Here is a 49,953-nt window from a genome sequence, read left to right as displayed (position 1 = left end):
CCGGGTAGGTCGACTCATCGCGAGGACTGGTGCCGTCGCGTTTGCGATAGGGCAGGAATTCGAAGACGGCGGGAACGGGATCCTGATCGGCGCCCTCGGGCATCCAGATGCGCGCGGCAAGCCGCGTTCCATCCTTCAGCGTGATCCATTCATTCTCGATGGTGGTAAAGCCGCGCGACGTCATGCTCATATATCGCGGAGTTAGGAACTAAACCATACGCGGCTGCCGATGTATCCGTTCGACATATCGTTTCCGATGTCGTCCACATATCCCTTCAGCGTTTTCGAAGAAGCCATGATGTAGTCGTTGAAGACGGGCAGGATCAGACCACCATCGTCTCGCACCATCAGCGCCAATTGCCGATAAAGTACCCTTCGCTTGGTCTCATCGAGCTCGGACCTTGCCTGCAGCACCACCTTGTCGAAGTCAGGGCGCTTGAAACGCGTGTCGTTCCATTCCGCGGTCGAAAGGTAGGAGGTGGAATAGCGCGAATCCTGTGTCGGGCGGCCGCCCCAGAAGGAGGCGCAGAAGGGCTGCTTGTTCCAGACGTTGGTCCAATAGCCGTCTTCCGGCTCGCGCTTGACGTCGATCGTGATGCCTGCCTTGCGCGCGCTTTGCTGGAATAGGATCGCCGCATCCACGGCGCCTGGAAAGGCTGCATCGGAGGTGAGCAACTGAACGGGACGGTCGAGCCCCGATTTCTTGAAGTGGAAGGCGGCCTTGTCCGGATCATACGGCCGCTGCTCGATGTCGGTCGGGGCAAGGGCGTAATTAGAATTGACTGGATAGTCGTTGCCGATCGTTCCGTAGCCGCCCAGCACCTTGTCCAGGATCGACTGGCGGTCGATGGCATATTTCAGCGCAAGGCGAAGATCGTTGTTGTCGTAGGGTGCCGCGTCGCAATGCATCAGGAAGCAGTAAAAACCCTTGCCGGCGTTCCGCACGATATCGACAGTCGGTGCCCGCTGCAGCATCGGGACGGTTTTGGGGTCGACATTGTTGACGAAATGGACCTGGCCGGAGGCGAGCGCCGCAATGCGAGCGGTGTTGTCGTTGATGACGAGGATTTCAACGCTGTCGACAAAGCCTCGGTCGGAGCGCCAATCCCCAGGGTTCTTCTCAAAGGAAGCACGAACGCCGGGTTCAAAGTTCTTTAGGATGTAGGGACCGGTGCCGATGGCGGCTGCAGGCTTGCCGACGCCACCCTTGGGTTGGATGATCAGATGATAGTCGGTGAGAAGGAGAGGCAGATCCGCATTGCCTTCCGAAAGCGTCAGGACAAGCTCGCCCGCCCTTTCTTCGATACCGGTGATCGAGGCCATCAGGCCGAGTGCACCGGACTGCGACTTCTTGTCCGCATGGCGCTGCAGTGTCGCGACGATGTCGGCGACGGTCATCTTGCTGCCGTCGTGAAACTGCACGTCGTTCCTGATCTTGAAAGTCCAGACGGATGCGTCCGCGGATGGCGTCCAGGAAGTCGCCAGTGACGGCAGGGGCGCACCCGTCTTGGGGTCGGATTCGACCAGCGTATCGCCCCAAAGGCGGCCAATGACGAACAAGACAGAAGCGCTGTATGTGGCGGGGTCGAGCGCATCGCTGGTGGCGCCGCCCTTGAGGCCGAGTTTCAGATGACCACCGCGCTTCGCTTCCTGCGCGCGGGCATCGCGCGGCATCAGAAGACCGGAAGTGAGGGCCGGCAAAGCGCCCAGCGCGACTGCGCCGCCGAGGAAGTGGCGGCGGTCGATTTTCAGCTGCAAAGAATGATCCTTTTGATGCGTCATGTCAGTTCCCTCTTTTCAGTTTTGTAAGAAGGAACCTAGAGGTCGGGCAGGCTCACGCAATTTCGCGGCTTGACGCATTTTTAAGCGAGTTTACGCTATCCGGTATCAAGACGGAGCTGCCGATGCCTCACCTGGCCGACAACCTCAAGGCTGCCTGTGCCACGCAGCGTTCTATTTCGCATCTGTGCCGTGCGATCGATATTAACCGGCAACAATTCAATCGATACATCAACGGCCAGACGAGACCCTCTGCTCATAATCTGGCGCGCATCGCCAAGTATTTCGATCTCGACGCAGCCGACTTTAGTCTCGCTCCCAGGCTCTTTCGCGAGCGCCTTCGCAAACCAACCCTAGGCCTTAATCAAAATTCCGAACTCTTAAAGGCGTTCCCCGGAGATCTGACCGCGCTCCGGCGCCATATCGGCTATTTCCAAACCTATCATCGCTCGCCGTCCTGGCCTGGAATGGTTGTCTGTTCGTGCAGCCGCCTTATGGAGCAGGGCGGGCTGGTGCATGTCAAATCAATGGAGCGTCTGCGGGACCCGGGAAACGGCATCCAGCAGTTTTCGAAGTATGTGGGTTTGGCGGCGTTCTATCGAAACCGCATATTCATTACGGAGCGCGTCGTCGGCCCTAATTCCATGTTGTCACAAACGATCCTCCTGCCATTCGACGAGTACCAGCGTGTCTATTTGCGCGGAACGACAATGGGGATTTCCTGGCGAAGGGAAAACCTGCCCTATGCCTCACGGATGATCTGGCGACATGTCGGCGCCGAGCCGGACCTGCGTGAACTTCTCTTGCGATGTGGACCTCTGCCGCTTTCATCGCGCCACCTGCCGCCGACGGTGCGCTCATTCCTTGCGGATCCGTCTGCAGAAGTATATGCGGTGCCGGCAGAGTATTGAGGATCTGATTGCACGGTTAAGCTGCCTTGGCATGGCAGAAGTGCCGATCCTACCATTAACCTGATCCCCGTGATGCTTTGGTCCGCACGTCTGAGCGACAACGCGCGGCATCGCTTATGAAATCTGCGCGGATGTTGGGGTCGAGCATGACAAGCCGACTATCCGCCGCTTGTCGCGCAAGCCAGCTGTAGGTTTCCCGCAGGTCAGCAGCGAATCATTTCGAGTACCTTTCAAACACCTCCGCCAACGCAGAGGATGAGATTTCCAGTCGATCGGGGTCTATATTCACGTAGCCGCGGCGGGTTCCGCAAACCGCTCCCCCGTCGGCGAAAATCTCGATAATTCCGCAGTCATGGAACAGACGCAGGTCCTCCCCGCCCGCAAGCTCCGCCACGTATCGTATCGAGCCATCGTCCTGGGCGAGCCGGATCGAAACGATGCCATCGACGACGCCCACCTCGAAAGCAAGTTCGCCGCCCTCGGTCGCGACAAGCTTGCTGCCCTGCAGCGATCCGGAAAGCCGAATCTCGATCGGACCGCCGGGCAGTGAGTAACCGCCGCTTTGGTCCGCGGCGAGGGGGATAGCGACTTGGTGCTCGTCGACCTCGATCGCCGGCAGCATGCATATCTTCCTCTTGTCTTCACTAAGACTTAGAACGCGGGGCAAGGACATTTCGCCGGAATAGGCTGAACCCTCTGGCTTGCGGTATTCCCAGTTGAAAAGCCATGCAAAGGCAATTTGCCGCCCTTCGGCTTCGAAACTCTGCATCGCGTAATAGTCAGTCCCGAAATCCAGCAGTTGCAGCTCGGGCGTATCAGGCACAAAGCGATCGTCGACAAACTCGCCGATCAGGGCGTAGAGGAGATTGTGGCGCCGTGTCGTTGGTTCGATATGGCCCACAAAGCCCATCACCAAAACCCACTTGTCCTCCAGCCGAAAGAAGTCGGGGCATTCCACGGCGCGGGCGCCTTCTTCCCGGAAATTGACGGGCGCGCGGTAAAGCAGCCCCAGATATTGCCATTCGAGTCCATCGTCGGAGCCATAAAGCAGCACCGCCGGATCGCCATAAATTGATGCGCCAAGGATCATCCGATAGGCATTGGCTGCGTCGTTCCACCAGACTTTGGGATCTCGGAAATCATGCTTCACGCCTTCCGGACGGATCTCCAGCACGGTCGCGATCCGCTCGGCGTTGATGAGGTTGCGGCCTGGTTCGGCGATCTTCTGGACTTCGCGATAATCCGCGAAGAGATCGTAGGCGGGCAAGCGCTCCGTATAATAGAACTTTATCTTTCCTTCCCGATCCTTGAAGGCGCTCCCCGAAAACGCGCCACCGGTCGCACCGAGGCGGGCGAGGTTCTGTTCCGGCCGCAAGAAGACCGGCATATGAAGCCAAGCACATAGATCGTGGCTGGTTGCATGTCCCCAATGCATCGGGCCCCAATCGGTGCCGCCCGGATGGAATTGGTAGAACAGATGCCAGACATCGCCAACCTTGCACAACCCGTTGGGATCATTCATCCAGTTTTTGACTGGCGAGAAGTGCAGGCGCGGCCGTTGCAGGTCGGCTGCACACCAGCTGTCGATTTCGGGTCCGGTGCGCTCCACCAAGTGTTCCCCGAATTCCAAAACAGTGATTCCGGTCTTTGAGACTGTCCGCGGATTGTAAGCATAGGCCCAGGTGAAGTCTGTTCTGCTTTCATCCCATTCGAACTCCACCTCGCCCGCTTCACGATGATGGTAGCTGTAAAATTCCGAAAACTCCGAGAAGCGTTTCACCCCCCACAAGAGCTGGTCACCCTGCAGAATGCGAAATTGGAATTCGGCCGGGCTCTGTCCTTTCGACACCGCCCAGAATTCAATGCGCGTCCCAAGCGCCAATCGTATTTTCTGCCTTCGCATACCGTTCCTCCTGAAAGTGAATGGTCTTGGCCTGGCCCCGCCCGGGCGCACGGTCGCTATCCCGGCCGAGGCCGCGGCCAGTGAAGAGGTGGCATTTCAGTTTTTTCGCTTAACGGTCGCGCTCAAGGTACGAGGCCGGCGATCTGCGCGCGGGAGCCGCTATGGCCATCCTATAACTGGCGTGGCCCGGAACGCATTCATTGTTCTATCCAACTGAACCTGTTCGTCACTGCCTGAATCGAGCACTGTGTTCCGTACGGAACCCTCTTGGACCTTCACTGCCGTGACTTCGAGCGTCTCTAAATTGCTCGTTGAAAGCAATGCGCCCACTTGTGTTGAAAAGCAGGCACTTTCTGGTGCATCGCTGCTTTGCGATTTTTCGGTCGTGGCCACAATGTGATTATTGGCGATGTAATTTCCGCTACCGGAAACCAGGTTGATAATCACAGGCTTTGCGGCGATCGGCTTGATATACTGAATATCGATCGTTTCCGAGATGTGGTTTGCGATGACCGAGTTGTTGCTCCCGTCAATGCGCAAAAGTCCGAACAGATCATCCAGCCCGTTGTCGTACTTCTGCATCGGCGCCCATGGTTCGCGATCTCGCAGAAGGTGATTTGAGGAGACCAAATTCTCGCAGCTGTTATCGGCGAGAACCAACATTCCGGGATAAAAGGAGTGGAATCTATTTCCTGTAACTGCGGAACGGACGACGCCGGAAAAATAGATGCTGCTGGCTCCTCGAGGGAACACGTTGTTTGAGGATATCAGAACACCCCCATAGTTTTCCGCGAAAATGGAATGGCCCCTGTAGCCTGCTCCCACGAAATTATTCGCTATTCTTGACGCCTGCCCCATGCCTTTCAATTCGATGCAGTTGCCGCACTCGGCAATGAAATTGTTATCTATCGCGAGCGCATCTGCATCATGAACGGTAACTCCATGCTCCAGATAGATAAGACCCATCCCGGTTATTCGGAATGAGTCGTTGGCGCTGCCTACATAGATTCCGGTTTTGCCGTTCTTATATGTATTTTCTGCGTCATGCTGCCCCGAACCGTCGTCAATGAAGTGCAGGCCGTCGATGCAGAAGTCGGCAAACTCCACGGAGCTTATGCGAGGATTTCCGGTGCGCTTAACATAAAACGCGGCGCCTGCGGCCTCACCGTCGGCGGCCTCTGGAGATGTATCGACGAGCACGCGACTTCCGCCCGGCCACACCTCATGCCAGTGTCTCAGCTCGTTTGCGGGTACGTTGAAGCGGATGCTCGAAGACGTAAAACCATGCCCGGAGCCCACGATCTTCAAATAGCTGACGTCGATAACGACTTGAGTGACAAGTCGGTAATCGCCTGGCGGTATATAGATAACCGCTCCAGGTTTTCCGCCGTCATTCAGATCGGATACGGGTTGCCCTCTCTTGATATCCGCAATGATGCTGTTGATGACCGCTCCAATATCCTCATAGGGATTCCCTGCGGGATATTTCGTGACATCGAAGCAGTTTTCGCTAGCCATTGTTAATGTCTCCTCGGACATTTCTTACTCCACAGCGAGAGTAGACTGATGGTTGCTCGCAAGGCGCCTGGGGAAATGCGTTCAAGCAGCGCTCTGTTTTTTGATCACCAGATGCTGGTGCGGGTGTCAGGCCTAAAAAAGTGAAGTTCTTCCGCATCGACAGCGATGCGCGCAACGTCACCGGCGCGGACTGTGCTCTTCGGAGAAAAACGGGCGACAGCAGCTTTATCGTTGCCGATGTCGGCGATGGCGTCCGGGTCGCCGGCATCGACCCAAGGCGCGTCGATATTCAGATGCACCATGGATTCGGAACCCAGCGCCTCAACAAGAGTGACCGGGGCCGCGATCTCGGCCGAAGAAGGTCGGATTGCGGCGTCGTTCATATGCTCGGGCCGGATACCGACAATGACCTGACGGTTAGACGCACCGTTGAGCGAGGGGCGATATTCGAAAACCCGGTCAGGGATTTCGAAACTGTTGTTGCCCAGGGTCAGCGTCCTGCCATTCAGAACGGCCTCGTACAAGTTCATCGAGGGCGATCCGATAAAGGCGGCGACAAAGACGTTGTCAGGGCGATTGTACAGGTTTTGCGGCGTGTCGACTTGCTGCAGCACGCCGCCTTTCATGACAGCGACGCGATCACCCATCGTCATCGCCTCGACCTGGTCGTGGGTCACATAGATCGTGGTGACATTCAGTTTTCTTTGCAGGCTGGCAATCTCGGCCCGCATCTGCACGCGCAGCTTGGCATCGAGGTTCGACAATGGCTCATCCATCAGGAAGGCTGCCGGCTTGCGGACGATCGCCCGCCCCATGGCGACGCGCTGGCGCTGTCCGCCGGAGAGAAGCGCCGGCTTACGGTCGAGCAATGTCGTCAATTCGAGAATGCGCGCTGCCTCGTTCACGCGGCTGTCGATCTCAGCCTTGGGCAGTCCGGCCATCAGCAACGGAAAGGCGATGTTTTCGCGCACCGTCTTATGCGGATAGAGCGCGTAGGATTGAAAGACCATGGCAATGTCGCGGTCTTTGGGATCTACATCGTTGACGACCCGGCCACCGATCTTGAGTTCACCGCCGGAAATGCTCTCCAGGCCTGCGATCATTCTGAGCGCTGTCGACTTCCCACATCCCGACGGACCGACAAACACCATGAACTCGCCGTCCTTGATGTCGAAGTTGAGGTCATGCAGAGCGTGAAAGCTGTTTCCGTAGATCTTGTTGATATTGCGCAGTTCTACACCGGCCATGCTGGTCTCCTCATCCCTTCACAGCGCCGAACGTCAGCCCGCCGACGATCTGTTTTTGAAGTGCGAGCGTTACGATGATGACGGGCAGCGAATAGAGCACCGCGGCGGCGGTCATCGCGCCCCACGCAAGCCCGTAGACCGAATTGTATTCGGCAATGACAATCGGTGCCGTCTTGGTCGCTTCCGACGTCAGCAGCAGTGCATAGAGGAACTCGTTCCAGCTGGTGATGAAGGTGAAGAGCGCGGTGACGGCAATTGCGCCGGTCATCACAGGAAGAATGATTTTCCGAAAGGCTTGGAACCGTGTGCAGCCATCCATGCGGGCAGCTTCTTCGAGTTCCTTGGGCACACCTTCGAAAAATGCCGACATCAGCAACAGCGCCAGTGGCACAGCGGCCGAAGTGTGCGCGAGAACCAGCCCTGGAATGGTGTCGAGCAGACCCATGGACTTCAAGAGCTGAAACAGCGGCACGCCCAGCGACACCGACGGCACCATGCGCGTGACCAGGGCAAAGAGCAGGAAAAGTGTCGTGATCCGGCGGCGATACTGGGTGGCAACGTAGGCGGCCGGCACCGCCACCAGCAGCGAAAGCGCGGTCGTTAGTACCGCCACAGTGAGCGAGTTGACGAAAGCTTTCGGCAGCGTCGACGATTGCAAGACTTCCCGAAAATTCTCGAACGATATGACGGCGGGAAAGAAGCTCGGCGGGATCTGCTGGACGTCTGCCGCCGGCTTGATCGAGGTCATCAGCAAATAGATGTAAGGCAGCGCGTAGGACAGCACGATCACTAAGGCCGCGGCGTTGATCAGGACTCCGCTGGTATTTAGGCGAGGCGCTCTATGCATGGACCGGCCTCCATATCTTCCAATAGGCAATGCCGGCCAGAACCATCATGACGAGGAGAAACAGCGTGCCGGATGCGGAGGCCTCGCCGAGATCGCCAAACCGAACCATGCGCTGATAGATGTTCATCGAGAACACTTCCGAGGCATGGCGGGGACCGCCCTGGGTCTGGATCCAGATCAGATCGAACGTCTTGGCGGCATCCACGCCCCGCACGATGACCACGACGGCGATGACCGGCCGCATCAGCGGCAGGGTGACATGCCAGAACCGCTTGAGCGCGTTCGCCCCATCGATCCGGGCCGCCTCGAGAAGGTCCTTGGGGATGTTCGTCAACCCTGCATAGGAGACGAGTGCGACAAAGGAGGTCGTCAGCCATATGTCGGCGAAGGATACGGAATAGATGACGATATCTTCGCTGGAGAGCCAAGCAATCTCGTTGGGGTCGCTGATCAACCCCAGGCGAACCAGCCCGTAGTTCAAGATGCCGATATTGCCGACCAGCAGGAACCGCCACAGCAGACCGGCGACGATCGGTGGCACCATCAGCGGCAGAGCGAAGATCGTGCGGTGCCAACGCGATTGGCCCACCATGGCCGAGAACAGCAATGCGGCGCAGAAGCCGAAGGTGAACTCGAAGAAGAGTGCGAAGACCGAATACTGAAGCGTCCGCAGAGCACTTTCGGCGATGCGCTTCGACGTCAAGGCATCGACATAGTTCTGCAGCCCAACCCATTCGCGGATGTGAGGCGTGATCGTTTCGACCTTGAAGAAGGAATCGAAGATCAGCAGCCCCACGGGGTAGGCGACCAACAAGCCGAGGATCGCAACCGCGGGCGCGAGCATGCAGAGCACAAATCGGTCTTCATCCGACATGTTCACCTCCGAAAGCTGATGGCGCGGGAGTGACAATGAACCTCCCGCGAGACCGAGGAAAAGTCGGACTAATGCATGTCGCGCGGAAGTGTGCAGCGGTTCCGGGAGAACGACATGCATAAGACAAAGGCCTAAAGCGCGTTGCATGAATCATATTTGACGCGACGCGCTTTAATCGAGGATATCCTCGATCGCTTCCTTGGCTTCCGTAAGCACTTCTCCCACGTCCGCCTTGCACGTCAGCGCCTGCTGCACAGCAGGCAGGACAGCTTCGTCGACGATTTCCTGATACTTTTCGTTCATCGGCCGGCCTTGCGTTGCCGGCGCGCCCAACGTTTCAAGCAGCGGCTTGAAATGCTCATAGCCGGACTTGCTGGCGTAGCTGTTATAGGCGGAGTTTGTCGCGGCAAGCCCAAGCGGGGCTTCGATGCCCAATCCATTGTTGGCGATTGCGAAAACGATGAACTTTTTCGCCGCATCCTTGTGTTGGGATGTCGAAGGAATGACATTGTACCAGGGACCCGGAATAGCGGCGATGCCTGCATTATCGGCCAACATCGGAGCGACGCCGACCTTGCCGCTGACCTTGGAATCCTCAGGCGTCATCTTGTAGGCGTGCGCCCAGAATTTCATCATCGCCGTCTTGCCCTGATAGAACAGATTTTGGGCCTCGCCCCAGCCGATTTCGTTGACGTTTTCAGGAACCGAGTGATCGGTGCAGTGCGGCGCGATATAGAACTCGAGGGCCTTCTTGTGCGCCTCGTTGTCGATGATGACATTGCCATCCTTGTCAAGGATCACACCGGGCGAGCCCGCCTGCAGCACATGCGCCATCCATTCTTCCGAAAAGGTGCCGATGGTGTCGGTGCCCCAGAAGTCGACCTTGCCGTCGCCGTCAGTGTCGCGCGTGAAGAATTTCGCCATGTCACGCCATTGCTGCCAGGTCTTGGGCGGCGCAAGGGGATACCCATGCTTTGCCTGGAAAGCTTCCTTTTCCTCGGGCTTATCGAAGAGGTCCTTACGGTAGAAGACAATCTCGGCATTCGCCCATGCGGGCATTCCGATCATCTTGTCGCCAACCTTTGCGTCGGCAAGCAAAGCCGGCGGCAGATCCTTGCGCACTGTATCGGTAAAGAGGGGCGACATGTCCTCGACGTGGCTCGCGAACTTCGCGTTCCAGACCACGTCGATCGACACGACATCGAATGCCGACGAGCCGGAGGCGATCTCGGCAGAGAACTTGTCGAACACGCCCTGATAGGGAACGACAGTGAATTTGACCTCAATGCCGGTTTCCTTGGTGAACTTTTCGGCCACCGCCTTCTGCAGCATTTCGCCGCCGCCTTCGACAAGGATGTTGATGGTTTCGGCCTTCGCCGCGGCCGCCATGAAGATGAGCGCAAGCGCGCTGGCACCAAGCAGTTTCCTCATTGATTCCTCCCTTGCTCGCCGGGGCACTCGCATTTGCACCCTTGCTTTCCTGGACCATAGTCACTCTATGACGACGTTGTCAATACCCGTTGTCGACGTTGTCATAGAAATATGTCGACGTTGTCAGCAAACTGGTTTAGAACGATTCCCAACAAGGAGATCGGCGGGACATGGTCAGCATTATCAGCGTCGCGAAAGCGGCCGGGGTTTCGAATAAGACAGTCTCTCGAGTGATTAACGGCGAGCCCTACGTGACGGAGGAAACACGGGAGCGTGTGGAGAAGGCTATTCGGGATCTTGGCTACATCCCCAACATGGCTGCGCGCCTCATACGGTCGAGCCGCTCCAACACCTTCGGCATCATCACAGATTATGTGTCTACGACGCCCTATTCGGTCGACATCGTGCGAGGAATACAGGATTGGGCCAATGCGAACGGGAAGACCATCCTCATGGCTAATACTGGTGGCTCGTCCAAGAGAGAAGCTGACATCTGGAAAATGTTCCAGTCCCATCGAATCGACGGGGTTCTTTATGTGACAATGTATCGTCGCACCGTGGATCCTGAGGCCGGCGACGTCCGGATTCCGACGGTGATGATCAACTGCAGGCCCCAGACGGACGAACTATTGCCGTCGATCGAGCCGGATGACTACCAGGGCGCGCAAGATCTTACCCGCTATCTGCTTGACCGGGGTCATCGAAAGATCGGCTACATCCGGCTCAATCCCATCTTGTTGGGTGCGCAGCTACGCCTCGATGCCTTCCGTAAAACCGCTGCAGATTTTGGCCTTGCCGAGGGCGACCTGAGCATCCGTCTGGGCATGGAAGGGCCGGTCGGAGCGGAGAAGAACTACGTTTTTGCCGTTGCGACAGAGATGCTGCAACAAAAGGATCGGCCGACTGCGATCATGAGCGGCAATGACGAAATGACGATTCAAGTCTACATAGCAGCAATGGCATTGGGTCTGCGCATCCCTGAGGATGTCAGTATCGTCGGCTTTGACGATTTCCGGACGGTTTCCCTGGCGCTGAAGCCGGAACTGACCACTGCGGCCTTGCCTTATTACGATTTGGGTCTGGAAGGAGCGGAATTGTTGAATAGCGTGGTGGCGGGAAACAAGGCTCCGAGCAGTCGCGTTATGCCCTGTAAACTGGTCGAGCGAACGTCGGTGCGATCCGTATAGTCTGACCTCAAGAGGCAGGAGCGCTAAGACCCGCGATCAATTCGGCAAAGCGGTGGTTATGCGGAATTGGCGGGCGCTTGGCACGTCTTCAGGCTGATGGAAACTGACCCGTCAGGCTGCCCGGCGAGTCAAGTTCCATAAATCGATGCTACGCTACCTGCACCGCAGGTGCCACCTTCCGACATTATCGTCGATGGCAGAAATGATTTCTCCCCAGTCGCCGTGATGAAGTTCGTGGCCACCGCCTTCTATCTTCAGCAAACTTGCATCCCTGACAGCGCGCGCGAGTGCCTCGCCGTGCGCCAGCGGGAAGACCGGATCGGCTCTGCCATGAATGACGAGTAGAGGCACTTCCATCTCGTTCAGTCGGCCCTGCCAAGTCTCGCCGATTTCAAAGAGGATGCTGTGGTTGGTGGCGCTGAGATAGCCTCCGGACCGGTCGAAATCCCGTTCAAGGAAAGCTCGGGTTCGGGCTTCGTCGAATGGATGCGCCGTTCCCGCAGTCAAGCGCGCGTCATCGACCAGGTAGGCCACCGCGTCTGCCCGATCCGCCCAGTTTGCCTCGACAGACATATGTTCCATCCAGGCCTCGTCGCTGGACGGAAGGCCGGACGTGTCCATCCCGAGTGGCGAGGTGCTTATCGCCGTCAGCGAAAGCACTCGTTCCGGATGCTTCAGCGCAGCGCCCTGACCGACCATACCGCCAAGGGAAAAGCCCACGACATGGGCGTTCAAAATCCCGTACCCGTCGAGCACGCGGAACACGTCATCGACGGCGTCGTCGAAGGTGTAGCCCGGCTGACCGGGAGGATATTTCGTCGAAAGACCTGTGTCGCGCTGATCATAACGGATCACGAAAAGGCCCCGATCGGCGAGCCGCTGGCAGAATTCCTGCGGCCACCATAGCATTGAAGCCATGCCACCCATGATTAGGAGCAGCGGCGGCTGGGTCGGATTGCCGAAGCTCTGCGTTGTGAGTTCGACCCCGTCGGTGCGGATAGCAAGCTCGCTCATGCCAGGCCCTCGCGGCGCAACGCTGTTTGTACCGCGGGCCTCTTTTCGATCCGAGCGAGGTAGTCGTCAAACGGCTCGGGGAGGGGGAAGCCGAGGTGAGTCGCCCCCCACGCCAATTGAAAGAGATAGGCATCCGCGACCGTAAAGGTTTCTCCGAAAAGGTAGCCGCGATCCAATCGGCCCGCGAGGAAGCTGAACCAATGCAACAGCTGCTGGCGTGTGGGCTCCCTGACGTTCTCCGGAAGCGCGAGATAGGTGGGGAACCGCTTGTGAATCTCGGTCGCGATAAAGCTCAGCATCTCGATCAGGCGGTAGCGGCCAAGATGGCCCTGGGGCGCAAGTTCGGCCGCGCGGTCGGCGATCCACGTCAGGATCGCGACATTTTCCGTCATCACTTCACCGTCGTCGAACATGAGAGCGGGAACATAGCCGGTGGGATTGATGTCCGGGTAGCGACCCCCGTCTTCGACTAGTTTCGTCTCGAGATCGACCTTGATCAAGTCGAATTGAATTCCAGCCTCCAGCATCGCGATATGATCTGCCAAGCTGGTGAACCCGGGTGCAGAGTAGAGTTTCATTCAGCCAATCCTTCCTTCGGTTCATGGTCTCAGAAGACGTAGGTTGTTGGGCGGCTGCCCGGTAGACGTCTTCTTCGTGTCCGCATACTGTGGCTAAGGTGGGGAGTGCCGCATCAGGCATATTGAGTAGGACCGTGCGAAATGCGCGTCGAGGAGCAGATTAATCATCGGACGATTGAGCACATCTAATCTGGGAGCCCTGCATGATATCGGTGCCAGCCTGCCAACTAGCCGCCAGACCCCACACCCAGCTCCCAATTGTGCGCGCCGGCACGGTTAAAACCCCAACTCGTTAATCTCGGAACTCCAGCTCTCGGAGCATTTTTTGTCGACTTTCCGCAAAAGGACGCGGTTCTCGGGCCGAATCGCAGAACTCAATTCGATGGATTCTGCTTTCCGAGACGTCTCGGGCGGTCGGCAGCGTTGCATTCTTCTCGCGGCCGAAGCTGGTGGCGGAAAGAGCCGGTTGGTGGAAGAATTCACAAACCGGCTCTCAGGCCGCGCATTGATCCTTAAGGGTGGGTGCATTGAGCAACAGGAATCGGCGTTACCTTATGCGCCCGCTACAGGTCTGTTGCATGAACTGGCTCGCCTACGCGGCCAGTCCTTGATCAAATCGCTTGTCGGCTGCGAAGGCGCGCGAGAGCTGGCATGGCTCCTTCCTGAACTCGGCGAGCTATCTGAACGATTTGACGCGGGCATCGCGAGGTCGCGGCTTTTCGAGACGATGCGGAAGCTGTTTGAGGAACTGGCACGCGAGATGCCGCTCGTCGTGGTCATCGAGGACATTCACTGGGCCGATCAGGGAACCTTCGATCTGCTTCGCTTTTTGACGCGGCGACTGATGGACATCCGGCTCATGCTCATCGTTACGTATCGAGCCGAGGAGGCAAGCCGCAACGCACTGCGGACAACCATTGGGGATATCTCTCTTTGCGAGGGCTCCGAGGTGCTTCAACTCCGTCGCCTCACCTATGCAGAGATCGCCGTTCAGCTCGAGGGCTTGCTAGGGCGGCCGCCGAAGCCTGCTGTGATCAACAGTGTCTATGCGCGGGGTTGCGGAATTCCGCTGTTCACCGAGGCCCTCATCGACGCGAGCGGAAGCCTGCGCGCAAATGTCACCGGCTCTCTCAATGACTATCTGCTGAGAGCCGTGAGAGAGGTGCCGCCATCCACCGGCGGATTGTTGAAAGTCATGGCGCTCGGAGGACCGCAAATCACCCATTCGCTTCTTCGCAGCGTGACGAACAAACCGGACCTCGATCTGGTCGAACTGCTGCGCCCTGCGATTTCGGCTGGGGTCCTGGTCCCCGATCGAGATGGATATGCGTTCCGCCACGCGCTCATCCACGACGCTGTGCGCGGCGACCTGATCGCTGGCGAAAAGGTGGCCATCCATCGCCTCTACGCCGACGTGCTCGAACGTGGCTCGATTCCAAGCTACCGGATTTGGCATTCTGTAGCGCTTGCGCGGCACTGGCATGGAGCCGGCCAAGCAGAACGCTGTCTCAAATGGGCTTGGCAAGCTGCGGGGGAGGCCGCTGCCGCTTTCGCCTATATGGACCAGATGGAGATGTTGAAGCTCGTGCTGGCGGCGTGGCCGGAGGTCGAAAATGCAAGGCGATTGATCGGAGCGGACCATTGTAAGGTTTTGGAACTCGCCGCTGACGCCGCTTGTTGGGCGGCGGAGGCGGAGCAGGGGCTCGCCTTTGTCGACCGCGCACTCGCTGAACTTGACGCCGATCGGTATGGTGAGCAGTTGGCGGCACTACTCCTGCAGCGTGCGGTGATGCGTCAGCATTCGCTCGTCTCAGGCGAGATCGCAGATCTCGAGCGTGCGCTTGACCATGCAGTCAGCCCAACAAGGCTTCGTGCTGACGCATTGGGGCAGTTTTCCCGCGCATTGATTTTGCGGGGGGAGTTCGACCGCGCCAAGCGATTGGGAGAGGAATTGAGGGACCTGGCAGAGAGGCTCGACGATGAGGAATACCGCATCGAAGGCATGATCATTGGGGCGATGCTGAACATGCCCCCGAACGCCTCTTGTATCGATGCTCATCGGATCGTCGTAGGGCGAGCGGAGCAGGCGTCCACCGGCCGAGTCGAGGTTCTTGCGGGCGCAGCGCTGCTGCAGGCCTTACTCGACGCAGGAGAGTATAGTCAGATTATTGACATTGGACCGGCAATCTTTGCGCGGACGGTCGAGCTCGGGCAGGCAAGGTATATCGGAGCTCTGGTTGGCGCGCCCCTTTGCCGCGCCTATTTAGGCTTGGGCCGTGTCTCCGAGGCCACTGAAACATGCGAACGGATGGCGGCGTTAGATCCGCTGCCACTGGGACTTGTTCACGTCTTCGAATGCCAAGCTGAAATCGCCATCGTGTTAGGAGACGTGGACCGGCTGGCGGCCGCGGTGAGTTCGCTGCGCGATCTTCCGCCCGGCCCCCAAGTTGCCAATCGAATGGCGGCCAATCTTCGTAGATATGAGATCGAAAGCCGAGCTCTCGCGGGCGATCGGGATGGGTCTGCAAGTTCAGCTAAATCCGCCCTGATGTTTCTAAAGGCCCAAGGAGGCGTGTCATGGCCGCTCATGGTCTCCGCCATGCGTGTTGCGGTCGATACGCGCCAGAAGGACGTTGTTCTCGAACTCGCAGAGCTCGCTGGCCGCGCTCCGCGACGCAACAAGGTGGAGGACGCCGAAAGTCTGGAAATCTCGGCTGAGATGTCGCGGGCTCCGGCCTCTAACATAAATATATGGGAGGCAGTTGCCCGAAGCTGGGCCGATCTGAACCAGCCTTTCCGGCAGGCATACGCCCTTATGCAGGCAGGTGCCGCCGCATTGAACGCCGCCAAGCGAGTGCATGCGGCACGCAATTTCCGACAGGCATTTCATCTTGCCCATTCAATTGGCGCGCAACTTCTGTCCGACCAGATTGGGGCCTTCGCTGCGAAGGCCCGGATTGATTTACGGGATGGGGAGGACGATTGTGTTGGAAAAGCGCCATTTGGCCTAACTGATCGGGAACTTGAGGTACTTCGGCTCATCGCGGACGGACAGAGCAACCGCGACATCGCCAGGAATTTGTTTATTTCCTCGAAAACGGCGAGCGTGCACGTCTCCAACATTTTAGGCAAACTATCGGTGCCGAGTCGCGGCGCCGCTGCCGCGGTAGCGCACCGGCTGCGGATCGTTGAGCTGACATAGCCGCCAAGTGATGACCAGCCGTCGCAGCTTTGCGCGCAACCGCCTTCCGCCTCGGAGTGTCGCGGTGCTAAAAGCTTCGTCCGGGACATACGATTTCGATCGCTCCAAATCTCTCCAAGATTCATCAGCTGGTCAGCCCCGGTCCTGCATTACGCCGAGAAGCTTGATTTATCAAGCACTTAGCTGATCAGCTTGGGAGTCGTCGGTTCCAATCCCTTCAAGGCGATCGAATTGAAAACCTGCGTGAAACCTTTGATCGTACGCCTCGTGCTGGGATCGGTCTCGCGGCCAGGGCCATGCCAACAATCGCGGTCGGCCATCGCGATAGACCGGCGCAGCGAGGCGATGTCGAAGGCTGGCATCGTCGATCTTACGCTACTTCTTCTTCCAGTATTTTCACCGGCCGATCCCATTGGATGAGCACGACACAGCCGGTATCGCTCCAGACCGAATGTTCGGTGCCGGGCGCGTTGACGATATAGCTGCCGCTGATGTAATCGCCGGCCTCGTCTGATTGTACGCCGTCGAGAACGAGAATGGTTTCCAGTCCTTCATGCCGGTGGCGCGGAACGCTGGCGCCGGCCTCGTATTTCAGGAGCGCCACGCCCGGATGGTCGTCCTCGAAGGGGCGGATCCAATGGATGGTCACCTGATTGCGGAAGGGGCCGAACTCCAGTTCCTTCCAGCCGCCTGAGGTCAGAAGTTCGCGGGTCGTTTCAGGCATGGGCGATGCTCTCCAGGATATCGTCGACATGGGCGGTCCAGCCGACGATCGCGCCCTGGGCGCGGATCATGGCGATGGCAGCGGCCTTGAACTCGGGAAAATAGCTTTCCGTCGCCTCCTCGGCGAGCAGGCACTCATAACCCCGGTCGTTCGCCTCGCGCATTGTCGTCTGGACGCAGACCTCGGTGGTCACGCCGGCAAAGACCAGTTGCTTGATGCCCTTATGCTGCAGCACCTCTCCGAGTCCGGTGGCATAGAAGGCGCCCTTGCCGGGCTTTTCGATGACCACTTCGCCGTCGACCGGAGCAAGCTCCGGGAGGATCGCCGTTCCCGGCTCGCCCGCTACGAGGATGCGGCCCATGGGGCCTTCGTCTCCGATCCTGAGCACGGGATTGCCCCGGTTGCGTTTCGCCGGGGGCAGATCCGAAAGGTCGGGCCGGTGGCATTCCATCGTATGGATGACCGGCAGACCGGCATAGCGGAAGCCCTGAATGAGGCGTTTGACATCGGGCACGATCCTGCTGATGCGGCTGACATCGTTGCCGAGGCTTGCGCCGAAGCCGCCGGGCTCGGCGAAATCGCGCTGCATATCGATGACGATAAGGGCGAGCTGATCGTGCTTCACCGGGAAAGCGAAGGGTTCTGCCTTGATCTCGCCCATCAATGATGCCCCGCCATGTGAGCGCCGATCACGGCGATATCGGCCGCACGCGCCGGTGTCTCGTAAACCAGCCTGCCGTCGGAAATGACCATGATGCGGTCGGACATCTCGAGCAGTTCGTCGAGGTCTTCGGACAGCAGCAGCACGGCCGTGCCGGCATTACGGGCCTGCATGATGCGGGCCCGGATTTCGGCGACAGCCGAGAAGTCGAGGCCGAAACAGGGATTCGAGACGATCAGCAGGTCCACCTCGCCGGTCAGTTCGCGGGCAAGCACGGCGCGCTGCACGTTGCCGCCTGAAAGGGCTGCGATCGGCGAGGACGAGGAAGCGGCCTTCACCTTGAAGTCCGAAATCAGTGCCGCCGCCCGCTTTTTCATCTTGCTCTTGTTCAGCCAGATCGCATCCTTGCCGTCCGCCTTCAGGTCGAAGGTCCGGAAGGCGAGATTTTCACTGACCGTCATGCTCGGGGCGCAGGCGTTCTGCAGCGGCTCCTCGGGGATGAAGCGGACATTGTTCCTGCGGGTCTCGTGGCGCGTCGCGCCATAGGTCTTGCCATTGACGCTCACGCGGCCGCTGTCGGCCGGCCGCTGGCCGGCGAGAATTTCCGTCAGCTCTTTCTGGCCGTTGCCCGAAATGCCGGCAATGCCGACGATCTCGCCGGAGCGGACCATGAGATTGTCGATCGTAATGGTCTTGAGGCCAGAGCGGTCCGGCGCCTGGACCTGCTCCACTGCAAGGACGGGCCTGGCGTTTTTGGAGACAGGAACGCGGCTGTCGAGTGCGGCAAGCTTCACGTCGCCGATCATCATCGCGGCCATCTCCGATGTCGAGAGGTCGCCGACCTTGCCGGTGCCGACCAGCCGGCCGCGCCGCAGGACCGAGACTGCATCGGCGAACTTCGTCACCTCGTGGAACTTGTGCGAAATCATCAGCACGGTCAGTTCGGCGCGCCCGGTCATTCCCCTGATGAGACCGAGCATCTCATCGGCTTCGGCAGGCGTCAGAACCGAGGTCGGTTCGTCGAGAACGAGAAAGGAGCGGCCGAGATAGAGCTGCTTGACGATCTCCAGCTTCTGCTTCTCGCCGGCGGCTAGCTCGCTCACCGGCCGTTCCAGCGGGATCCTGAACGGCATGCGCTCCATGAAGGCGGCAAGGTCCTTCCGCTCCTTGACCCAGTTGATGATGGCGGGCACTTCTGCACGGCTGATGACGAGGTTTTCCGCGCCAGTCAGGGACGGGACGAGCGTGAAGTGCTGATAGACCATGCCGAGGCCATAGAGGGCGGCGTCCTTGGGTGAGGCGATGGCCACTTCGTGGCCGTCGACGGAAAGCGCGCCCGACGTGGCGTGGTAGAAGCCCATGATGCATTTGACGAGGGTCGATTTGCCGGCGCCGTTTTCGCCGAGCAGAGCATGGAAGCTGCCGGCGGGCACCTTGATCGAGACATGGTCGAGTGCCGTGAAGCTGCCAAAGCGCATCGTCATGTCAAGCGTATCGATGCCGACGGCCCTGCCGGCCTGTGGGAGAGGCGTGTCGCGGACCGTGCTCATGGCAGCTGGCTCACAAGCGTTTGCGAATTGGAGACGGAGCCGAAGACGCCGCCCTGCATCTTCACCATCTTGATGGCGGCGAGATGGTTGCCGTAGTCGGTCGCGCCGCAGCAATCTTCCAGCAGCAGGCATTCGAAGCCGCGGTCATTGGCCTCGCGCATCGTGGTGGATACGCAGACATCGGTGGTGATGCCGGTCAGGATGATATTTGCAATGCGCTTCTGGTTGAGGATCAGCTCAAGGTCGGTGGCGCAGAAGGAGCCCTTGCCCGGCTTGTCGATGATTGTCTCGCCTTCGATCGGATAGAGTTCGGGGATGATGTCCCATCCGGGTTCGCCGCGGGTCAGGATACGCCCGCAAGGCCCCGGATCACCGATCCCTGCGCCGATCCGCTGCGAGCGCCATCGTTTGTTGGCCGGCAGGTCGGCAAGATCGGGCCGATGGCCCTCGCGGGTGTGGATGATGTGATAGCCCTTGGCGCGCATGGCGGCCAGCACGCGTTTGATCGGCTCGATCGGCGCCTGGACGAGCGACAGGTCATAGCCCATGTGATCGACATAGCCGCCCTTGCCGCAGAAATCCGTCTGCATGTCGATGATGATGAGGGCGGTGTTGTCAGGCCTCAGATCGCCGTTATAAGGCCAGGCATAGGGGTCGGCGTCGATATAATGTCCTTTGGTTTCGACCATGGCGTCCATCGTCTTCTTCTCCTATTCACCCGCGAGCTTGAATGTTTCACCGTAGCGCCGCGTCGGCTTCTCAAAGCCACAGGACGTACCGTCCGTGACCTTCACCCGATCCTCCCAGGGAAGGTGGTATTTGCCAGCGACGAGGTCGTGCATGTAGGTATAGGGTGCGTCACCCGCGCCGCCGGAGACAGCGACATAGCCGCGATGACCGAATTGGTAGATATTGTTTTCGACGCCCCAGCCGAGGCGTGCTTCGCGCACCAGATCGGGACGGACTTCGGCGGTGATGATCTCGTTGACGCGCCCAGAGGCGCCGTGAGCGATGATCGTGCCGTCGAAATTGCAGACCATGCCTTCGCCCATGGAATCGAAGGTGCCGTCCGAGCCGCACATGCAGACGCTCGCCGTAACCATGAGATTGCAGAAGGCATTCGACTGATTGGTGAATTTCCAGCTTTCGCGAATCGGCGCGGTGTAACCGGCCGTGCGGATCATGATTTCCGCACCTTTGTAGGCGCATTCGCGTGCCATCTCCGGGAACATACCGTCATGGCAGATGATGAGCGCGAGCTTTGCGCCCTTCGGCCCGTCGATGACCGGAATACCGACATTGCCAGGCTCCCATGGTTCGACCGGCACCCATGGGTGCATTTTGCGATAATAAAGCTTCAGCTCGCCCTTATCGTCGATGACGATCCCGGAATTGTAGGGCATGCCCTCAGGGTTCAGCTCCATGATCGAGAAGCAGCCCCATATCGCGTTCCCCTTGCAAGCCTTCTTGAAGGCTGCGACCTCCGGCCCGTCGAGCGTGCACATGATCGCGGGATTGATATCCATCGACAGGCCGTGAAGGGCGTATTCAGGGAAAACAACCAGATCCATGCCGGGCTGGTTGCGTCGCGCTTTACCGACGAGGTCGACGATCACCTGTGTCTGGCGGGCGAGATCTTCTCTCGTGACGGTAACGGGGAGCTGCAATTGGACGAGGCCGATGCCGACGCCATGTTCCGATTTGTTCAATCCGCCGAGACCGTTCATGGCTTGGCTCCTTTCATGCTACTTTGTCAGCGAAAGCGCTCCGGGCGCACTGGTGAGCGAACGTGTCGGCGAAGAGGTCGCGATCATGATGACCAGCGTCAGCACGTAAGGGGCGGCATAGAAGAGATAATAACCTTCGCTCACCCCAACCGATTGCAGCGCCGGTCCGAGCGCCCCGGCGCCGCCGAAGAGCAGGGCGGCAAGGAAGCAGCCGATGGGATTCCATCGGGCGAAGATGACGAGGGCCACGGCCATCAGACCCTGACCGGAGGAGATCCCCTCGTTCCAGGAGCCGGGATAATAGAGCGAGAGATAGGCGCCGCCGATTGCCGCCAGCGAGCCGCCGACGGCGGTGGCGAGCAGTCGCACGCGATCCGGATTAATGCCCATGGCCCGCGCTGCGTCCGTGCTGTCGCCGACGACGCGCAGGACGAGACCGACGCGAGTATTCTTGAACGCCCACCAGAGAAGGAAGGCGAGGGCGGCTCCGAGGAGGAACAGCACGTTGATGTTTAACGCCGCCTGGATCTGCGGCAGACTGGACCAGAAGCCGAGCGGAATTGCCGGCAGGTGCGGCGCCGCCGGCTGGATGAAGGGCTTGCCGAGGAAGAAGGCGAGCCCTAGGCCGAACTGCATCATGGCGATGCCGATCGCGATATCGTTGACCTTCGGCCATTTGCAGATCCAGCCGTGGACGAGGCCGAAGACCGCGCCTGTCGCCATGGCCGCGAGCACGCCGAGCCAGGGGGAATTGCTCATGACGGCGACGGCATAGGCCGTCATTGCGCCGAAGACGAGCGTGCCTTCGAGACCGAGATTGATACGGCCGGAGCGCTCGGTGATCGTCTCGCCCAGGCTGACGAAGATGAAGGGGGTGGACACACGGATGGCGCCTGCGAGAATGGCGAGGGGCACCCCCCAGAAGCCGATGCCTGTCTCTTCCATCAGGGTCTCCTCTTCCAGAGGTCGGGATTGAAGATCTTGAAGCGGCCGTAGAAGGTCTCGCAGAACAGGATGACGAGGAAGAGCATGCCTTGCAGCACCAGCACCGTGGCATCAGGCAGCCCCATGCGGCGCTGGATCAGGCCGCCGGAGGCCTCGATGCCGCCGAGCAGGATGGCGACGGGGACGATCGCCAGCGGATTGTGTCTGGCCAGGAAGGCGACGAGGATGCCGGTATAGCCGTAGCCGGCGGCAAGGGAGGCGTTGGCGCTGCCTTGGACGGCGGCGACCTCGATCATGCCGGCAAGTCCGGCGAAGCTGCCAGCGATCGCCGTGAAGCCGGCAATCAGCCTGCCCACGGGCAAGCCTTGAATCTGGGCCGCGCGCACATTGCCGCCGGCAATACGGGCGGCAAAGCCGTAGCTCGTCACTTCGATCAGGATCCAGGAGAGAATGCAGGCGACAGTGCCGATGACAAGGCCCCAATGCACGTCCATGCCGGGGAGGTTGCCGAGCATGTACTCTGCCGGCAGCGGTTTGGTCGACGGCTTGTTGAGGCTTGCAGGATCGCGCAGCGGCCCTTCGACGAACTGATTCATCAAGGCGATGGCGATATAGGAGAGCAGCAACGACGAGATGGTCTCGTTGACGCCGCGGTAGTGGCGCAGAAAACCGGCAAGGCCGATCCAGATGCCGCCGACCACCATGGCGGCAATTCCCATGAGAACGAGCGTCAGCAAGACCGGCGCCGAACTCGCGAGGGGCATGGCCATGGCCGCGGCGGCAACGCCGCCCAGCACGACCGCGCCTTCCCCGCCGATGATGACGAGACCGAGGCGGGCGGGCAGGGCGACGCAGAGTGCCGTCAGGAGAAGGGGTGCGGCACGGCTTAAGCTGTTCTGCACCGAAAACCAGCTGCCGAAGCCGCCGGTATACATGAGCTGGAAAAGCACTGCCGGCGATTTACCAATCGCCAGGATGAACAGGGAGAAGAGCGCAAGACCGATCAGGATGGCGGCAAAGCCGATGACAAGAGGTTCGGCTTTTCGCGCGATCCATTCGAGGATGGGGCGCAGCGAAGCCGGGTTTTCGGCGATGGATATTGCGGGATCATTGGCCTTGACGGTCATGGCGCTTCCCCCTCGCGGTTTACGCCGTGGATCCGACGACACCCTCGAGCAGATAGTTCATGCTTTCGAGCTCGATCGCATCTTCGGCGTAGCTCTTGTCGGCGGTCACGACCGTGCCGCCCTTGTTGTCTTTGAGCGGTCCCTTGAAGACCGAGAAGCCGCCTTTCATCATCTCGGCATGGGTAGAATCGAAGGCCTTGCGCCCGGCTTCGGAAACGCCGGGGCCGAGTGCACTCATCTTGACGAAGCCGTCCTTCAGGCCGCCGCGAACGAAGTTGCCGAGCTTTTCGCCGGCCTGCGCCTTTTTGACGAAGTCGCTGTAGACGTTGCCCCAGGCCCATTCGGCGCCGGTCAGGTACTTCTCGGGCGCGAGCGGGCTCTGGTTGGCATGATAGCCGCAGACGAAGGCGCCACGGCCGGCCGCCGTCTCGACAACGACCTTCGGGCTGTCGACATGGCAGGTGATGACATCGGCACCTTGGTCGACCAATGCGTTGGTGGCTTCGGCTTCCTTGACGGCGAGCGACCATTCGCCGGTGAAGATCACCTGGCAGGTAATGGTCGGATCGACGGTGCGTGCGCCGAGCAGGAAGGCATTGATGTTCTGCAGCACCTGCGGGATCGGCTTGGCGGCGACGAAGCCGATCTTCTTGCTTTTCGTCGCATGGCCGGCCGCGATGCCGTTTAGATACTGGCCCTGGAAGATGTAACCGAAGTAAGAGCCGGTATTGGCCGGGTGCTTGCCCTTCTGCCAGAGGCCGCCGCAATGGCGGAACTGGGTATCGGAATATTTGGCGGCCATCGCCAGCATATGCGGATCGAAATAGCCGAAGGAGGTCGGGAAAAGCAGAGCCGCACCATCGAGGTTGATCATCGATTCCATCGTCTTCTGGACGTCGACCGTCTCCGGCACGTTCTCTTCCTCGACGAGGGTGACGCCGGGCAGCGCCTTGATGGCGGCCGCACCCTCGGCATGGGCCTGGTTGTAGCCATAGTCGTCCTTCGGGCCGACATAGATGAAGCCCACGGTAAGGGCGCTCTGGGCAAGGACGCGCGAGGAAAGCAGGCCGGGCGCGGCGCCGGCAAGGGCAGCGGCAGCAGAGGCCTGAAGAAAATTGCGGCGGTTCATGGAAAGGAGTTTGGTCATTGGAATGCTCCCCTTATGGCGTTCTGCCGGTTCATTGGATACGGGAAAGTGTATGCAATGGACGTGCCAGATATTAAGGGGTTGATTTTACGATGGTAATTTCGAAGCCGTTTGACGGATGTCGCAAGTGTATGCAATTTGACGGACTCACAGTATAAAATTTATGCAAAGCCTATAAAGCTGGCGAAAATTCCACACTATATAGAAAGTTAACTTGTTTTCGGTTGCGGATTAACATCATTTTGCAAATGAAAACAGTGCATTGTTTCCATATTTGACTTTGTGTCGTGGGCAATGCATGTGTATGCAGCATGACCAACGACCAGAGTGACCCATCGAAGCAGATCCGGCGCCGGGAGATCATCCGGGCAGGAACGACCGTCGAGCAGATGGTGCGGGCAATCGCCGACATGATCGTGACCGGGCAGATGCTGCCGGGTGACAAGCTCGACGAAATTTCGCTGGCAGCCCGGTTCGATGTGTCGCGCACCCCTGTGCGCGAGGCGCTCCGGGAACTCGGAGCGATGGGGCTTGTCGAGCGCGAGCCGAACCGCAGCGCCGTCGTCACCAATGTGACGGAAACCTATCTGCATTCGATGTTCGAGGCGATGGCGGAGCTCGAGGGCATTTGCGCTCGGCTTTCTGCCGAGCGGATGACGATCGAGGAGCGGCGCCTGTTGGAAATCGAGCACCGCGCCTCCGCCCGGCTCGTGCGTCAGGGCGCCGACGAAGAGTATGCTGCCTATAATACCGAATTTCATAGCCGGCTCTATCGCGGCGCGCACAATGAGCACATCTATGAGCTGGTAACGCAGAGCAGGGCCCGGCTTGCGCCTTTTCGCCGCGCGCAGTTCCGGCTGTCTGGCCGGCTGGCGAAATCCTATGACGAGCACGACGTGATCGTGACGGCGATCATGCGCGCGGACGGCGCGGCCGCCGCGCGCGCGGCCTATGCCCATGTGGAGATCGTCAGCGACGCCAGCGCCGTCTTTGCGGCCGCTGCCGAGCGGAAAGAGCGAGGCGCTTGACGTCGGAGAGGGTTTGGCCGAGGAGTTGAAGGAAATCGCGCTATGGAAATGCCGGTGAAGAAGATTTTCAATCCGCCGTCCGTCCGCCGTCCATTTGGAAATTACAATCACGGGCTGCTGGTGCCGCCGGGCGCGTCGCTTCTCGTCGTTTCAGGCCAGCTCGGCATCGGTCTCGACGAGAAGGTGCCGGAAGATATCGGCAAGCAGGCCGAGCTCTGTTTCGAGGCGATCAAGGCCATTCTTGCCGATGCGGAGATGAGTTTTGCGGATGTCATCCGCATTTCGGCATTCGTGACGAAACGCGAGGATTTTCCGGCCTATATGGCGGTGCGCGATCGCTACACGCTCGATCCGAAGCCGGTCTCTACATTGATCATCGTCGGCGGGTTCACCCGGCCGGAATTCCTCGTAGAAGTCGAGGTCACCGCCGCCAAAGTATTGTGACGTCTGCTGGGGGCGACCCGTTTCAGAACCGTTCCATCGATGTCTGCACCTTTTCCAGAAACCGCGCCCGCGTTTCAGGTGTGCAATTGTTCATGTCGTAATGAGCAAGGAAGGTAACCGGCCGCAGCGGATTGATCTGCGCCCTCAGCACGCGCTTGACGATCCTCTTCGGCGGGTTGCCGGCCACGAAGGCGCGGAATGGGGTTGCTCCGTAGGTCAGCACGGCGGCGAGCTTGGTGATATGGCGCAACCGCGATTCCACCTTGCCGTCGACAAGTTCGAAAGAGACGCCCGGAAGCCAGACGCGATCGAAATAGCCTTTGAGGATTGCCGGGAAACCGAAGTTCCAGACAGGCGTCACCAGTACCAGTCCTTCAGCCTGCTTCAGCCGATCGACATAGGGCTTCACCAGTGCGGAATTGCCGGGATAGTCGTGATAGGCGAGCCGGTCGTTGCGTGACAGCACGGGATCGAATTTCTCGGCATAGAGATCGCAGCCATCCACCTCGTGACCGGCTTTGCGAAGGCTTTCCAGCGTCTGTTTGTAAAGCGCCTTGCCGTAGCTTTCCTCGACCGGATGCGAGTGAAGGACGAGAACTCTCATGAGGCCTCCATGACGCTCGCAAGCCCTGGGAAGAGATAGTTCTTGCCGGCATCGAAATCGAAATCGGGGTTCTCCCAGGCAATCATCTTGCCGGGATTGAGGAGCCCCCTCGGGTCGGTCTCGTGCTTGAAGGCGAGTTGCACCTTGTCGGTGCGTTTCATGCCGCCTTCCTCGAGCGTGTAGCGGTGCGGGTTGAAGATCGGGCAGCCGTGATCCTGATGGATCCTGATGATCTCCTCGAGGCGTTCCTCCGAGGTATAACGCACCAGCGGCAGGCCGGAGCACTGGATCTGCCCGTCGAACCTGATGAATTCGAGATGGCCCGGCACTTCGTCCCCGAAGATCTCGACCATCTTGGCGACCTTGGCCACGTGATCCGGCCCCGGATATTGAACCTGCAGATAGGTGAAGTTGGGGTCGACCTTCAGGGCGCGCAGCGTCGTGTGGTTCCAGGCAAGCTCATAGGCATGCGGAATGCCCTTCATGCTTTCGACCGTGTCGGAGCGGAAGACGACCTCGCCCTTATGCGCGGCGGAGAAGGCCAGGAAAGCATCCATTGAATGCGGCGCGATCATCAGCACCACGACCGACTGTCCCTTGCGGATATAGGGTTTGTGGCGCGTGAAATAATCGTGCGGTATCGGTGCGGCGATCGGCGCGATCTCCTTGACGAGGATGCCGTTGCATTTGGCGAGCGCATCCGAGAAGCGCACGGCGGCCATGAAGTCGTCGTAACCGACGAGCACGTCGACCCAGTCATAGGCAGGCGCCAGCGGCATTTCGATTTCGGTGATGATGCCGTTGGTGCCATAGGCATGGCTGACCTTCTGCAGGTCCCAGCCGGTGAGGTCGAGCACACGCGGTTCGGCTTCCATGGTGACGACGCGCAGGCGCAGAATATTGCCGAGATCGCGCAGGCCTCCCCAGGTGATCGAGCCGACGCCGCCGGAGCCACCGGCGATGAAGCCGCCAACGGTCGCCATCTGCGCGGTCGAAGGGTGGAAGCGCAGCTCCTGGCCGGAATGGGTCTTGGTCTGCTTGTCGAGCTGAGCGATGATGATGCCCGGCTCGCAGATCACCCGGCCGGGATGGATTTCCTTGATCCTGTTCATGGCCGCAAGGTTCAGCACAATGCCGCCGGAGAGCGGCATCGCCTGGCCGTAATTGCCGGTGCCGCCGCCGCGGGGCGTGACCGGCACGCCATGGGCGAAAGCAACCTTCAGCGTGCGGATGACCTCTTCCTCATTCTTCGGCGTGACCACCAAATCGGCCGTCACATTGTCGAGCTGCGCCTTCAGGATTGGCGAATACCAATAGAAATCCCGGCTCTTCTGGCGCACCAGCGCCGGATTGTCTTCGACGGCGATGCCTTCGAGTTCCTTTTTGATCGTCTGATAATCGGTCATGTCAGGCTCCAACGACGCTGTCGAGTTCACGATAGTCCGGCAGGCTGCGGTCGATCACCTTGCCGCGGCGAAGCACGACGCGGTCTGACTGCGGACGGGAAAGAAATTCGCTCCAGCGCCGGGCGCTGAAGAGCACGAGATCGGCCGGGGCTCCGACGGCGATGCGGCCCATATCCGGCCGGCCGAGAATATCGGCGGGCGAAGTGGTGACGATGCGCGCGGCCGTATCCAATGGATGATCGAGATGGAGGATGCGCACGGCCTCGCGGAACACCTCGACCGGATCCAGGTCGCCGTAGGCGTAGAAGGGGTCGCGGGTATTGTCGGAGGCGACCGCGGTTGCCACGCCGGCCGCGGCCAGTTCCTTGAAAAGGGTAATGCCGCGCCAGCGCGGTGTGCGGCCGGGGTAGCGGTCCTGCAGATACATGTTGCACATGGGCAGCGAGACGATGGAAATGCCAGCCTTTGCGACGATCTCGACCGTGCGCTTCGCCGTCTCCTCGTCTTGCCGGGCGAGAGAGCAACAGTGGCCGGCCGTTACCTGGCCTTCGAACCGGTTGCGCAGCACGGCCTCGGCAATCGCCTTCAAGGTCTCGGCAGCGGGATCGTCGGTCTCGTCGACGTGGAGGTCGACATCGAAGCCGTTGTCGGCGGCAGTCCTGAAAAGCATGTCGAGCTGGCAGTCGAGATCGGCGGTCATCCGGGTGACGCCGCCGATCAGTCCGCCCTTTTCGCGCACGACAGCAACCAGGTCGGCGAAAAAACCCGCATCCGCCATATTTTCCATCGGGAAGAGGGCCACCGCCTGCAGCGCGATCCGGTCCTTCCATGCCTCGCGCATCTCGGCAAAAACCTCGAAGGAAATGCGGTGCTGCGGCGCCAGCGAATCGAGATGCGTGCGGATCAGGCTGGTGCCGTGCGCATAGGCCGAGCGCAGCGAAAATTCCATGCGTTTCCAGACATCTGCCGCTGACCAGTTCGCTTCGCGGTCGGTGCGCACGGCCTCCAGCGCACCCATGAAAGTGCCGTCCGCATTGGCGTTGCGCGGCCAGATATGCCCCTTGTCGAGGTGCGTGTGCATGTCGGCGAAACACGGCCAGACCATGCCCTCCTTCAGGTCGGATCTCGCGAATTCCGCCTGCGTTTCGCCCGCCGGCAGCAGTGCGGAGATGACACCATTGGTGATGACGATATCGGCCTTGACCAGACCTTCGATGGCAGGCGCGTCAAATCCTACGGTGGTGGCGGCAGGAAGCGTCGCATTGCACAGTGCGAAGCGGCCGGCATTGGGCGGGGAGATGAAGGGATAGGTCATCAGCTTTCCCGTTTCAGGCTGCTCTCGTGCCAGCGATGCAGGGCAAGCCAGGAAATGAACGAGGTGACGGCAAAGATCGCGACGCCGAGAAGCGAAAGCATCAGCAGCGCGGCGAAGAGGCGGGGGATGTTGAGCCGGTACTGGGCTTCGAGGAGCCGGAAGGCGAGCCCGGAACCCGCACCCGCCGATCCCGCCGCAAATTCCGCGACGACGGCGGCAATCAGCGCAAGGCCGCCGCCGATCCGCAGGCCTGTCATGAAATAGGGCTGGGCGGCGGGCAGCTTGAGATAGAGCAGTGTCTGCCAGCGGGAGGCGCCGTAGAGTTCGAAGAGGTTTATGAGATTGTGGTCGACACTTTTCAGCCCCTGGACCATGTTCGACAGGATCGGAAAGAAGGCGACGAGGAAGGCGCAGATCAGCAGCGCCACCTGCGTCGAGGGCGCATAGATCAGGATCAGCGGCGAGATCGCGACGATCGGCGTCACCTGCAGGATGACGGCGAGCGGATAGAAGGCGAGTTCGATCCAACGCGACTGCACGAGGAAGATCGCAAAGCCGACGCCGCCGACAAGTGCCAGCATCAGCGACAGGAAGGTGATTTTGGTGGTGACCCAGAAGGCAGGGACAAGCGTGGCCCAGTCGGTCACGAAGGCGTTCCCCACAGCCGCCGGACCCGGCAGGATATAAGGCGGCACGCCTGACAGCTTCACATAGGCGTACCAGATCAGAATGAGGAGGGCGATGACGAGCAGTGGAACGGCGATGCGCAATGCGAGATCGCGGCGCCTGGCGCTGGAGGCATCCGCATGGGGCGATGCGTCGGTCTCGTCACTCATCGATGATCTCCAGCCGAATTGATTGCGCCGATGAGCGAATGGGAGACCGTCTCGCAGGCCTTCCTGTATTCTTCGGAGCTGCGGTAATAGGCGTCGCGCTCCAGGCTGGTCGTTAGCGGCAGGTCGGCGTGGACCCGGCCGGGCCTTGCCTTCATCACCACGATGCGGTTCGAGAGATAGGCCGACTCGAAAACGGAATGGGTGACGAAGATGACGGTGATGCCGGTCGTCTTCCAGAGCCGCAGCACGTCGTCGTTCAGCTTCTGGCGGGTGATTTCGTCGAGTGCTGCGAAGGGCTCGTCCATCAGCAGAAGCTTCGGTTTCGTCACCAGCGCGCGGGCGATCGAAACCCGCATCCTCATGCCGCCGGAGAGTTCGCGCGGATAGGCCTTGGCGAAATCCTGCAGACCGACCGTGGTCAGTACATCCATGATTCGGTCGGAGGCGGCGGCTTTCGAAACACCCCTCAGCCTCAGCGGTAGGTGGACATTGTCGAATACGTTCTTCCAGGGCATGAGCGTCGGTTCCTGGAAGACGAAGCCGATATCACCTTCCGGCAGGCCTTTCGAATTGATGCGCGAACTCGGCCAGTCGATCGCCCCCGATGTCACGTCGCCAAGGCCCGCGATGATGCGCAGCGCCGTCGACTTGCCGCAGCCGGAAGGGCCGAGGAGGCTGACGAATTCGCCGCTTTCGACGGTGAGCGACATGTCCGAAAGTGCGACGGTTCCGCTGGAAAAAACCTTTGAAACCGAGCGCATGACGACCAATGGCCGCTTGCGCGTCTCTTGTGGGGATACGGCCTGGGCTTCTGCTAGCGGCATTGCCTGTCTCGTTCATGCGGGGAGATGCAATCCGCCGCAGCCGCGGCGGATCATCGGGGGTTGCGGCCAGCCTACTTCTTCATCGCCATGCCGGTGCTCTTGCAGACGAATTTCGTCGTGAACGCCTTGGTGTAATCCGTCTCCGGCTTGAAGACCTTGATCGCGACCATCTCGTCGAAGAACGCCTTGTAATGTGCATCGGTGATGCAGCCGATGCCTTTGTCCAGGCTGTCGCCGGACTCGATGATGCCGTATTCCTTCATCTTGGCGATCGAATAGGCGATCTGGCCATCCGTCATTTCAGGATTGTCCTTCTTGATCAGCTCGTTCGCCTTGCTGTTGTCGCCGTAGAGATAGTTGTACCAGCCTTCGATGGAGGCATCGACGAAGCGCTGAACCACATCAGGCTTGCTGTCGATCATCGTCTGCGTCGTGGTGATCATCGTCGAATAGGGAGAGTAGCCGTTGTCGGCGAGCAGGAAGACCTTCGGTTCGAAGCCGGCCTGCTTCTCAATCTCATAGGGCTCCGAGGTGAGGTAGCCTTGTTGCGCGGAGTCCTTGTCCGCGAGGAACGGAGCCGGGCTGAAATTGTAAGGCTTGTATTGCTCGTCATTGAAGCCTTTGAAATTCGCCTTCATCCATTCGAAATAGGTGAGGTAGCCGTCCTTGCTGAGAAACAGCGTCTTCAGCTTGGCGAGGTCTTCGAATTTCTCGATGCCGGCGTCCGGGTGCGCGATCAGCACCTGCGGATCCTTCTGGAAGATCGCCGCGACATCGACGAGCGGAATGCCTTGTTCGACGGCCGAAATCTCGCCCTGCGGGCCGCCCATGTAGAAGTCGATCTTGCCGGAGATCAAAAGCGCGCTGTTTGCCGCGTTCGGGCCGCCCTGCACGATGGTGACGTCGAGGCCGTGTTTGGCATAGGTGCCGTCGGCGACCGCCTGGTAAAATCCACCGTGTTCGGCCTGGGCCAGCCAGTTCGTGCCGTAACTCACCTTGTCGGCCGCATGGGCGGAGGCCATGGCGGCAAGCGCGCCGCCAAGACCGGCAAGTGCGGAAAGGCCCCAGTTCTTCAGTGCATCAGCCATGATCAGCGTTCCCCTTCTGAGCGCGGAACGCCCATCGCGACGTTCCATTTTCCTCATAGGAGCGGTTGCGTTGCTCTTTGAAAAGCATCAAATTTCGTGCGCAATGATGCCTTTTCGGCATCTCACGGAAAGCCTGTGCCTAATTTGTGCGTCTGCTTTATTCTTATGCAACGAGGTTGCGATGCTGCATTCCAGAAAGCTTATCTACATCAATGAGATCGCCCGCACGGGCTCGATCCGCAAGGCGGCGGCGCGGCTGAACGTGGCGTCGTCGGCGATCAACCGGCAAATTCTTGCGCTGGAGGAGGAGATGCGCGCGCCGCTCTTTGAGCGTTTGCCGCGCGGTTTGCGGCTGACGGCCGCCGGCGAACTCTGCATCGAACATATTCGCGAGGTGCTGAAGAATTACGAGCGGCTGGAGGGGCGCATCCGTAGCCTGAAGATGCAGCAGGCCGGCAAGGTCCGCATCGTAACCACGGTTGGCCTGGCTGCCGGTCCACTGCCTGACATCATTGCCCGGTTCCAGTCGGAGCATCCGCGTGTCTTCATGCAATTGCGCAACGACGCCGGAACGATGACGGTCAACCCGGTGATCTCAGGCGAGGTGGATATCGGCCTTGGCTTCAATATTCCGGCAACGCCCGGCATCCGCACGCTCGGCAATTTCGACATCCCGATCGGCGTGGTTTTGCCGCCAGGCCATCATCTGATCGGGTCAGGTCCGATCAACCTGGCGGATATCGTCCAGGAGCGCCTGGTGCTGGCGCAGCAAGGCACCAGCCTGCGAGATGTGATCAATCTGGCGCTCGCCCGCCTCGACGTGCATGTCGAGCCGGTGCTCGAAACCAATGCCTCGGAGATGCTGAAGAAGCTGGTCAAGTCGGGGGCGGGGCTGACAATTCTCAATCCGCTCGACGTCATCACCGAATGCCGCCAGGGCGAGCTGGTCTTCCGGCCGATCGCGGAGCCGCATGCCCGCCACCAGCCGATGAAGCTTTTTGCCCGCGCCCGCGCCCCGCTCGATTCCGCGACCAGCCTGTTCGTCGAATACCTCCTGGCCGAACTGGCCGGCCTGGTGGAGGAATTGCAGGCCAAAGGCCACATCGCGGCGGAAAAACCCGCAGCAATCTGAGCCGCGCGCGATAGAAACCCTATCTCGAATAGAGATTGGAAAGCGGGTAGCGCTTCAGGTCATGGAGCAGTTCGATGAACCCTTGGACCTGGTGGCGGCAGATTGCTTCGCCCTTTTCGGCTGTGCCGAGCGACGCGTCGCCGACAACGCCATTGAGATTGAGATCGTGGGCGATCCAGGCGAGCGAATGTGGCGGCAGCGGCTGAATATATTTCGATTGCCCGCGCATCCACTCCGCCTTCGAGGTGAAGTTCTCTGCCTTGTCCATTCGCACCAGGTCAGGCCGGAAATGGAGCATGAGCGACGTTTCCACCTCGCCGCCGTGGATGCCGTATTTCAGCTCGTGTTCGCTGATCACCCCCTCCGGGTGTCCAAAGCGGCCCCATTGCGTGGAGACGACGGCCATCTGGTGACGCACGCGTAGTTCGCGCGCGACGATGTTCATGATATCGGCGTTGCCGCCATGCGAATTGACGATCACTAGCTTGCGGATGCCGGCTTCGGCCACCTTGGCGCCGATCGCCGTCCAGACCGGAATCAGCAGATCCGCACCGAGTGACAGCGTTCCCGGTCCATAGACATGCTCATTCGCCTTGCCGATCTCCTGCGTCGGCAGAACAAGGAAGTCGAGCTCGGCAGGCTTCTGCTTTCGAAGCTCCGCCAGCATGCCGTTGGCAATCGCAACATCGGTCGCGATCGGCAGGTGCGGACCGTGCTGTTCCGTAGAGGCGATCGGAAGGATGGCAATGGTCGTGTCGGGCGAAAGGCCGGCGAAATCGTCGGTATTGAGTTCGTTCCAGTAGAATGGCATCGCCATCGCCGCCCCTCTCGTTGCTTTCAAGCAGTGAGTAGGGAAAATTATTGCGCGCGAAAAGCATCAATTTGCGCCCGGACCGATGCCTTTTTGAGACTTACCCGCTGAGATAGCGCAGGTCCTGGCAACGAAACCTCTTAGAAGGAGCTGCGCTGCCTTGGACAGAAATCTTCGCATCCTCTCTCCCTTTATGCCACCGGACTGGTTGAGCGAACATAGTTGCGCCAGCCGCCGAATTCGGTGATCTCCCGGGCACCCGTGACCGCATGTGCCTCGCACAAGAATCCCGTGATGCAACTCGCGTCATCGAGCGTGATCTTGCCGACGCCAAGCGGCGCCGGAATGTTCTGGACAAAAAGGGCGAATGCGGCCGGTGGCAGCGCCCAGACCTCGATCTCCACGCCATCGCCGGCAAAGCCCGGATCGCGTACCAGGCCGGGCTTGGGTGGGATCGTGCCGTTGAGGGCGAAGAGGCGGTAGCTGCCGTCCGTTCGTCCTGTTCTCAACCTGTATCCGCCCGTTCGCGTCAGTTCGTGGTTCAGCGGCATATCCGTCAGATGGGCACCGACGACGACGATCGGGACGAAGTCGTCAGCGGGGGGTAAGACGCGACTTGCCTCCGGCAGCGCGATGTTGCGGTCCTTGCCCATTCCGGCCTCCGCGGCGCGATGCAGGGCGTCGGCAAAGGGCGCCAGCGCGTCGTCGGTGAAGGCGGGTCCTACCAGCATCACGCCTGCGGGCAGATGACCGTTTGCGTCAAAGCCGGCGGGAATGGCGATCGCCGCGCAATCGAGCAGATTGGCGAAATTGGTATAGCGGCCGAAATGGCTGTTCTTGACAATCGGGTCCGCCCGCATTTCGTCGACGCTATAGGTGGTGGGGGATGTCGGCAGCATCAGGAAATCCACCTTGGCCCATTCGGCTCTTGTTTTCTGCCGCAATGCTTCCAGCTTGTAGCGGCCCTCGAAGGCGTCGACGGCATCATAGGCCTTTGCCCCTTCGATGATGGCCCGCACCGTCGGGTCGAAGTCGCCGCCATTCGTTGCCAGGAATTCCTTGACCGCCGCCAGCCGTTCGGCGACCCAGGGGCCGTTGTAGAGCAGTTCGGCCGCCTGCCGGAAAGGGGCGTAGTCGAAGGGCACGATCACCGCACCCAGCGACCGCGCCCTTTCGATTGCCGCGTCATAGAGGGCCTCAACGTTTTTGTTGCCGTAGAACTCCCGTTCCGCACCGTCGAGGACGCCGATGCGCGAGCGTGTCGACGGCAGGCTTGCGGGCACGGCTTGCCGTGAAAACGGATCGCGGGCGTCGTAGCCCTCCATGATCCGGCGGATGGCAATGCCGTCGCCGACCGTCGCCGCGAAGACGGTGACGACGTCGACGCTACGGCAGGCAGGCACTACGCCGACATTGGGCACCAGCCCCGGCGTCGGCTTGATGCCGACGAGATTGTTGAAAGCGGCCGGCACGCGGCCCGAACCGGCCGTGTCGGTTCCGAGCGAAAAGCTTGCCAGACCGGCCGCCACGGCAACGGCTGAACCCGAACTGGAGCCGCCAGAGACATGGTTGCGGTCAAACACCGAACGCGGCGCGCCATGCGGCGAGCGCGTGCCGTTCAGCCCCGTTGCGAACTGGTCGAGATTGGTCTTGCCGATCACGATGGCGCCGGCAGCCCGCAAACGCGCGACCGTCGTCGCATCCGCCTGCGGATGATAGGCGAAAGCCGGGCAGGCGGCGGTCGTTGGCAGGCCGGCCACGTCGATATTGTCCTTGACGGCGAAGGGAATGCCCCAGAGCGGCAGGCTGTTCGGTTCGGGCGCCCGGGCCACCAGCTCGCGGGCGGCGGCGCGCAATTCCTCCTCGGGCGTCATGGCGATGAAGATGGCCGGATCGTCGGACGCACCGCATCTTGCGATGATCTCTTCCACCAGCTCGAGCGGGGACAGGCCCGCCGCATAGGCGGACCGCAGCGAGGTTAGATCAAGAATGGCGGGGAGCATCAGATTTCCTCCAGAACGACCAGCACATCGCCGGCTTTGACATTGCGACCAGGACCGGCGCGCAGATCACGGACGCGGCCGCCGGCATGGGCGGTTACGTTGATTTCCATCTTCATGGATTCGATGATGGCCAATGTGTCGCCGGCGGCCACCGGCTGCCCCTCTTCGACGAGGATCTTCCAGACGTTGCCCGGCACGGCGCTTTCGACGCCGAAGCAACCCTGCGGTATTTCGCCGGCAAGGCTGGCGCCGGCGCTTTCATCGACGGTGAAGCTGTCGAGGCCGAGTTCCTTCCAGTGTTGCCGCTCCGTTTCGAAGGCCGCCTGCTGCTTCGATTTGAACGCGCCGATGGCGGCTGCGTCGCGGGCAAGCCCGGACTCATAGGCGCCATAGGAGAACTCGCTTTCCTCTATCCTGACCGGATATCCTCCATGCGGAAAGGCAGCGCGGGCTTCGGTCAGCTCTTCGTGGCTGACGGGGAAGAAGCGGATCTGATCGAAGAAGTCGAGCAGCCACGGCTTGTCCTTGGCAAATACCGGCGTCTGCCTCCATGTGTTCCAGACCTGGATGGTGCGGCCGAAAAGCTGGTAACCGCCAGGGCCTTCCATGCCGTAGATGCACATGTAGGCCCCGCCGATGCCGACGGCATTTTCGGGCGTCCAGGTGCGGGCCGGATTGTACTTCGTCGTCACCAGCCGATGGCGCGGATCGACCGGGGTCGCGACCGGTGCGCCGAGATAGACGTCTCCGAGGCCGAGGACGAGATAGCTGGCATCGAAGACGATATCGCGCACCGCCTGTTCATCAGGCAGGCCGTTGATGCGGCGGATGAACTCGATGTTATCAGGGCACCAGGGCGCGTTCGGCCGCACGAGTTCCTGATATTTGCGCATGGCGAGCGCGGCATCCGGATCATTCCAGGAAAGCGGCAGATGGACGATGCGGCTCGGCACCCTGACATCCTGCGCGGCCGGCAGGCCCGCCTCGATCTCTGCCAGCAGGCCGAGCAGGCGCTTGCGGATCAGTGTCGTGCCGTCATAGTGGATCTGCAGCGAACGCATGCCGGGCGTCAGATCGATGATCCCGGGCAGTCGTGCCTGCGATACGGCTTGCATCAGCAGGTGCACCCTGAGCCGCAGGGCGATGTCGAGCGTCATAGGTCCATATTCGACGAGCAGATTGTCGTCGCCCTGGCGGCGATAGACAACGGAGACGGGGCCGTCGTCGCGCTTGCCGATGATCGGCGAGCCCGCCTCTTCCTTTGCCCGATGCACGACTGGGCCGGCAATCGGATCTTCTGGCCGCGCGGCGGGATGAAAGCGGATACGGTCGCCAGGCTTGAACTGTCCCATCTTCCATTGCTCGTCGCGGGCGATCACCGCCGGGCAGACGAAGCCGCCGAGGCTCGGCCCGTCAGGCCCGAGGATGATCGGCATGTCGCCCGTGAAGTCGATCGCGCCGATCGCGTACGCATTGTCATGCAGGTTTGAGGGATGAAGGCCAGCCTCGCCGCCATCGCTGCGCGCCCAATTCGGCGCGGGGCCGATCAGGCGCACCCCGGTGCGGGCGCTGTTGAAATGCACCTCGTAGCTCGTCGAAAACAGCGTTTCGATATCGCCGTCCTGAAAGAAATCGGGCGACCCGTGCGGACCGTAGACCACACCGACATCCCATTCGCGCGTCAGTTCCGCCGGCTCCGTCGCCGGCATCGGCGGCTCGGCCGCGACCTTGCGGGCAAGATGCAGAACGTGGCCGGTCTTCAGCGTGCCGGTGGCGTTGCCGCCGAATTGGCCCAGGCCAAAGGTGGCGCGGGAGCCGAGGACGACGGGAGCGGCAAAACCGCCTGCGACGGCGAGGTATGCGCGCTGCCCCGGTCCATCAATGCTGCCGATTGAGAGGATCTGAGCGGCGCGGATCATCACGGCCACGTCATGCGGCAGTGTCTCGCCGTCGACGCTCATCGCCATTCTCGCGCCGGCAAGCGCGACCACCGTATCGGTATGGAACTTCAGCACCGGGCCGGATACCGTCAGCTCCAGTGCTGCGACCGTGTCGCCGTTGCCGACAAGGCGGTTGGCGTGGCGGAAGGAGCGCTCGTCCATCGGGCCGCTTGGCGGCACCCCCACATGCCAGAGGCCAAGCCGGCCCGGCAGTTCCTGGATGCTTGATTGGGCGCCGGGCGCGATCACCTCGATGACGTCGGGCACGAAGGAAAAATCGCGCAGCGCCGTCGTCGCCACCTTGCCACTGGCGAGGAGTTCGGAGCCGGCAATGGCGCTGAGATAATCGAGGTTGGTCTCGATGCCGGATATCGATGTTTCGGCAAGCGCCTTCTGCAGCTTTTCGATCGCCGCCGGGCGATTTTCGGCGGAGACAATCAGCTTGGCGAGCATCGGGTCGTAGAAAGGCGTCACCTCGGTGCCGGTTTCGATCCAGCCGTCGATGCGTGCATCCTGGGAGAAGGCGACCTCCGTCAGCAAGCCGGCGCTCGGACGGAAGTCGGCATGCGGCATCTCGGCATAGACGCGCACTTCGATGGCCGCACCTTTCGGCGCCAGTGTTTTGGCGCCGGAGAGCACGTCTTCACCCGCGGCCTGGCGGATCATCCATTCAACGAGGTCGATGCCGAACACCGCTTCCGTAACGGGATGCTCCACCTGAAGGCGGGTGTTGACCTCCAGGAAATAGAATTCCTCGCGCTGGGGATCGTAGATAAATTCGACAGTGCCTGCCGATTCATAGGAAACCGAAACGCCGAGATCGATGGCTGCCTTGTGCAGGCGGCCACGGGTTGCGGTCGAAAGATCGGGGGCAGGGGTTTCCTCGACGACCTTCTGGTTTCGCCGCTGCAGCGAGCAGTCCCGCTCGCCGAGCGCGATGACTTTGCCTCTGCCGTCCCCGAAGATCTGCACCTCGACATGCCGGGCTTCCGCCACAAAGCGCTCTATGTAGACACGCGCGTCGCCGAAGCTTGCGCGCGCCGTACGCTGCACGCTCTCGAACGAAGCCTGCAGGCTTTCCGGATCGGCGCAGAGCTGCATGCCGATGCCACCGCCGCCAGCTGTGCTCTTCAGCATCACCGGGTAGCCGATCGCCTCTGCTGCGGAAAGCGCTTCATCGGCGCTCGACAACAGGCCCGTACCGGGCAGAAGCGGTACCCCGCTCGCCTTGGCGAGTTCCCGGGCCGTATGTTTCAAGCCGAAGGCCGACAGATGCTCCGGCCGAGGACCGATGAAGGCGATGCCTTCGGCGGCAAGCCGCTCGGCAAAACCGATATTTTCGGAGAGGAAGCCATAGCCGGGATGGACTGCTTCCGCTCCCGTCGCCCTGCACGCGGCGATGACGGCATCCACGTTCAGGTAACTTTCGCCGGCCGGCGCCGGACCGAGACGGACGGCTTCATCGGCCATCATCACCGCTTTGGCGAAACGGTCGGCATCGGAATAGACGGCGACCGAGGCAATGCCCATGCGCTGCAGGGTCTTGATGACCCGCACGGCGATTTCGCCGCGGTTCGCGATCAGAACTTTCTTGAACATGATCAGGCCTCGCCATCCCAGATCAGCACCCGGATCGGCGTCGGATCGAAGCCGTTGCAGGGGTTGTTGATCTGCGGGCAATTGGAGATGACGCAGAGCACGTCCATTTCGGCGACGAGCTCGATATAGTCGCCGGGTGCGGAAATGCCGTCGACGATCGTCATCTCGCCGGTCGGCTGGATCGGTACGTTCATGAAGAAGTTGATATTCGGCACGATGTCGCGCTTGCTCATGCCGTGCTTGCTGACCTCGAGGACGAAGTTGTCGCGGCAGGCATGCAGGTATTTCGTGCCGTGGCCGAAGCGCACCGTATTGCTCTCGCAGGAGCAGGCGCCGGCCGATGTGTCGTGGCGGCCGCAGCTGTCGGCCGTCATGGTCAGCATGACGTTGCCTTCGCTCGACATGATCTTCGTGCCGATGCCGACATAGGCGGCACCCTGCATGCGCATCGTGTCCTGGTTGGAATAGCGCTCGGAGAAATCATCGGCACGATAGAACAGCGTGTCGATCGCCTGTTGGCCGTAGCTATCCTCGATGCGGATGATCTGGCCCTTGCGCACGACCCCGGACCACGGCGCCTCGGCTGCGATGAAGTGATCCTGCGCGGCATTTTCCGTGGTGCGGGTAGGCGAGGTCTGGATGAAATCGGACATCGTCTTCTCCTCAGGCCTGCATCAAGGCGTTGTTTTCGAAACCGCGCACCGCTTCGGCAGTTGCCGAGCGGCAAAGATCGTCCGCAGCTGAGGCTGCCGCTTTGTAGCGGGTGATGACAACAGGTTTCGGCTGGTAGATCGGATCCGGATCGAGCGGATGCGGGCAATTGGAAAAGCCGACCAGCATGTCCATCTCCGCACGGAGTTCGACATAATCGCCGCTGTTCGAGCGCTTGCCCTGCCAGCCGAAGCCGCCGGCCTCGGCAAGGCGCACGGGCGCGAAGAGATTGAGGATGCCGGGAATATCGCGACGGGTAAGACCGAGCTTGCCGGCGACGAGGACCAGGTTGTCGCGGGTATTGCGCGTCTTTTCGCCCGGATATTTCGCTGCGTTCGAGGCAGAAGTCGAGCCGCCCATCAGGCAGTCATGGGCACCGGAACTGTCCTCGATCATCGAGAACATCACGCGGCCCATGTCGGAGAAGATCACGCGCCCCTTGCCGAGCGCCGTCGTCCACTGGACCTTGGCGGTATCGACGAGATTGATCCGTTCACTGGTATCGGCGGCGCTCCAGGCGACGAGCGCCACGGTGGAATTGCCCTCCGCCTGATCGATGCGGATCGCCTCGCCGCGCGAGACTTTCGTCGACCAATACCAGCCACCGGGGATGGTTTCCTGGTGGATGACGGCGGCCGCGTCGATGGCCGGCGCCGGCAGGGGGCTGGGGCCGGGCAGCGCCTTGGGGGCGAATTCCAGCCCCTTCTTCTGATGCTCCTCATATCGCGCGCGGTTGGCGGCGATTTCTTCGGGTGAGCGTCCCACATGCATCATTGCATCTCTCCTGACGGTGCCAGGTCGTCCCGGCTGTGCCCCAGGGGAGCGACCGGGCCGTCCCGGTCGGGGCTGAAGATCGATGGCTGGCCGGCAAGGCGTGGCGGCCAGATGGAAATATCCTTGGTGATGGTGGCGCCGTAGCGCTCCCTTTCCTCCGGCCGGTTGCGGCGGCGTTCGAAAGCGACGACGCGGTTCGCAAGCGTGAAGGCTTCGCGCATGTCATGCGTGACCATGACGACGGTCATCTGCGTCTCATGCCAGAGCCGTTTCATCAGCATGTGGATCTCGGCGCGAATGCCCGGATCGAGAGCGCCGAAGGGCTCGTCGAGCAGCAGCACTTTCGGCTTCATGATCAGCGCCTGGGCCAGCGCAAGGCGCTGCTGCATGCCGCCCGAAAGCTGGGCCGGATATTTGCCTTCGGAACCGGCAAGGCCCACCTCGGCGATCAGACGGCGCGCTTCCTCGAGCGCGTTGCGGCGGGCCGCGCCGAAGAGTTTGGCGCTGTAGCGCGCGGCGGAAAATTCCCTGCCGAGCAGCACATTGCCGAGCACGGTCAGATGCGGGAAGACGGAGTAGCGCTGGAAGACGACACCGCGATCCGGCCCCGGCTCCGGCGGCAGCGGCTCGCCGTCGAGCAAGATCTTGCCCTTCGTCGGCTGCTCCTGGCCAAGCAGCATGCGCAGAAACGTCGTCTTGCCGCAGCCGGAGGGGCCAACCAGGGCGACGAAGGCGCGCGAGGCGACGGTGAGCGACACGTCTTCCAGCACGATCTGGTCGCCATATTCCTTCCAGACCCGTTCGATCTTCAGTTCGCTCATGCCTGCTTCTCCAGCTCCGACCAGGGGAAGACGGCGATACGCAAGCGGTCGAGCAGGGCGTTCATGACCACGGCAAGCAGCGTGATCCAGACGACATAGGGGAAGATGATATCCATCGAGAGATAGCGGCGGACGAGGAAGATGCGGTAGCCGAGGCCGGAATCGGACGAGATCGCTTCGGCCGCGATCAGGAACAGCCAGGCAGGGCCAAGCTGCAATCTCAGGCAGGTGATCAGGCGCGGCAGGATCTGCGGCAGCACGATACGCAGGCCGATTTGCCAGGAGGAGCCGCCAAGCGTTTCGGCCTTGACAATCTGTTCGCGGGGCAGCTCAAGCGCCTTCAATGCCAGGTCCCGGATCATCGTCGGTGCAACGCCGATAACAATGAGGGCGATCTTCGAGGTTTCGCCGAGCCCCATGACGATGAAGAGGATCGGCAAAAGCGCGAGCGGCGGCACCATGGAGATCACGGCGGTGAAAGGGGCGAGTAGCGCGCGGAGATACGGCAGCATCCCGATCAGCATGCCGATCAGCAGCGCGATCGCCGTCGAGATGCCGAGGCCGGAGAGTAGCCGGATCAGGCTCGCTCCGGTATCCGACCAGAGCAGATATTCACCCGTGCGCTGGTCGGCGATGAAAGCCAGGCGGTTGATTGCATCGGCGAAGCCCGCGAGGCTTGGTAGAAGCTTGTCATTGGGGTTTTCTGCCAATCGCGCAGCCGAGCCGACGGCATAGGCAAGCGCGACCAGCACGAAGGGCAGCAGCGTCAAGGCAAGCTGCGCGCCCCGGCTTGGCCTCGTGTTGATCCAACGCATGGGAAGTGCTCCACTGGGAAGGGGAGGAGGCGCGGCCGAACCGCGCCCCTGTTGTGATCAGAGCGAGGCGTCGGCCGCTGCCTTCATGTAGGTCTCGGTGAAGCGAAGCTTCACATTGCCGGTATCGCCCAGCACCTTGCCATCAGGCATTTCGATACCAATAACGTCAGCGGACGGCGCGCCATTGCCGAGCAGGCCCTTTTCGAAAAGGAAACTGCGGACGAGATCCATGGTCTTCGGCAGGCTAGGTGAGGCGGTGAAGGCAACGGCGTCGGCCGGCTTATCGAAGAGCTTGGTCGCGGCGAGCTGCGCCTCGAAGCCAGCGCGGTCGGTGCCGGATGCTGCGCCCATGGCTTCGCGCGCGGCTTTGCCCTCGTCGGTATCGGCCCGCAGCAGCGCGGCCGTCTCGTACCAGATGCCGGCCAGCGCCTTGCCGAAGTTCGGATTGTCCTTCAGCACGTCGGTATTGGCGACCATCAGGTCGATGATCTCCCCCGGGATCTGCGAGCTGTCGAAAACCTTTTTGGCGCTGGGATCTTCCAGAATGGTGGAGACGAGCGGATTCCAGGTGACGACGGCGCTGACATCAGGCGTCTTGTAGGCGGCGACCATGTCGGCATCTGATGTATTGACCACCTTCACGTCGCGCTCGCTGAGCTTGATGCTTTCAAGCGCACGGGCGAGCAGATAGTGCGAGACGGAAAACTCGACGAGATTGACGTTTTGGGCCTTGATGTCGCTGAGGCTCGCCTTGTCCTTCAGGATGACGGCGTCATTGCCGTTCGAAAAGTCGCCGACGATGACCGCCGTCGTGTCGACCCCGCCGGCCGCCGGGATCGACAGGCCGTCCATGTTGGTGAGCGTCACCGCATCGAAGGCGCCCGTCGTGTACTGGTTCATCGACTCGACGTAGTCGTTGAACTGGGTGACCTCGATATTGATGCCGTATTTATCGGCCCATTTCTTGACGATGCCGTGATCGGCGGCATAGCCCCAGGGCATCCAGCCGACATAGATGGACCAGGCGACCTTGAAACTGGTTTTCGGTGCTGCGCCAGCGGGGGAGCCGAACCCGAAAGCCAGCGATACCGAAAGGGCCGTTACGGAAAGAATCTTCGAAAAAGTCTGCATAGAAATTCCCCTTTTGCTTTTTCAAAAAGGGATCGGCAAAGACCATCGCGCCGCCAATCCCTTGGCTTACGAGGTCTCCCGGGCTTTTGTCCCGCCGTGCATCCGGTGGGATTTCTCCCCCAGCCGGTGGTGGCTCTCGGACCAGCACGCTCCCGAAGAGGAACGCCGGAACCCTAGCCACCAACTCGCGAAGTTTCATGCAAGAGGTGTGCCACGTCATAAGTCATTGATTTGGCTGGCTGCAATTTCTCGTCGGACTAACACTGTGTACACTGTGCAGCAAATGCCTGTTTTTTGAACATCGGCGGATGGCGCTGCCAGGGGGCGGTCGGCAACGATGCCGCCGGCGAACGCATCATTGCAGAGCGGTCGACACGCTTGCGGCGGGCGACATCTTCCATGGCGCTTTCGCGCTGCGATCGCTGGAGGCCTGCCGATCGAAGAGACGATGCGCCTGTCGTCGATGGCGGCGGCGCTCAAAGGCCGGAAGTTCGGCGGACGCATCGGCGCACCCACCAGAGTGGAAGTCTGCGGAGCATTGCGCGACTGGAACGTGGGCGCCGTCTCGGCAGGCAAGGGAAATCGAGAACGGTAGTCCGTACCGCGATACTGTCGCCAAGCTCCAATGACAACAAACAACAAACCAACGAGAAAACAGCGGCTTATTGAAGTTCGATAAATACCTTTTACGGCTTCCTGAAAGCAGAAATCGCCGGCGATCGCTCTGCGAGTCTGAGTTGCGCCGAAACCAGAAGATGGAACTGCTCCGCGACAAGTCCGATTTACTTGGTCAACAGACCTCTGTTCCGCTAGAGTCCCAAGTCTCCACCTAGCCGCAGACCGAAAAGCCGAAAACGCTTATCTAATAGTAAGCTGACGCATCTGGAGCGCCTTTGATGAAGCCGAGCGGATCCACCGAGGGAGTGAGAATCGAGGACCTTGACGATGCGGGGCTGGTTGAACACGCGCGACAGCGAGACTCCTCCGCATTCTGGCTAATCATCAAGCGTCACAATCAGCGGCTTCACCGGGTCGCCCGCGCCATCCTGAATGACGACACCGAGGCGGAGGACGTACTTCAGGAGACCTATATCCACGCCTTCACCCATCTGGCCGAATTCCGCGCGGAGGCGCGGCTGTCGACCTGGCTCACCCGGATCGCGCTGAACGAGGCGCTGGGACGCCGCCGGAAAAGGCGACCCACTGTGGACGCGAAAGTCATCGAAGCCATGGTCGCTCCGTTCAGCGCACACAAGCCTGATCCCGAAGAGGCGGCTGCTCTCGCTGGAATCCGCGGCCTCCTGGAGCGAGCCGTCGGTGACTTGCCGGAGCCCTTTCGCATCGTCTTTGTCATGCGGGACGTCGAGGAAATGAGCATTGAGGAAACCGCATTTCTTTTGGCATTGCGACCTCAGACAGTCAGCACCCGTCTTTATCGCGCACGCCGGCTGCTCCGCGAGGCGCTGGGGGACAAGCTCGCCACCGTGTTCACGGATACGTTTCTCTTCGCTGGCGCTCGTTGCGACCGCCTCGCGCAATCAGTCCTCGATCGGCTCGCAATCCTTGGTTCAAAAGGATCTGTTGAACGCGGCGACTGAGCGCACATAAGCCGTTCACGCCGGCTCCTTTCGCATTTGTAGCGGGACACGGGAATATTTTGGCGGCCCAGACCATCTAATCATGAGGCAAATGCATTCGGTGCCGCGGTGCTGACAGCGGTGTTGAATCAACAAACATAGGAGACCGCCATGCAAGGGGCACTTCACCTATCCCGGCGTCAGTCGCTTCAGGGACTTATCGTACTCGGCGCCGGAGCGGCACTCAGCGGAATCGCGCAGCCTTCTCCGGTATTGGCACAGGACATATCGGACGAGGACATTTTCCGCTTTGCGCTCAACCTCGAATATATGGAGGCTGAATACTACCTCCGCGGCACCACCGGAATGGGCATCGACGCAGCCGATGCCGGTTCGAAACCCGGCGACGTCGTTGGTGGAAAGCAAGTCTCGTTCGAGACGCCCGCCATCGGCGCATTCATGCAGGAAGTCGCGGAAAATGAACTCGCGCACGTCCGCTTCTACCGCAAGACGCTTGGAACCAACGCGGTTGACCGGCCGGCCATCGATTTCGATGCGGGCTTCAAAGCCGTCGCGCAAGCAGCAGGCCTCGGGCCGGATTTCGACCCCTTCGGCAACGAGACGAACTTCGTACTCGGCGGGATGTTGTTCGAGGATGTCGGCGTCACCGCCTATGCCGGTGCGGCGACAGTTCTGAAAAACAAGGACTTCCTCGCCGCAGCCGCAGGCATCCTGGCGGTCGAGGCCTATCACATGGGAATGGCGCGATCTACGCTATACCGCAAGGGAGAGAAAGCCTGGAAGGCCGCCAACGCTGTCTCCGATGCCCGAGACAAAATCGACGGATCAGACGCTAAGGACCAGGGGATCCAGCGGGACGGAAAAGCCAACATCGTTCCCTCGACGCCCGATGCGATCGCGTTCACCAGAACGCCGCAGGAGGTGCTCCGGATCGTCTACCTCACCGACAAGGACGGAGTGAGCAAGGGCGGCTTCTATCCAGAAGGGATGAACGGCACGCTCAAGACCACCTGAGCCATTGGTCCGACTCCCTTCAAGGCGAGGGGACTATTATTTGTCCGGGACGCCCGACAAGGCAGGCCATCGCGTCTGAATGTTCAGTCGATCGCAACAGGCCCATCCGAGAGATCGAGGCGCAGGGAAACGCGTCCTTCGTTGACAACCCACCGCGTTGCACTCATCTCGTTCATGGCGGCTTCGGCGATCGCAATGGCATCAGCACCTGGAGATTTACGCCGAAACAAGCCGCAACGGTTCATTGCGAATGCGGATGTCGAGGCGGACGCCATGTGGGATGCGGTTAGGCTGGCACTGGAACGAAATTTGGCCGCACAAGTTCGGGTCTGTTGAGCGAGAAGGCCCGCAAGCATGAAGATTCTGGTTATCGGAGCAACAGGGCTGGTTGGTAGCGCCGTCTGCGCCGGGCTGGAGAAAGGCGGACATAATGTCATCCGCGCGGTTCGTCCTGGCAAACAGCGCGCGGGAGGGCTCGGCACCTGGGTCGACGTCGACGTCGCACAAGCGGATGAGCCCTCTGACTGGGTGCCTCATCTCAAAGGAATAGATGCAGTCGTCAACTGCGCCGGCGCGCTGCAGGACGGAATGAGGCATAACATGACGGGCGTCCACGCGCAGGGACCGCGAGCCTTGTTCAGTGCATGCGAGCAATCCGGTGTACGCCGAGTTATTCATTTCTCGGCGATCGGGGTGGATCGGCAGCAGCCGTCAGCGTTCTCACGCACGAAGCTTTCCGGCGACATGGCTCTGATGGAGACGGATCTCGATTGGGTGATCCTGCGTCCCGCCGTAATCCTTGGTGACGCCGCGTTCGGTTCCAGTGCATTGTTTCGGGGACTTGCCGCTCTGCCGGTTCTGCCGGCGATGCCGTCGACCGGCAAACTTCAGGTGGTGCAGCTCGAGGACGTCACGGAGACCGTCGTTCGTCTTGTCGACAAAACGGACCCATCGAAAGTCTCGCTCGAAATCGTCGGCCCGCAACCGCTTGAGTTCGACGAGATTGTAGCGCGATACCGGAGATGGCTGGGCTGGGCTCCCGCCAAGCGCTATCTGCTGCCGCGCCCGCTCGCCAGCCTTCTCTATCGGCTCGGCGATATCGCAGGATTGCTGGGATGGCGGCCGCCGGTTCGAAGCACCGCCGCAAGGGAGATCGTCCGCGGCGCCGTGGGCGATCCAACGGATTGGACCGCCGCTACCGGAATCCGGCCGTTATCGTTGGACGATGCTTTGGCGCGTCGCCCTGTTTCGGTCCAGGAGCGTTGGTTTGCCAAACTCTACTTTCTGAAGCCGGTCATTTTTCTGCTGCTGCCACTCTTCTGGATAGCGACCGGGATTATATCGCTGACGTCGGGTTTCGAGCAGGGCGTCGAACTGATGTTGGCGGGCGGCGCAGGTTGGCTCGCGGCACCAAGCGTGGTTGCCGGAGCTCTTGCAGACATCGTGATCGGATGCGCTATCGCTTTGCGCCGCACTGCGCGTTGGGGCCTCTACGCGGCTGTCTTGCTATCACTCTTCTATGCAGCAGCGGGCACGGCAATATTGCCGGAGTTGTGGAATGAGCCCCTCGGCCCGCTGACCAAGATATGGCCGATCCTCGTGCTACACTTGGTCGCCCTGGCGATTCTGGAGGAGCGATGATCTATTTCGTGCTGAAATTCCTGCATATTATCGGCGCCGCTGTTCTTCTCGGCACCGGCGCGGGGATCGCCTTCTTTATGCTGATGGCGCATCGCACCGGCAACGCGATGACCGTAGCCGCCGTCGCGCGGATCGTGGTGCTTGCGGATTTCGTCTTCACGACAACGGCTGTGATCGTTCAGCCGATCACCGGCATAGCGCTGGCCTGGAATGCCGGTTATTCCCTTTGGGATCGGTGGATATTTTGGTCGATCATCCTCTATCTGGTCACGGGCGCCTTTTGGTTGCCGGTCGTTTGGATGCAGATGGAGATGCGCAACATCGCGAAGCAAGCAGCGGTGAAGGGTGAGCCGCTGCCGGCGCGATATCACAAGCTATTTTGGACCTGGTTTTATTTCGGCTTCCCGGCTTTCGCTGCGGTGCTGGGAATTATCTGGCTCATGATTACACGCCCGGCTTGATGAGAGCGTGGCTCTTTTTGTCTTTGCGCTGTCGTTCAGCCCGTTTGTATCTCGTTCATGTCGAAGACAGCGGCATTGTCCACGCCAAAGCCGCACCTGAAATTCACCTCCAGGTGCGGATCATTGGCGCTGGATGAGAGACTGGTGATCTATCCAGCAGCCGGTGTGGCCAATTGCGGACCTTCGGGAAGGGGAGAGAGTGGCTCAGGCCGGTCTTCGAGGTCGTCCAACAGCGCCGTCCATAGCGAGACGCATAGTCCGACCATGACGACGAGGAAGGGTGCTGCCGCGATAATCGACGCGGTCTGCAAGCCCTGCAATCCTCCCATCACCAGCAACACACAGGCCGACGCTCCGGCGAGGCCACCCCACAGCACGACGATGCCGCGTGCGGGCTCAAGCGTGCCGCGAGACGAGAGCATGCCCATCACTATCGAGGCGGCATCCGCGCCCGAGATAAAGAAGATGGCGACAAGGAAGATCGCGACGAATGAGGTGAGCGCGGTTGCAGGATATTGTTCAAGCAGGGCAAACAGCGAGATGGCGGCCCCTTTCGTGTTGACAGCCTCGACCAGGCCGCCGGCCCCCATCAGTTCGGAATGTAGCGCCGTGCCGCCCATGATCGTGAACCAGAGGAAGGTTACGCCGCTCGGAATGAGCAGAACGCCGACGATGAATTCACGGATCGTGCGCCCCTTGGAAATGCGTGCAATGAAGACCCCTACGAAAGGCGCCCAGGAAACCCACCAAGCCCAGTAGAAGATCGTCCAGCTGCCCAACCACTTGCCGTCGCTGAAGGCGGCGGTGCGGAACGACATGGTGACGAGATCGGATAGATAGTCGCCAAGTGCTTCGGTGAAGGTATTGAGGATGAAGATGGTCGGCCCGATGATGGCTAGGAACAGTAGCAGCACGGCCGCGATCACCATGTTCATGTTACTCAGGAACTGAACGCCCTTGCCCACCCCGGAAACTGCCGAAACGATAAATAGCACCGACAACACCGCGATGATCGTAAGGGCAATTCCCGTCCCCTCACCGATTCCCCAAAGAAAGTTCAGACCGCTGTTGATCTGTTGGGCCCCAAGGCCGAGCGATGTCGCCGTGCCGAACAGCGTGGCTATCACGGCGAGAATATCGATCGTCTTACCGATCGGTCCGTTGACGGCGCTACCGAGCAGAGGGGTGAATGCGCTCGATATCAGGATAGGCAAGCCCTTGCGGTAGGTGAAGTACGCGATCGCCAGCCCGACAATGGCATAGATCGCCCAAGGGTGCAGCGCCCAATGAAAGTAGGAATACTTCATTGCGACTAGCGCAGCTTCCCGGGTTTGCGCGGCCGCCAGACCGTGAGGGGGTGCGCCAAAATGGAAAACTGGCTCGGCAACGCCCCAGAACATCAGGCCGATGCCCATGCCGACGCTGAACATCATGCAGACCCACGAAGCCGTCCGGAATTCCGGAAGCTCGTCATCGGCCCCAAGCCTGATCTTGCCGAAACGGCTGATCGCCAGGAACCCGGCAAAGATCAGGAAGAACGCGGTCGAGACAACAAAGCCCCATCCGAAATCGCCGATAATCGCCG

The 49,953-nt window shown here is 60.5% G+C and carries 43 protein-coding genes, 1 pseudogene and 1 riboswitch (1 of these 45 cut by a window edge); of the genes and pseudogenes, 11 read left to right on the top strand and 33 right to left on the bottom strand.

Annotated elements, in window-relative coordinates:
• A partial coding sequence (locus tag A7X77_RS27935; protein WP_156668167.1) for a CocE/NonD family hydrolase occupies window positions 1-184 on the bottom strand: 184 nt, incomplete at its 3' end.
• Window positions 185-201: 17 nt separating this feature from the next.
• Window positions 202-1,782 (bottom strand): ABC transporter substrate-binding protein, encoded by a 1,581-nt coding sequence (locus tag A7X77_RS27930; RefSeq protein ID WP_064686088.1) that lies wholly within the window; start codon window positions 1,780-1,782, stop codon window positions 202-204.
• Between the two features lie 122 nt (window positions 1,783-1,904).
• Between A7X77_RS27930 and A7X77_RS27925 the strand changes: the two genes are divergently transcribed.
• Window positions 1,905-2,690, top strand: a complete 786-nt coding sequence (locus A7X77_RS27925; RefSeq protein ID WP_064686087.1) for a helix-turn-helix domain-containing protein — start codon at window positions 1,905-1,907, stop codon at window positions 2,688-2,690.
• A 214-nt stretch (window positions 2,691-2,904) separates the two neighbouring features.
• Here A7X77_RS27925 and A7X77_RS27920 read toward each other — a convergent pair whose 3' ends face one another.
• The 6 genes from A7X77_RS27920 to A7X77_RS27895 form a co-directional block, all read right to left on the bottom strand.
• Window positions 2,905-4,593, bottom strand: coding sequence for a glycoside hydrolase family 32 protein (locus A7X77_RS27920; RefSeq protein WP_064686086.1), 1,689 nt, complete (start codon window positions 4,591-4,593; stop codon window positions 2,905-2,907).
• 159 nt (window positions 4,594-4,752) lie between these two features.
• On the bottom strand, window positions 4,753-6,111 hold the full coding sequence (locus tag A7X77_RS27915) for a NosD domain-containing protein (RefSeq protein WP_156668168.1): 1,359 nt from the start codon (window positions 6,109-6,111) through the stop codon (window positions 4,753-4,755).
• A gap of 104 nt (window positions 6,112-6,215) precedes the next feature.
• A complete protein-coding gene (locus A7X77_RS27910; RefSeq protein ID WP_064686084.1) occupies window positions 6,216-7,358 on the bottom strand; it encodes an ABC transporter ATP-binding protein in 1,143 nt (380 codons plus the stop codon).
• A gap of 10 nt (window positions 7,359-7,368) precedes the next feature.
• On the bottom strand, window positions 7,369-8,205 hold the full coding sequence (locus A7X77_RS27905; RefSeq protein WP_064686083.1) for a carbohydrate ABC transporter permease: 837 nt from the start codon (window positions 8,203-8,205) through the stop codon (window positions 7,369-7,371).
• A complete protein-coding gene (locus A7X77_RS27900; protein WP_082928874.1) occupies window positions 8,198-9,079 on the bottom strand; it encodes a carbohydrate ABC transporter permease in 882 nt (293 codons plus the stop codon). The genes A7X77_RS27905 and A7X77_RS27900 overlap by 8 nt, the downstream gene beginning before the upstream one ends.
• A 171-nt stretch (window positions 9,080-9,250) precedes the next feature.
• Window positions 9,251-10,510, bottom strand: a complete 1,260-nt coding sequence (locus A7X77_RS27895; RefSeq protein ID WP_064686082.1) for an ABC transporter substrate-binding protein — start codon at window positions 10,508-10,510, stop codon at window positions 9,251-9,253.
• Window positions 10,511-10,680: 170 nt separating this feature from the next.
• Between A7X77_RS27895 and A7X77_RS27890 the strand changes: the two genes are divergently transcribed.
• Complete coding sequence (locus tag A7X77_RS27890; RefSeq protein WP_064686081.1) at window positions 10,681-11,697, top strand: LacI family DNA-binding transcriptional regulator; 1,017 nt, start codon at window positions 10,681-10,683, stop codon at window positions 11,695-11,697.
• A 153-nt stretch (window positions 11,698-11,850) separates the two neighbouring features.
• Here the strand turns inward: A7X77_RS27890 and A7X77_RS27885 are convergent, their stop codons facing one another.
• A complete protein-coding gene (locus tag A7X77_RS27885; RefSeq protein ID WP_064686080.1) occupies window positions 11,851-12,711 on the bottom strand; it encodes an alpha/beta fold hydrolase in 861 nt (286 codons plus the stop codon).
• A complete protein-coding gene (locus A7X77_RS27880) occupies window positions 12,708-13,289 on the bottom strand; it encodes a glutathione S-transferase N-terminal domain-containing protein (protein WP_064686079.1) in 582 nt (193 codons plus the stop codon). The genes A7X77_RS27885 and A7X77_RS27880 overlap by 4 nt, the downstream gene beginning before the upstream one ends.
• Before the next feature lie 325 nt (window positions 13,290-13,614).
• On the opposite strand from A7X77_RS27880, the gene A7X77_RS27875 reads away from it, so the two are divergent.
• Complete coding sequence (locus tag A7X77_RS27875) at window positions 13,615-16,491, top strand: helix-turn-helix transcriptional regulator (protein ID WP_064686078.1); 2,877 nt, start codon at window positions 13,615-13,617, stop codon at window positions 16,489-16,491.
• A 370-nt stretch (window positions 16,492-16,861) separates the two neighbouring features.
• Here A7X77_RS27875 and A7X77_RS27865 read toward each other — a convergent pair whose 3' ends face one another.
• The 8 genes from A7X77_RS27865 to A7X77_RS27830 are packed head-to-tail and all read right to left on the bottom strand — an operon-like array spanning window position 16,862 to window position 24,372.
• Window positions 16,862-17,215: a cupin domain-containing protein gene (locus A7X77_RS27865; protein ID WP_064686076.1), complete on the bottom strand. Its 354-nt coding sequence runs from the start codon at window positions 17,213-17,215 to the stop codon at window positions 16,862-16,864.
• Window positions 17,208-17,876 (bottom strand): cysteine hydrolase family protein, encoded by a 669-nt coding sequence (locus A7X77_RS27860; protein WP_064686075.1) that lies wholly within the window; start codon window positions 17,874-17,876, stop codon window positions 17,208-17,210. Before A7X77_RS27860 ends, A7X77_RS27865 begins: the two co-directional genes overlap by 8 nt.
• Window positions 17,876-19,426, bottom strand: coding sequence for an ABC transporter ATP-binding protein (locus A7X77_RS27855; protein WP_064686074.1), 1,551 nt, complete (start codon window positions 19,424-19,426; stop codon window positions 17,876-17,878). Before A7X77_RS27855 ends, A7X77_RS27860 begins: the two co-directional genes overlap by 1 nt.
• Window positions 19,423-20,124 carry a biuret amidohydrolase gene (biuH, locus tag A7X77_RS27850; protein WP_064686073.1) on the bottom strand — a complete coding sequence of 234 codons (702 nt, stop codon included), beginning with the start codon at window positions 20,122-20,124 and terminating at the stop codon, window positions 19,423-19,425. The genes A7X77_RS27855 and biuH overlap by 4 nt, the downstream gene beginning before the upstream one ends.
• 12 nt (window positions 20,125-20,136) lie before the next feature.
• Window positions 20,137-21,153 (bottom strand): formamidase, encoded by a 1,017-nt coding sequence (locus A7X77_RS27845; protein ID WP_064686072.1) that lies wholly within the window; start codon window positions 21,151-21,153, stop codon window positions 20,137-20,139.
• An 18-nt stretch (window positions 21,154-21,171) separates the two neighbouring features.
• On the bottom strand, window positions 21,172-22,098 hold the full coding sequence (locus A7X77_RS27840; RefSeq protein ID WP_064686071.1) for an ABC transporter permease: 927 nt from the start codon (window positions 22,096-22,098) through the stop codon (window positions 21,172-21,174).
• Window positions 22,098-23,225 (bottom strand): ABC transporter permease, encoded by a 1,128-nt coding sequence (locus A7X77_RS27835; RefSeq protein ID WP_064686070.1) that lies wholly within the window; start codon window positions 23,223-23,225, stop codon window positions 22,098-22,100. Before A7X77_RS27835 ends, A7X77_RS27840 begins: the two co-directional genes overlap by 1 nt.
• A 19-nt stretch (window positions 23,226-23,244) precedes the next feature.
• Window positions 23,245-24,372, bottom strand: a complete 1,128-nt coding sequence (locus A7X77_RS27830; RefSeq protein WP_064686069.1) for a BMP family ABC transporter substrate-binding protein — start codon at window positions 24,370-24,372, stop codon at window positions 23,245-23,247.
• A 311-nt stretch (window positions 24,373-24,683) separates the two neighbouring features.
• Here A7X77_RS27830 and A7X77_RS27825 point away from each other — a divergent pair, with 311 nt between their 5' ends.
• Window positions 24,684-25,400, top strand: coding sequence for a GntR family transcriptional regulator (locus tag A7X77_RS27825; RefSeq protein WP_064686068.1), 717 nt, complete (start codon window positions 24,684-24,686; stop codon window positions 25,398-25,400).
• Between the two features lie 54 nt (window positions 25,401-25,454).
• Complete coding sequence (locus A7X77_RS27820; RefSeq protein WP_039623491.1) at window positions 25,455-25,844, top strand: RidA family protein; 390 nt, start codon at window positions 25,455-25,457, stop codon at window positions 25,842-25,844.
• Between the two features lie 22 nt (window positions 25,845-25,866).
• Here the strand turns inward: A7X77_RS27820 and A7X77_RS27815 are convergent, their stop codons facing one another.
• From A7X77_RS27815 to A7X77_RS27790, 6 genes are all read right to left on the bottom strand, one after another.
• Window positions 25,867-26,448, bottom strand: coding sequence for an NAD(P)H-dependent oxidoreductase (locus tag A7X77_RS27815; RefSeq protein ID WP_064686067.1), 582 nt, complete (start codon window positions 26,446-26,448; stop codon window positions 25,867-25,869).
• On the bottom strand, window positions 26,445-27,854 hold the full coding sequence (locus A7X77_RS27810; protein WP_064686066.1) for an FAD-binding oxidoreductase: 1,410 nt from the start codon (window positions 27,852-27,854) through the stop codon (window positions 26,445-26,447). Before A7X77_RS27810 ends, A7X77_RS27815 begins: the two co-directional genes overlap by 4 nt.
• Window position 27,855: 1 nt before the next feature.
• The gene (locus A7X77_RS27805; protein ID WP_064686065.1) at window positions 27,856-29,169 is read right to left on the bottom strand and encodes a cytosine deaminase; all 1,314 of its coding nucleotides are present in this window, start codon (window positions 29,167-29,169) and stop codon (window positions 27,856-27,858) included.
• Window positions 29,169-30,005 (bottom strand): ABC transporter permease, encoded by an 837-nt coding sequence (locus A7X77_RS27800; protein ID WP_064686064.1) that lies wholly within the window; start codon window positions 30,003-30,005, stop codon window positions 29,169-29,171. The genes A7X77_RS27805 and A7X77_RS27800 overlap by 1 nt, the downstream gene beginning before the upstream one ends.
• Window positions 30,002-30,829 carry an ABC transporter ATP-binding protein gene (locus tag A7X77_RS27795; protein ID WP_064686063.1) on the bottom strand — a complete coding sequence of 276 codons (828 nt, stop codon included), beginning with the start codon at window positions 30,827-30,829 and terminating at the stop codon, window positions 30,002-30,004. The genes A7X77_RS27800 and A7X77_RS27795 overlap by 4 nt, the downstream gene beginning before the upstream one ends.
• A 71-nt stretch (window positions 30,830-30,900) precedes the next feature.
• Entirely contained in the window at window positions 30,901-31,917 is a 1,017-nt protein-coding gene (locus A7X77_RS27790; protein ID WP_064686092.1) for an ABC transporter substrate-binding protein, read from the bottom strand.
• A gap of 181 nt (window positions 31,918-32,098) precedes the next feature.
• Here A7X77_RS27790 and A7X77_RS27785 point away from each other — a divergent pair, with 181 nt between their 5' ends.
• Window positions 32,099-33,049 (top strand): LysR family transcriptional regulator, encoded by a 951-nt coding sequence (locus A7X77_RS27785; RefSeq protein ID WP_064686062.1) that lies wholly within the window; start codon window positions 32,099-32,101, stop codon window positions 33,047-33,049.
• Window positions 33,050-33,068: 19 nt separating this feature from the next.
• On the opposite strand, the gene A7X77_RS27780 is transcribed toward A7X77_RS27785, so the two are convergent.
• The 8 genes from A7X77_RS27780 to A7X77_RS27745 form a co-directional block, all read right to left on the bottom strand.
• Window positions 33,069-33,866: a creatininase family protein gene (locus A7X77_RS27780; protein WP_064686061.1), complete on the bottom strand. Its 798-nt coding sequence runs from the start codon at window positions 33,864-33,866 to the stop codon at window positions 33,069-33,071.
• Window positions 33,867-34,051: 185 nt separating this feature from the next.
• Window positions 34,052-35,863, bottom strand: a complete 1,812-nt coding sequence (gene atzF, locus A7X77_RS27775; RefSeq protein ID WP_064686060.1) for an allophanate hydrolase — start codon at window positions 35,861-35,863, stop codon at window positions 34,052-34,054.
• The gene (gene uca / locus A7X77_RS27770) at window positions 35,863-39,402 is read right to left on the bottom strand and encodes an urea carboxylase (protein WP_064686059.1); all 3,540 of its coding nucleotides are present in this window, start codon (window positions 39,400-39,402) and stop codon (window positions 35,863-35,865) included. The genes atzF and uca overlap by 1 nt, the downstream gene beginning before the upstream one ends.
• Before the next feature lie 2 nt (window positions 39,403-39,404).
• Window positions 39,405-40,055, bottom strand: a complete 651-nt coding sequence (locus A7X77_RS27765) for an urea amidolyase associated protein UAAP2 (protein ID WP_064686058.1) — start codon at window positions 40,053-40,055, stop codon at window positions 39,405-39,407.
• Between the two features lie 10 nt (window positions 40,056-40,065).
• On the bottom strand, window positions 40,066-40,887 hold the full coding sequence (locus tag A7X77_RS27760; protein WP_064686057.1) for an urea amidolyase associated protein UAAP1: 822 nt from the start codon (window positions 40,885-40,887) through the stop codon (window positions 40,066-40,068).
• Window positions 40,884-41,708: an ABC transporter ATP-binding protein gene (locus A7X77_RS27755; RefSeq protein ID WP_064686056.1), complete on the bottom strand. Its 825-nt coding sequence runs from the start codon at window positions 41,706-41,708 to the stop codon at window positions 40,884-40,886. Before A7X77_RS27755 ends, A7X77_RS27760 begins: the two co-directional genes overlap by 4 nt.
• Window positions 41,705-42,523 carry an ABC transporter permease gene (locus A7X77_RS27750; RefSeq protein ID WP_064686055.1) on the bottom strand — a complete coding sequence of 273 codons (819 nt, stop codon included), beginning with the start codon at window positions 42,521-42,523 and terminating at the stop codon, window positions 41,705-41,707. The genes A7X77_RS27755 and A7X77_RS27750 overlap by 4 nt, the downstream gene beginning before the upstream one ends.
• Window positions 42,524-42,580: 57 nt before the next feature.
• On the bottom strand, window positions 42,581-43,654 hold the full coding sequence (locus A7X77_RS27745) for a putative urea ABC transporter substrate-binding protein (RefSeq protein WP_064686054.1): 1,074 nt from the start codon (window positions 43,652-43,654) through the stop codon (window positions 42,581-42,583).
• A gap of 73 nt (window positions 43,655-43,727) precedes the next feature.
• A riboswitch (guanidine-I (ykkC/yxkD leader) is annotated at window positions 43,728-43,842 on the bottom strand.
• 174 nt (window positions 43,843-44,016) lie between these two features.
• Between A7X77_RS27745 and A7X77_RS34120 the strand changes: the two are divergent.
• The 5 genes and pseudogenes from A7X77_RS34120 to A7X77_RS27725 all read left to right on the top strand — a co-directional run.
• Window positions 44,017-44,249, top strand: a pseudogene (locus A7X77_RS34120) (PfkB family carbohydrate kinase); the annotation flags it as partial.
• A 301-nt stretch (window positions 44,250-44,550) separates the two neighbouring features.
• Window positions 44,551-45,252 carry an RNA polymerase sigma factor gene (locus A7X77_RS27740; RefSeq protein ID WP_064686053.1) on the top strand — a complete coding sequence of 234 codons (702 nt, stop codon included), beginning with the start codon at window positions 44,551-44,553 and terminating at the stop codon, window positions 45,250-45,252.
• A 150-nt stretch (window positions 45,253-45,402) separates the two neighbouring features.
• Window positions 45,403-46,266, top strand: a complete 864-nt coding sequence (locus A7X77_RS27735; protein ID WP_064686052.1) for a ferritin-like domain-containing protein — start codon at window positions 45,403-45,405, stop codon at window positions 46,264-46,266.
• A 354-nt stretch (window positions 46,267-46,620) separates the two neighbouring features.
• A complete protein-coding gene (locus A7X77_RS27730; RefSeq protein WP_064686051.1) occupies window positions 46,621-47,907 on the top strand; it encodes an SDR family oxidoreductase in 1,287 nt (428 codons plus the stop codon).
• A complete protein-coding gene (locus A7X77_RS27725; protein WP_064686050.1) occupies window positions 47,904-48,368 on the top strand; it encodes a DUF2269 family protein in 465 nt (154 codons plus the stop codon). The genes A7X77_RS27730 and A7X77_RS27725 overlap by 4 nt, the downstream gene beginning before the upstream one ends.
• Before the next feature lie 149 nt (window positions 48,369-48,517).
• Here A7X77_RS27725 and A7X77_RS27720 read toward each other — a convergent pair whose 3' ends face one another.
• A protein-coding gene (locus A7X77_RS27720; protein ID WP_064686049.1) for a BCCT family transporter crosses the window boundary here: on the bottom strand, window positions 48,518-49,953 show its 3' portion. Its footprint extends 133 nt past the window's final position; 1,436 of the gene's 1,569 nt are visible here — the last part of the coding sequence; its start codon lies off the right edge, out of view — the gene reads right to left on this strand; its stop codon occupies window positions 48,518-48,520.

It is taken from the genome of Rhizobium bangladeshense (assembly GCF_001662075.1).
Lineage (GTDB): Bacteria > Pseudomonadota > Alphaproteobacteria > Rhizobiales > Rhizobiaceae > Rhizobium > Rhizobium bangladeshense_B.
Note: the sequence above shows the minus strand (reverse complement) of the source record. Positions and strands in the feature narration are given on the sequence as shown.

Excerpts from the sequence above, each read along its gene's own strand:
- A7X77_RS27790 (WP_064686092.1), bottom strand. The coding sequence starts at position 31,917 with ATGGCTGATGCACTGAAGAACTGGGGCCTTTCCGCACTTGCCGGTCTT.
- biuH (WP_064686073.1), bottom strand. The coding sequence starts at position 20,124 with ATGGACGCCATGGTCGAAACCAAAGGACATTATATCGACGCCGACCCC.
- A7X77_RS27845 (WP_064686072.1), bottom strand. The coding sequence starts at position 21,153 with ATGAACGGTCTCGGCGGATTGAACAAATCGGAACATGGCGTCGGCATC.
- A7X77_RS27905 (WP_064686083.1), bottom strand. The coding sequence starts at position 8,205 with ATGCATAGAGCGCCTCGCCTAAATACCAGCGGAGTCCTGATCAACGCC.
- A7X77_RS27740 (WP_064686053.1), top strand. The coding sequence starts at position 44,551 with ATGAAGCCGAGCGGATCCACCGAGGGAGTGAGAATCGAGGACCTTGAC.
- atzF (WP_064686060.1), bottom strand. The coding sequence starts at position 35,863 with ATGCTCCCCGCCATTCTTGATCTAACCTCGCTGCGGTCCGCCTATGCG.
- A7X77_RS27915 (WP_156668168.1), bottom strand. The coding sequence starts at position 6,111 with ATGGCTAGCGAAAACTGCTTCGATGTCACGAAATATCCCGCAGGGAAT.
- A7X77_RS27835 (WP_064686070.1), bottom strand. The coding sequence starts at position 23,225 with ATGACCGTCAAGGCCAATGATCCCGCAATATCCATCGCCGAAAACCCG.
- A7X77_RS27780 (WP_064686061.1), bottom strand. The coding sequence starts at position 33,866 with ATGGCGATGCCATTCTACTGGAACGAACTCAATACCGACGATTTCGCC.
- A7X77_RS27745 (WP_064686054.1), bottom strand. The coding sequence starts at position 43,654 with ATGCAGACTTTTTCGAAGATTCTTTCCGTAACGGCCCTTTCGGTATCG.
- A7X77_RS27810 (WP_064686066.1), bottom strand. The coding sequence starts at position 27,854 with ATGACCGATTATCAGACGATCAAAAAGGAACTCGAAGGCATCGCCGTC.
- A7X77_RS27930 (WP_064686088.1), bottom strand. The coding sequence starts at position 1,782 with ATGACGCATCAAAAGGATCATTCTTTGCAGCTGAAAATCGACCGCCGC.
- A7X77_RS27865 (WP_064686076.1), bottom strand. The coding sequence starts at position 17,215 with ATGCCTGAAACGACCCGCGAACTTCTGACCTCAGGCGGCTGGAAGGAA.
- A7X77_RS27910 (WP_064686084.1), bottom strand. The coding sequence starts at position 7,358 with ATGGCCGGTGTAGAACTGCGCAATATCAACAAGATCTACGGAAACAGC.
- A7X77_RS27920 (WP_064686086.1), bottom strand. The coding sequence starts at position 4,593 with ATGCGAAGGCAGAAAATACGATTGGCGCTTGGGACGCGCATTGAATTC.
- A7X77_RS27890 (WP_064686081.1), top strand. The coding sequence starts at position 10,681 with ATGGTCAGCATTATCAGCGTCGCGAAAGCGGCCGGGGTTTCGAATAAG.
- A7X77_RS27880 (WP_064686079.1), bottom strand. The coding sequence starts at position 13,289 with ATGAAACTCTACTCTGCACCCGGGTTCACCAGCTTGGCAGATCATATC.
- A7X77_RS27755 (WP_064686056.1), bottom strand. The coding sequence starts at position 41,708 with ATGAGCGAACTGAAGATCGAACGGGTCTGGAAGGAATATGGCGACCAG.
- A7X77_RS27795 (WP_064686063.1), bottom strand. The coding sequence starts at position 30,829 with ATGCCGCTAGCAGAAGCCCAGGCCGTATCCCCACAAGAGACGCGCAAG.
- A7X77_RS27805 (WP_064686065.1), bottom strand. The coding sequence starts at position 29,169 with ATGACCTATCCCTTCATCTCCCCGCCCAATGCCGGCCGCTTCGCACTG.
- A7X77_RS27840 (WP_064686071.1), bottom strand. The coding sequence starts at position 22,098 with ATGGAAGAGACAGGCATCGGCTTCTGGGGGGTGCCCCTCGCCATTCTC.
- A7X77_RS27735 (WP_064686052.1), top strand. The coding sequence starts at position 45,403 with ATGCAAGGGGCACTTCACCTATCCCGGCGTCAGTCGCTTCAGGGACTT.
- A7X77_RS27830 (WP_064686069.1), bottom strand. The coding sequence starts at position 24,372 with ATGACCAAACTCCTTTCCATGAACCGCCGCAATTTTCTTCAGGCCTCT.
- A7X77_RS27895 (WP_064686082.1), bottom strand. The coding sequence starts at position 10,510 with ATGAGGAAACTGCTTGGTGCCAGCGCGCTTGCGCTCATCTTCATGGCG.
- A7X77_RS27885 (WP_064686080.1), bottom strand. The coding sequence starts at position 12,711 with ATGAGCGAGCTTGCTATCCGCACCGACGGGGTCGAACTCACAACGCAG.
- A7X77_RS27750 (WP_064686055.1), bottom strand. The coding sequence starts at position 42,523 with ATGCGTTGGATCAACACGAGGCCAAGCCGGGGCGCGCAGCTTGCCTTG.
- uca (WP_064686059.1), bottom strand. The coding sequence starts at position 39,402 with ATGTTCAAGAAAGTTCTGATCGCGAACCGCGGCGAAATCGCCGTGCGG.
- A7X77_RS27760 (WP_064686057.1), bottom strand. The coding sequence starts at position 40,887 with ATGATGCATGTGGGACGCTCACCCGAAGAAATCGCCGCCAACCGCGCG.
- A7X77_RS27815 (WP_064686067.1), bottom strand. The coding sequence starts at position 26,448 with ATGAGAGTTCTCGTCCTTCACTCGCATCCGGTCGAGGAAAGCTACGGC.
- A7X77_RS27825 (WP_064686068.1), top strand. The coding sequence starts at position 24,684 with ATGACCAACGACCAGAGTGACCCATCGAAGCAGATCCGGCGCCGGGAG.
- A7X77_RS27725 (WP_064686050.1), top strand. The coding sequence starts at position 47,904 with ATGATCTATTTCGTGCTGAAATTCCTGCATATTATCGGCGCCGCTGTT.
- A7X77_RS27765 (WP_064686058.1), bottom strand. The coding sequence starts at position 40,055 with ATGTCCGATTTCATCCAGACCTCGCCTACCCGCACCACGGAAAATGCC.
- A7X77_RS27900 (WP_082928874.1), bottom strand. The coding sequence starts at position 9,079 with ATGTCGGATGAAGACCGATTTGTGCTCTGCATGCTCGCGCCCGCGGTT.
- A7X77_RS27925 (WP_064686087.1), top strand. The coding sequence starts at position 1,905 with ATGCCTCACCTGGCCGACAACCTCAAGGCTGCCTGTGCCACGCAGCGT.
- A7X77_RS27860 (WP_064686075.1), bottom strand. The coding sequence starts at position 17,876 with ATGGGCGAGATCAAGGCAGAACCCTTCGCTTTCCCGGTGAAGCACGAT.
- A7X77_RS27800 (WP_064686064.1), bottom strand. The coding sequence starts at position 30,005 with ATGAGTGACGAGACCGACGCATCGCCCCATGCGGATGCCTCCAGCGCC.
- A7X77_RS27855 (WP_064686074.1), bottom strand. The coding sequence starts at position 19,426 with ATGAGCACGGTCCGCGACACGCCTCTCCCACAGGCCGGCAGGGCCGTC.
- A7X77_RS27785 (WP_064686062.1), top strand. The coding sequence starts at position 32,099 with ATGCTGCATTCCAGAAAGCTTATCTACATCAATGAGATCGCCCGCACG.
- A7X77_RS27730 (WP_064686051.1), top strand. The coding sequence starts at position 46,621 with ATGAAGATTCTGGTTATCGGAGCAACAGGGCTGGTTGGTAGCGCCGTC.